62 protein-coding genes (1 of these 62 cut by a window edge) are annotated in these 53,533 nt (G+C 67.4%); 23 read left to right on the forward strand and 39 right to left on the reverse strand.

Annotation, left to right across the window (positions count from 1 at the left end; all coding sequences use genetic code 11):
- Both K1Y73_RS03485 and K1Y73_RS03490 read left to right on the forward strand, forming a co-directional pair.
- Positions 1-518, forward strand: a 518-nt coding sequence (locus K1Y73_RS03485) for a hypothetical protein (protein ID WP_225026529.1), incomplete at its 5' end; no start/stop codon positions are given.
- Positions 519-584: 66 nt separating this feature from the next.
- On the forward strand, positions 585-1,139 hold the full coding sequence (locus tag K1Y73_RS03490; protein WP_225026530.1) for an adenine phosphoribosyltransferase: 555 nt from the start codon (positions 585-587) through the stop codon (positions 1,137-1,139).
- A 55-nt stretch (positions 1,140-1,194) separates the two neighbouring features.
- Here K1Y73_RS03490 and K1Y73_RS03495 read toward each other — a convergent pair whose 3' ends face one another.
- The gene (locus K1Y73_RS03495; protein ID WP_225026531.1) at positions 1,195-2,727 is read right to left on the reverse strand and encodes an amidohydrolase family protein; all 1,533 of its coding nucleotides are present in this window, start codon (positions 2,725-2,727) and stop codon (positions 1,195-1,197) included.
- A 93-nt stretch (positions 2,728-2,820) separates the two neighbouring features.
- On the opposite strand from K1Y73_RS03495, the gene K1Y73_RS03500 reads away from it, so the two are divergent.
- The 3 genes from K1Y73_RS03500 (at position 2,821) to K1Y73_RS03510 (ending at position 5,586) form a co-directional block, all read left to right on the forward strand.
- Positions 2,821-3,213 (forward strand): winged helix-turn-helix transcriptional regulator, encoded by a 393-nt coding sequence (locus tag K1Y73_RS03500; protein WP_225026532.1) that lies wholly within the window; start codon positions 2,821-2,823, stop codon positions 3,211-3,213.
- Positions 3,214-3,318: 105 nt separating this feature from the next.
- Positions 3,319-4,575, forward strand: a complete 1,257-nt coding sequence (locus K1Y73_RS03505; protein ID WP_225026533.1) for an aspartate kinase — start codon at positions 3,319-3,321, stop codon at positions 4,573-4,575.
- A 165-nt stretch (positions 4,576-4,740) separates the two neighbouring features.
- The gene (locus tag K1Y73_RS03510) at positions 4,741-5,586 is read left to right on the forward strand and encodes a glycosyltransferase (RefSeq protein ID WP_225026534.1); all 846 of its coding nucleotides are present in this window, start codon (positions 4,741-4,743) and stop codon (positions 5,584-5,586) included.
- Between the two features lie 133 nt (positions 5,587-5,719).
- Here the strand turns inward: K1Y73_RS03510 and K1Y73_RS03515 are convergent, their stop codons facing one another.
- The gene (locus K1Y73_RS03515; RefSeq protein WP_225026535.1) at positions 5,720-6,532 is read right to left on the reverse strand and encodes a glutamate racemase; all 813 of its coding nucleotides are present in this window, start codon (positions 6,530-6,532) and stop codon (positions 5,720-5,722) included.
- Positions 6,533-6,743: 211 nt separating this feature from the next.
- Between K1Y73_RS03515 and K1Y73_RS03520 the strand changes: the two genes are divergently transcribed.
- On the forward strand, positions 6,744-7,637 hold the full coding sequence (locus K1Y73_RS03520) for a LysR family transcriptional regulator (RefSeq protein WP_225026536.1): 894 nt from the start codon (positions 6,744-6,746) through the stop codon (positions 7,635-7,637).
- Between the two features lie 117 nt (positions 7,638-7,754).
- Here K1Y73_RS03520 and K1Y73_RS03525 read toward each other — a convergent pair whose 3' ends face one another.
- Genes K1Y73_RS03525 through K1Y73_RS03535 form a run of 3 tightly spaced genes read right to left on the reverse strand, consistent with a single transcriptional unit; the run spans position 7,755 to position 9,727 of the window.
- Positions 7,755-9,035: an RNA polymerase sigma factor gene (locus tag K1Y73_RS03525; RefSeq protein WP_225026537.1), complete on the reverse strand. Its 1,281-nt coding sequence runs from the start codon at positions 9,033-9,035 to the stop codon at positions 7,755-7,757.
- Between the two features lie 2 nt (positions 9,036-9,037).
- The gene (locus K1Y73_RS03530; protein ID WP_225026538.1) at positions 9,038-9,376 is read right to left on the reverse strand and encodes a YciI family protein; all 339 of its coding nucleotides are present in this window, start codon (positions 9,374-9,376) and stop codon (positions 9,038-9,040) included.
- A gap of 3 nt (positions 9,377-9,379) precedes the next feature.
- A complete protein-coding gene (locus K1Y73_RS03535) occupies positions 9,380-9,727 on the reverse strand; it encodes a YciI family protein (protein WP_225026539.1) in 348 nt (115 codons plus the stop codon).
- Between the two features lie 261 nt (positions 9,728-9,988).
- Here K1Y73_RS03535 and purL point away from each other — a divergent pair, with 261 nt between their 5' ends.
- The 4 genes from purL to grxD all read left to right on the forward strand — a co-directional run bounded on the left by purL (position 9,989) and on the right by grxD (position 13,336).
- Complete coding sequence (purL, locus tag K1Y73_RS03540; protein WP_225026540.1) at positions 9,989-12,151, forward strand: phosphoribosylformylglycinamidine synthase subunit PurL; 2,163 nt, start codon at positions 9,989-9,991, stop codon at positions 12,149-12,151.
- On the forward strand, positions 12,151-12,654 hold the full coding sequence (locus K1Y73_RS03545) for a GNAT family N-acetyltransferase (RefSeq protein ID WP_225026541.1): 504 nt from the start codon (positions 12,151-12,153) through the stop codon (positions 12,652-12,654). Before purL ends, K1Y73_RS03545 begins: the two co-directional genes overlap by 1 nt.
- 69 nt (positions 12,655-12,723) lie before the next feature.
- Entirely contained in the window at positions 12,724-12,966 is a 243-nt protein-coding gene (locus tag K1Y73_RS03550; protein ID WP_225026542.1) for a BolA/IbaG family iron-sulfur metabolism protein, read from the forward strand.
- Between the two features lie 10 nt (positions 12,967-12,976).
- Complete coding sequence (grxD, locus tag K1Y73_RS03555) at positions 12,977-13,336, forward strand: Grx4 family monothiol glutaredoxin (protein ID WP_225026543.1); 360 nt, start codon at positions 12,977-12,979, stop codon at positions 13,334-13,336.
- 93 nt (positions 13,337-13,429) lie between these two features.
- On the opposite strand, the gene K1Y73_RS03560 is transcribed toward grxD, so the two are convergent.
- From K1Y73_RS03560 to K1Y73_RS03570, 3 genes are read right to left on the reverse strand one after another with little or no spacing between them, the layout of a single operon-like run.
- Entirely contained in the window at positions 13,430-13,789 is a 360-nt protein-coding gene (locus tag K1Y73_RS03560) for an MliC family protein (protein WP_225026544.1), read from the reverse strand.
- Positions 13,786-14,160, reverse strand: a complete 375-nt coding sequence (locus K1Y73_RS03565) for a cell division protein ZapA (RefSeq protein ID WP_225026545.1) — start codon at positions 14,158-14,160, stop codon at positions 13,786-13,788. The genes K1Y73_RS03560 and K1Y73_RS03565 overlap by 4 nt, the downstream gene beginning before the upstream one ends.
- On the reverse strand, positions 14,153-14,704 hold the full coding sequence (locus K1Y73_RS03570) for a hypothetical protein (RefSeq protein ID WP_225026546.1): 552 nt from the start codon (positions 14,702-14,704) through the stop codon (positions 14,153-14,155). Before K1Y73_RS03570 ends, K1Y73_RS03565 begins: the two co-directional genes overlap by 8 nt.
- 271 nt (positions 14,705-14,975) lie before the next feature.
- On the opposite strand from K1Y73_RS03570, the gene tkt reads away from it, so the two are divergent.
- On the forward strand, positions 14,976-16,949 hold the full coding sequence (gene tkt, locus K1Y73_RS03575; protein ID WP_404819057.1) for a transketolase: 1,974 nt from the start codon (positions 14,976-14,978) through the stop codon (positions 16,947-16,949).
- Between the two features lie 75 nt (positions 16,950-17,024).
- Here tkt and K1Y73_RS03580 read toward each other — a convergent pair whose 3' ends face one another.
- Positions 17,025-17,510, reverse strand: a complete 486-nt coding sequence (locus K1Y73_RS03580) for a DUF421 domain-containing protein (RefSeq protein ID WP_225026548.1) — start codon at positions 17,508-17,510, stop codon at positions 17,025-17,027.
- Positions 17,511-17,520: 10 nt separating this feature from the next.
- A complete protein-coding gene (locus tag K1Y73_RS03585) occupies positions 17,521-18,627 on the reverse strand; it encodes an anhydro-N-acetylmuramic acid kinase (protein ID WP_225026640.1) in 1,107 nt (368 codons plus the stop codon).
- A 70-nt stretch (positions 18,628-18,697) separates the two neighbouring features.
- Between K1Y73_RS03585 and tyrS the strand changes: the two genes are divergently transcribed.
- Both tyrS and K1Y73_RS03595 read left to right on the forward strand, forming a co-directional pair.
- Positions 18,698-19,948 carry a tyrosine--tRNA ligase gene (gene tyrS, locus K1Y73_RS03590; protein ID WP_225026549.1) on the forward strand — a complete coding sequence of 417 codons (1,251 nt, stop codon included), beginning with the start codon at positions 18,698-18,700 and terminating at the stop codon, positions 19,946-19,948.
- Between the two features lie 140 nt (positions 19,949-20,088).
- The gene (locus K1Y73_RS03595) at positions 20,089-20,391 is read left to right on the forward strand and encodes an HdeA/HdeB family chaperone (protein ID WP_225026550.1); all 303 of its coding nucleotides are present in this window, start codon (positions 20,089-20,091) and stop codon (positions 20,389-20,391) included.
- A gap of 48 nt (positions 20,392-20,439) precedes the next feature.
- On the opposite strand, the gene K1Y73_RS03600 is transcribed toward K1Y73_RS03595, so the two are convergent.
- Together K1Y73_RS03600 and K1Y73_RS03605 are read right to left on the reverse strand one after the other, a co-directional pair.
- Positions 20,440-21,003, reverse strand: a complete 564-nt coding sequence (locus K1Y73_RS03600) for a peptidylprolyl isomerase (RefSeq protein WP_225026551.1) — start codon at positions 21,001-21,003, stop codon at positions 20,440-20,442.
- The gene (locus tag K1Y73_RS03605) at positions 20,993-21,502 is read right to left on the reverse strand and encodes a peptidylprolyl isomerase (RefSeq protein WP_225026552.1); all 510 of its coding nucleotides are present in this window, start codon (positions 21,500-21,502) and stop codon (positions 20,993-20,995) included. Before K1Y73_RS03605 ends, K1Y73_RS03600 begins: the two co-directional genes overlap by 11 nt.
- 162 nt (positions 21,503-21,664) lie before the next feature.
- Here K1Y73_RS03605 and K1Y73_RS03610 point away from each other — a divergent pair, with 162 nt between their 5' ends.
- From K1Y73_RS03610 to K1Y73_RS03640, 7 genes are all read left to right on the forward strand, one after another.
- Positions 21,665-22,855 carry a phosphoglycerate kinase gene (locus K1Y73_RS03610; RefSeq protein WP_225026553.1) on the forward strand — a complete coding sequence of 397 codons (1,191 nt, stop codon included), beginning with the start codon at positions 21,665-21,667 and terminating at the stop codon, positions 22,853-22,855.
- Between the two features lie 192 nt (positions 22,856-23,047).
- Entirely contained in the window at positions 23,048-23,941 is an 894-nt protein-coding gene (locus K1Y73_RS03615; RefSeq protein WP_225026554.1) for a fructose bisphosphate aldolase, read from the forward strand.
- 31 nt (positions 23,942-23,972) lie between these two features.
- On the forward strand, positions 23,973-24,572 hold the full coding sequence (locus K1Y73_RS03620) for a hypothetical protein (protein ID WP_225026555.1): 600 nt from the start codon (positions 23,973-23,975) through the stop codon (positions 24,570-24,572).
- A gap of 142 nt (positions 24,573-24,714) precedes the next feature.
- Positions 24,715-25,017: an FtsB family cell division protein gene (locus K1Y73_RS03625; protein ID WP_225026556.1), complete on the forward strand. Its 303-nt coding sequence runs from the start codon at positions 24,715-24,717 to the stop codon at positions 25,015-25,017.
- A gap of 174 nt (positions 25,018-25,191) precedes the next feature.
- On the forward strand, positions 25,192-26,178 hold the full coding sequence (gene pdhA / locus K1Y73_RS03630; protein WP_225026557.1) for a pyruvate dehydrogenase (acetyl-transferring) E1 component subunit alpha: 987 nt from the start codon (positions 25,192-25,194) through the stop codon (positions 26,176-26,178).
- A gap of 12 nt (positions 26,179-26,190) precedes the next feature.
- Complete coding sequence (locus K1Y73_RS03635; RefSeq protein ID WP_225026558.1) at positions 26,191-27,582, forward strand: pyruvate dehydrogenase complex E1 component subunit beta; 1,392 nt, start codon at positions 26,191-26,193, stop codon at positions 27,580-27,582.
- Between the two features lie 10 nt (positions 27,583-27,592).
- A complete protein-coding gene (locus K1Y73_RS03640) occupies positions 27,593-28,915 on the forward strand; it encodes a pyruvate dehydrogenase complex dihydrolipoamide acetyltransferase (RefSeq protein WP_225026559.1) in 1,323 nt (440 codons plus the stop codon).
- 71 nt (positions 28,916-28,986) lie between these two features.
- On the opposite strand, the gene K1Y73_RS03645 is transcribed toward K1Y73_RS03640, so the two are convergent.
- The 25 genes from K1Y73_RS03645 to K1Y73_RS03765 all read right to left on the reverse strand — a co-directional run bounded on the left by K1Y73_RS03645 (position 28,987) and on the right by K1Y73_RS03765 (position 49,836).
- Entirely contained in the window at positions 28,987-29,634 is a 648-nt protein-coding gene (locus K1Y73_RS03645) for a CDP-alcohol phosphatidyltransferase family protein (RefSeq protein ID WP_225026560.1), read from the reverse strand.
- Positions 29,631-30,578: a phosphatidate cytidylyltransferase gene (locus K1Y73_RS03650; protein ID WP_225026561.1), complete on the reverse strand. Its 948-nt coding sequence runs from the start codon at positions 30,576-30,578 to the stop codon at positions 29,631-29,633. Before K1Y73_RS03650 ends, K1Y73_RS03645 begins: the two co-directional genes overlap by 4 nt.
- Entirely contained in the window at positions 30,575-31,231 is a 657-nt protein-coding gene (locus K1Y73_RS03655) for a lysophospholipid acyltransferase family protein (RefSeq protein WP_225026562.1), read from the reverse strand. The genes K1Y73_RS03650 and K1Y73_RS03655 overlap by 4 nt, the downstream gene beginning before the upstream one ends.
- A 25-nt stretch (positions 31,232-31,256) precedes the next feature.
- Positions 31,257-32,063, reverse strand: coding sequence for a serine O-acetyltransferase (gene cysE, locus K1Y73_RS03660; RefSeq protein ID WP_225026563.1), 807 nt, complete (start codon positions 32,061-32,063; stop codon positions 31,257-31,259).
- Positions 32,029-32,418, reverse strand: coding sequence for a DUF7742 family protein (locus tag K1Y73_RS03665; RefSeq protein WP_225026564.1), 390 nt, complete (start codon positions 32,416-32,418; stop codon positions 32,029-32,031). The genes cysE and K1Y73_RS03665 overlap by 35 nt, the downstream gene beginning before the upstream one ends.
- A 9-nt stretch (positions 32,419-32,427) precedes the next feature.
- The gene (locus K1Y73_RS03670; protein WP_225026565.1) at positions 32,428-36,324 is read right to left on the reverse strand and encodes a baseplate multidomain protein megatron; all 3,897 of its coding nucleotides are present in this window, start codon (positions 36,322-36,324) and stop codon (positions 32,428-32,430) included.
- A gap of 2 nt (positions 36,325-36,326) precedes the next feature.
- Entirely contained in the window at positions 36,327-36,764 is a 438-nt protein-coding gene (locus K1Y73_RS03675; RefSeq protein WP_404819058.1) for a C40 family peptidase, read from the reverse strand.
- Between the two features lie 2 nt (positions 36,765-36,766).
- Positions 36,767-37,666 carry a DUF2163 domain-containing protein gene (locus K1Y73_RS03680; protein ID WP_225026567.1) on the reverse strand — a complete coding sequence of 300 codons (900 nt, stop codon included), beginning with the start codon at positions 37,664-37,666 and terminating at the stop codon, positions 36,767-36,769.
- Positions 37,663-38,295, reverse strand: a complete 633-nt coding sequence (locus tag K1Y73_RS03685; RefSeq protein ID WP_225026568.1) for a DUF2460 domain-containing protein — start codon at positions 38,293-38,295, stop codon at positions 37,663-37,665. Before K1Y73_RS03685 ends, K1Y73_RS03680 begins: the two co-directional genes overlap by 4 nt.
- Positions 38,296-38,304: 9 nt before the next feature.
- A complete protein-coding gene (locus tag K1Y73_RS03690) occupies positions 38,305-38,958 on the reverse strand; it encodes a phage tail tape measure protein (RefSeq protein ID WP_225026569.1) in 654 nt (217 codons plus the stop codon).
- Positions 38,873-39,157 (reverse strand): rcc01693 family protein, encoded by a 285-nt coding sequence (locus tag K1Y73_RS22160; protein WP_404819055.1) that lies wholly within the window; start codon positions 39,155-39,157, stop codon positions 38,873-38,875. The genes K1Y73_RS03690 and K1Y73_RS22160 overlap by 86 nt, the downstream gene beginning before the upstream one ends.
- A complete protein-coding gene (locus K1Y73_RS03700; RefSeq protein ID WP_225026570.1) occupies positions 39,154-39,489 on the reverse strand; it encodes a gene transfer agent family protein in 336 nt (111 codons plus the stop codon). Before K1Y73_RS03700 ends, K1Y73_RS22160 begins: the two co-directional genes overlap by 4 nt.
- Positions 39,489-39,902, reverse strand: coding sequence for a phage major tail protein, TP901-1 family (locus K1Y73_RS03705; protein ID WP_225026571.1), 414 nt, complete (start codon positions 39,900-39,902; stop codon positions 39,489-39,491). Before K1Y73_RS03705 ends, K1Y73_RS03700 begins: the two co-directional genes overlap by 1 nt.
- A gap of 45 nt (positions 39,903-39,947) precedes the next feature.
- Positions 39,948-40,343 (reverse strand): DUF3168 domain-containing protein, encoded by a 396-nt coding sequence (locus K1Y73_RS03710; protein ID WP_225026572.1) that lies wholly within the window; start codon positions 40,341-40,343, stop codon positions 39,948-39,950.
- Positions 40,340-40,678: a head-tail adaptor protein gene (locus K1Y73_RS03715; protein WP_225026573.1), complete on the reverse strand. Its 339-nt coding sequence runs from the start codon at positions 40,676-40,678 to the stop codon at positions 40,340-40,342. The genes K1Y73_RS03710 and K1Y73_RS03715 overlap by 4 nt, the downstream gene beginning before the upstream one ends.
- The gene (locus K1Y73_RS03720; protein ID WP_225026574.1) at positions 40,675-41,277 is read right to left on the reverse strand and encodes a head-tail connector protein; all 603 of its coding nucleotides are present in this window, start codon (positions 41,275-41,277) and stop codon (positions 40,675-40,677) included. The genes K1Y73_RS03715 and K1Y73_RS03720 overlap by 4 nt, the downstream gene beginning before the upstream one ends.
- A gap of 77 nt (positions 41,278-41,354) precedes the next feature.
- Complete coding sequence (locus tag K1Y73_RS03725; RefSeq protein WP_225026575.1) at positions 41,355-42,563, reverse strand: phage major capsid protein; 1,209 nt, start codon at positions 42,561-42,563, stop codon at positions 41,355-41,357.
- Between the two features lie 37 nt (positions 42,564-42,600).
- Complete coding sequence (locus K1Y73_RS03730) at positions 42,601-43,158, reverse strand: HK97 family phage prohead protease (protein ID WP_225026576.1); 558 nt, start codon at positions 43,156-43,158, stop codon at positions 42,601-42,603.
- A 13-nt stretch (positions 43,159-43,171) separates the two neighbouring features.
- A complete protein-coding gene (locus tag K1Y73_RS03735) occupies positions 43,172-43,417 on the reverse strand; it encodes a GTA head formation protein, RCAP_rcc01685 family (RefSeq protein WP_225026577.1) in 246 nt (81 codons plus the stop codon).
- Positions 43,414-44,595, reverse strand: a complete 1,182-nt coding sequence (locus tag K1Y73_RS03740; RefSeq protein ID WP_225026578.1) for a phage portal protein — start codon at positions 44,593-44,595, stop codon at positions 43,414-43,416. The genes K1Y73_RS03735 and K1Y73_RS03740 overlap by 4 nt, the downstream gene beginning before the upstream one ends.
- Positions 44,596-44,719: 124 nt before the next feature.
- Complete coding sequence (locus K1Y73_RS03745; protein WP_225026579.1) at positions 44,720-46,069, reverse strand: DNA-packaging protein; 1,350 nt, start codon at positions 46,067-46,069, stop codon at positions 44,720-44,722.
- Positions 46,020-46,460 carry a permease gene (locus K1Y73_RS03750; RefSeq protein ID WP_225026580.1) on the reverse strand — a complete coding sequence of 147 codons (441 nt, stop codon included), beginning with the start codon at positions 46,458-46,460 and terminating at the stop codon, positions 46,020-46,022. The genes K1Y73_RS03745 and K1Y73_RS03750 overlap by 50 nt, the downstream gene beginning before the upstream one ends.
- A 184-nt stretch (positions 46,461-46,644) precedes the next feature.
- A complete protein-coding gene (gene mltG / locus K1Y73_RS03755; protein ID WP_225026581.1) occupies positions 46,645-47,835 on the reverse strand; it encodes an endolytic transglycosylase MltG in 1,191 nt (396 codons plus the stop codon).
- 3 nt (positions 47,836-47,838) lie between these two features.
- Complete coding sequence (fabF, locus tag K1Y73_RS03760) at positions 47,839-49,098, reverse strand: beta-ketoacyl-ACP synthase II (protein ID WP_225026582.1); 1,260 nt, start codon at positions 49,096-49,098, stop codon at positions 47,839-47,841.
- A 123-nt stretch (positions 49,099-49,221) separates the two neighbouring features.
- Positions 49,222-49,836, reverse strand: coding sequence for a lytic transglycosylase domain-containing protein (locus tag K1Y73_RS03765; RefSeq protein ID WP_451923578.1), 615 nt, complete (start codon positions 49,834-49,836; stop codon positions 49,222-49,224).
- Between the two features lie 290 nt (positions 49,837-50,126).
- On the opposite strand from K1Y73_RS03765, the gene ssb reads away from it, so the two are divergent.
- From ssb to K1Y73_RS03780, 3 genes are all read left to right on the forward strand, one after another.
- Positions 50,127-50,678: a single-stranded DNA-binding protein gene (gene ssb, locus K1Y73_RS03770; RefSeq protein ID WP_225026583.1), complete on the forward strand. Its 552-nt coding sequence runs from the start codon at positions 50,127-50,129 to the stop codon at positions 50,676-50,678.
- A 32-nt stretch (positions 50,679-50,710) separates the two neighbouring features.
- Positions 50,711-51,655, forward strand: coding sequence for an acyltransferase (locus K1Y73_RS03775; RefSeq protein ID WP_225026584.1), 945 nt, complete (start codon positions 50,711-50,713; stop codon positions 51,653-51,655).
- 124 nt (positions 51,656-51,779) lie between these two features.
- Positions 51,780-52,133: an SUF system Fe-S cluster assembly protein gene (locus tag K1Y73_RS03780; RefSeq protein WP_225026585.1), complete on the forward strand. Its 354-nt coding sequence runs from the start codon at positions 51,780-51,782 to the stop codon at positions 52,131-52,133.
- Between the two features lie 74 nt (positions 52,134-52,207).
- Here the strand turns inward: K1Y73_RS03780 and K1Y73_RS03785 are convergent, their stop codons facing one another.
- Together K1Y73_RS03785 and K1Y73_RS03790 are read right to left on the reverse strand one after the other, a co-directional pair.
- The gene (locus K1Y73_RS03785) at positions 52,208-53,395 is read right to left on the reverse strand and encodes a cytochrome P450 (protein WP_404819056.1); all 1,188 of its coding nucleotides are present in this window, start codon (positions 53,393-53,395) and stop codon (positions 52,208-52,210) included.
- Positions 53,395-53,533: the 3' end of a DMT family transporter gene (locus K1Y73_RS03790; protein ID WP_225026586.1), read on the reverse strand. It continues 800 nt past the right edge of the window; 139 of the gene's 939 nt are visible here — the last part of the coding sequence; its start codon lies beyond the right edge, outside the window — the gene reads right to left on this strand; its stop codon occupies positions 53,395-53,397. The genes K1Y73_RS03785 and K1Y73_RS03790 overlap by 1 nt, the downstream gene beginning before the upstream one ends.

Here is a 53,533-nt window from a genome sequence, read left to right on the forward strand (position 1 = left end):
AGTCCTGCCGCGGCCCTGCCGTGCGCTGGGCGAAGTCCGAGCTGACGCTGGCGCTTCTGCCCGCGAAGGCGCGGCTGACCCCGGCGCTGGCGCAGCTTCTGGACCAGGCGCTGGACCAGGCCATCGCGCAGATCAACGGCGCGGGCGCCGGCATCCGCCTGACCCGCACCGACAGGGCCGGCGCCGATATCCGCGTCTATGTCAGCGCGGCCCAGCCCGGCGACAGCATGGCCGCCCAGCCCGGACTTTCAGCGCCGGGGGTGATGGGGGTCGGCTATTCGACGATCTGGTGGAATGACAGCAACCGCATCACCGCCGCGACGATCCTGATCTCGACCGGGATGGAGGCGCATGACATGCAGTCGGTGGTGCTGGAAGAGGTGTTCCAGGCGCTTGGCCCCCGCTTCGACGTGGCCGGCCGCGCCTATGAGGGCGTGTCGATCCTGAGCCAAAGCTCGAACGCGACGCTGACCATCGAAGGCCAGGACGCCCGGCTTCTGCGCTGGATCTATCCCTGAGCGCCGCCCTTGTGGCGCGCTTCCGGCTGATGGTAACCAGACCCGTTCTTCCGTTCCGAGGCGCCCATGGCACAGACCGAAAAGACCAAGGCCAAGACCGTAAAAGACTATATCCGCACCATCGTGGACTTCCCGCATGAGGGGATCCTGTTTCGCGACGTGACCACGCTTTTCGCCGATCCGCGCGGCTTGCGCATGTGCGTGGACCAGCTGCTGGCGCCCTATGCGGGCCTGCGCATCGACAAGGTCGCGGGGCTTGAGGCGCGGGGCTTCATCCTGGGCGGCGCGGTGGCGCATCAGCTATCGACGGGTTTCGTGCCGATCCGCAAGAAGGGCAAGCTGCCCGGCCAGACCATCAGCCAGGCCTATCAGCTGGAATATGGCGAGGCCGTGGTCGAGATCCATGACGATGCGCTGCAACCGGGCGAGCGGGTGCTGCTGGTCGATGATCTTCTGGCCACCGGCGGCACGGCCGAGGCGGGCATCAAGCTGATCGAACGGCTGGGGGCGCAGATCGTCGGCTGCGCCTTCGTCGTCGACCTGCCCGATCTGGGCGGGCGGGCGCGGCTTGAGGCCTTGGGAATGGATGTCCACGCGCTTTGCGCCTTCGAGGGGCTGTAGCGCCCGACCCTGCCCCGGGGCGCGGCACGGCGCGCGCCCCGGTCTGTCTGCGGGATCAGTCGAACAGCGGCACCGCGACGCCCGCCGCGTCGAACAGGTAATCGCGCGAGGCGATGATCCGGTCGCGCAGCGCCGGGATATCCTGCCCGACCAGCGCGCCCTGCCATTTCCGGATCTGCCCGGCCACCAGAACCGTCTCGACATTCGAGCGTTCCATCAGCGTGACAACGGCGCCGGCGGCGTTGTTCAACGGCGCCACGTTCAGCGCCGTCGCATCGAGAAGCAGGATATCGGCCTCTTTCCCCGGTGTCAGCGAGCCGGTCTTGTGATCCAGCCGCAAGGCCTTGGCGCCGTTGATCGTGGCAAACTCCAGCACCTCGCGCGAGGACAGCAGCGCCGGCGCCGCCTCGGGGCCCTGGTCCAGCGCGATCTGGTTCGCCAGCGCCCGCTGCAGGGTAAGGGTGCTGCGCATCTGGGTGAAGAAATCCGCCGTCATCGTGCATTCCACATCGACCGACAGCGCCGGCGCCATCCCCATGTCGATCGCCTTCTGGATCGGCGGCATGCCATGGCGCATCTGCATTTCGATCGGCACCGAAAGCGAGATATGGGCGCCCACCTCTTTCGCCCGGTCCCAGGCCGCATCGGACATGCCGGTCATGTGGATGAACAGATGCCGGTCGGTGTAATGCGGGATCAGCCTGTCCATGGTCTCTTGCATGCCCAGCGAGCCCACGACATGCAGCCCGACCATCAGGTCCAGCTCTTTGCCAAGGTTCCACAGCACCATCGGATCGACGCCGGGCAGATAGACCTCGCCCCCCATCAGCATGGACAGAAGCTGGTCGTCCGAGGCGAAATACTGGTCGCGCAGCCGGCGGGCATCCTGCGGATATTGCAGGCCCGGGCCGTAGCCTTCGAAATAGCCGAACACGCCGCGGCGGCCGACCGCCTGCAGGCCCTCGACCACCGCGTCGGAATGCGCGGGCGAATGGTGGATCTGCGACACGTCCAGAACCGTGGTCACGCCCGCATCCAGCTGCGACAGGCCGCCGAACAGCTGGGCGATATAGACATCCTCGGGGCGGTAGAGTTTCGAGAAGATGCCAAGGATGTTGTCCAGATAGGTCGCCGCGCCCGGCCGGGTCGGATCGCCGAACATGATCCCGTCGGGCAGGTAGGAGCGCAGGCTGGTTTCGAACTGGTGGTGATGGGTGTCGATGAAGCCCGGCAGCACGATGCGGCCCGCGGCATCGATCACCAGCGCGTCGGGCGCGTCGATGGCGGGGGCAAGGTCAAGGATCTTCGCGCCTTCCAGCAGCAGGTCTCCGGTGAAATCGCCGATCGCGGCATCCTGGCTGAGGATATGGCCGCCCTTGATCAGCGTGCGCCGGCCGGGATCGCCCACGCCCGCGGGCAGGCCCTGCGCGGCGGCGGGGCGGGCCAGGAAGGCGGGCAGGAAGGCCATGGCCGCGGCACTGGCCAGCGCCCCGCGCAGAAAGCCGCGGCGCGAGGTCATCTTGCCCGGTCGGCCGGCATGGGAATGGGGCTGGGGCTGGGCAAGGCCCGCTTTGCAAAGCTCACACATTGCGCTATCTCCTTATCGCATACTTTTCGTGCCCTACTTCCTTAACGGATGCGAAAATCGGCTCAAGGAGGCACGTTTTTGAAGCTTGGGAACATGTCTGTGCCCGGGGATTGCGAACAGATTTCCCCGATACTTTCTGCGGTTGGCAACAAATGGACGGTTCTGGTGATCCTGATCCTGTCGGAAGGGCCGAAACGCTACAATCAGATGCGGCGCGAGATCGAATCCATCTCGCAGCGCATGCTGACGGTGACGCTGCGCGGGCTGGAACGCGACGGGCTGGTCTGGCGCCGGGTGCGGGCCGAGCGCAATCCGCCCCAGGTGGAATACGGGCTGACCGACCTGGGCCGCACGCTGATCGCGCCCCTGTTCGCGCTGTGCCACTGGTCGGCGCTGAATGTCGATCTGATCGGCGCCAACCAGCGCCGCTATGACGCCGCGACCGGCGCGGCCGAGGCCGAAGAGGCGGCCCTGCCCCCGCGCTAGCCGCCCGCGGCCGCGCGCGCCGGAACGGCCGCAGCGACTGGCCCTTGCACCCCCGCCCCCGCCCCGCTAGGAAGCGCGCGGTTTCCTTGGGCCTGGGAGAGATCCATGCCGCTGCTCGTCATGAAATTCGGGGGCACTTCGGTGGCCGACCTTGCGCGGATCGAAAACGCCGCGAAGAAGGTGCAGAAAGAGGTGGAACGGGGCTATGACGTGATCGTCATCGTCTCGGCCATGTCGGGCAAGACCAATGAATTGGTCGGCTGGGTCGAAACCACCTCGAAACTGTATGACGCGCGCGAATACGATGCCGTCGTCGCCTCGGGCGAGAATGTGACCGCCGGGCTGATGGCGCTGCGCCTGCAGGAAATGGGCGTGCCGGCGCGCAGCTGGCAGGGCTGGCAGGTGCCGATCAACACCACCTCGGCGCATGGCTCGGCCCGGTTCCTCAGCATCCCGCGCGAAAACCTGGACGCGAAATTCGCCGAAGGCTTCAAGGTCGCGGTGGTGGCGGGCTTCCAGGGCGTCTCGGCCGAGGGCCGGATCACCACGCTGGGCCGCGGCGGCAGCGACACGACCGCGGTGGCCTTCGCCGCCGCCTTCGGCGCCGAGCGCTGCGACATCTACACCGATGTGGACGGGGTCTATACGACCGATCCGCGCATCGTGTCGAAGGCGCGCAAGCTGGACAAGATCGCCTTCGAGGAAATGCTGGAACTGGCCTCGCTGGGGGCAAAGGTGCTGCAGACGCGCAGCGTCGAGCTGGCGATGCGCTACAAGGTGCGGCTGCGCGTGCTGTCCTCGTTCGAGGATACCGACGAGAACTCTGGAACCCTGGTCTGCGACGAGGAGGAAATCATGGAATCGAAAGTCGTCAGCGGCATCGCCTTCTCGCGCGACGAGGCGAAGATCACGCTGTTCACCATTGAAGACCGCCCGGGCGTGGCCCAGGCGATCTTCGGGCCCCTGGCCGATGCCGGCGTGAATGTCGACATGATCGTGCAGAACATATCCGAGAAGAACTATGGCAGCCACCCGGGTGCGGTGACCGACATGACCTTCTCGGTGCCGGTCAACCAGGTGCCGCGGGCGCAGAAGGCGATGGAGGACGCGCGCGCCGCGGGCCTGATCGCCTATGACGATCTGGTCGTGGATACCGAGGTTGCCAAGGTCTCGGTGGTGGGCATCGGCATGCGCAGCCAGGTGGGCGTCGCCGCGCGGATGTTCAAGGCGCTGGCCAATGAAGGCATCAACATCAAGGTCATCGCCACCTCCGAGATCAAGATCTCGGTGCTGATCGACCGCAAATACATGGAACTGGCCGTGCAGGCGCTGCACGACGCCTTCGAGCTGGACAAGGTCTGAGGCAAGGCCCGTCACAGGGCGCATCACAGGGCCCACCACAGGGCACGGCCTGACCGGCCGTGCCCTGTGTGTTTGCAATCTGCCGTCTCGTCGTTGACCGCGACAGGATCTGCTCGGTACAGTCTGCCGAGTGTCCACGCGTTCCGAGTTCCACCGATGTCGACGATGTTGCAGGTCATAGGCCTATGCCGGTTTTCCTATCCAACGGCGGGCGGATCGGGATTCAAGTTGGGGCGGGCAACCTCGGACAGCAGCCACGCGCTTTATGAGACCCGGCGGCTGCAAACCCGGCTCTGGCTTTTCCGCACGCTTTGCCTGCCGACGCTGCTGGGCCAGACCGATCCCGATTTCCGGCTGATTGTTCTTGTTGGCGAAGGCCTGCCCGAATTTGCGCGAAAGGCGCTGGATCGGATGGCCGCGGGCCATCCCCAGATCATCATCCGCGCCGAGCCGGAATTTCAGCCGCATATCGACGTGTGCAGCCGGCTGCTGCTGGAACAGCGCGATCCAAGCATCCCTTTCGTGGCCGAATTCCGGATGGATGACGACGACGGTGTCGGATTGTCTTTCGTGGCCGAACTGCGCCGGATCTTTGCCCTGTCGCGCGGGCTGATCCGGCGTGAACCCCGGCTGGAAGTTGATTTCTGTCGCGGCTATGCGCTGAAGCTATTGGCCGATGATCTGGCCTTCAAGCCGGTCGTGGCGGCGCATTGGGGTGTGGCCCAGGCCTTCATTCAGCGCTCCGACACGCGGCGGACCACGATGAACTTTCCGCATTACCAATCCTGGAGGGCGCATACGGCGATCTCCTGCGCGCGCGCCCCGATGTTCATCCGCTGCTTCCACGGTTTCAACGACACCGGCGATCGCTGGGACAAGCTGCGAGCCGACAGCGATCCAGAGGCCCCGGCCCAGTCCGAAGCCAGGCTGCCCGAATTGCTGGCCCGGCATTTCGGGCTTGATCTGGAGACTGCCCGCGAGAATCTGCGGGAAAGCGCATTGGCCGGATAGGCGAAGGCCGCCGCTTTTGCATTGCCACATCGCGGGCGATGCGCCGGCTTTCCGGGGTCTCAGCAAGGTGCCGCGGCGCGGCTTCGCGCGCGATCCTCTGCCATCGCGCGCTCAGGGGGCCAAGGCGCCGACCTTACGCCTTCTCAAACCCGATCTTCCGTTTCAGGAACTGCGTCGCATGGACCGACACACTGTCGGGATCGCCCGTGGTCAGGAATTTCGACACCGTGCCCTGCCCCAGCATCTCGGGCCGGCGGATCAGGTAATCGGCCAGCGATTCGGCCACCAGATTGGCCTGGGAATAGACCTTGACCTGCGGGCCCAGCGCCGCCTGGAAGGTCTTTTCCATCAAGGGATAATGCGTGCAGCCCAGGATCGCCGCCTCGGGATGCGGCATGCGCCGCTTCAACGCCTCGACATGGCTTTTCACCAGCGCCTCGGCCAGGATCTCGTCGCCCTGCTCGATCGCATCGACCACGCCGCCGCAGGGCTGCGCCTCGACATCCACCCCGATCGCGCGGAAGGCCAATTCGCGCTGGAACGCACGGCTGGCCACCGTCGCGGGCGTGGCAAACAGCGCCACATGCTTGACCGCCACCTCGCGCGGCGGCGAGTTGTCGCCCCATTGCCGTTCGGTCAGCGCCTCGATCAGCGGCACGAAGACGCCCAGCACGCGCTTGTCCTTGGGCAGCCAGGTTTCCTGCATCCGGCGCAGCGCCGCGGCCGAAGCGGTGTTGCAGGCCAGGATCACCAGATCGCAGCCCTCGGCCCAAAGCCGCTCGGTCGCGGCACAGGTCAGGGCGAAAATGTCATCGGCATCGCGCACCCCATAGGGCGCATGCGCATTGTCGCCGAAATAGACGAAAGGCACCTGCGGAAGCCGGCGCGCCACCGCATCCAGCACGGTCAGCCCCCCCAGACCCGAATCGAAGATTCCGACCGCCATGGCTGATCCTTTCCGAAAATGCCCGATTGCTGCCCGATCCCGGGGTCTTTGGCCCCGTTTCGGGCGCGATCATAGGCCGATGCCCCGCTCCACGAAAGGGGCGCAGGGCCGATTGCCGCTTTTTCGCCGTTGGTTACGGCTTTTTTGCCGTGTCAGGTTTTCGTTCTCTGCATGGCATGTGATAGGGTGCCGGCAATTTCAGAGGTGAGCCATGGACTGGGACAAGCTGCGCATCTTTCACGCCGTCGCCGAGCGCGGCAGCCTGACCCATGCGGGCGACGTGCTGCATCTGTCGCAATCCGCCGTCAGCCGGCAGATCCGCGCGCTGGAGGAAAGCCTGAATGTTACGCTGTTCCACCGCCATGCGCGCGGGCTGATCCTGACCGAACAGGGCGAGTTGCTGTTCGACGCCACGACCGCCATGGTCAAGCGGCTGGATGCCACCGCCGCGCGGATCCGCGACAGCGAGGATGAGGTCTTCGGCGAATTGCGCGTCACGACGACGATGGGCTTCGGCACGCTGTGGCTGGCCCCGCGGCTGGCGCGGCTTTACGAAACCTATCCGGCGCTGAAGATCGACCTGATGCTGGAAGAGCGGGTTCTGGATCTGCCGATGCGCGAAGCCGATGTGGCGATCCGCATGAAAGAGCCCAGCCAGGCCGACCTGATCCGCAAGCGGCTGATGCAGATCAAGATGCGGCTCTATGCAACGCCGGAATACCTGGCCAAGGCCGGCATGCCGACGACGATGGAAGACATGAGCCAGCACCGGCTGATCTGCCAGCATCCCGGCACGGCCCAGGTCGCGGCGGGCGCGCTGCTGGTGGCCGAGTTGATGAGCCATGATGTCCCCTCGACCCTGCATGTGAACAATTACTTCGGCGTGTTGCAAGCGGTGCTGAATCATCTGGGGATCGGGGTCATGCCCGATTACATCACCGAGGATTTCCCGCATCTGGTGCGGGTGCTGCCCGATGTGGAATCGGGCGAGGTGCCGGTCTTCCTCGCCTATCCCGAAGAGTTGCGCCATTCCAAGCGCGTCTCGGCCTTCCGCGATTTCGTCATGGACGAGATCATCGAGTTCCGGCGCAAGCACGAACAGTAAGCTATGCGCCAGACGCATGGCAGGCATACCCAACCTGCGGCAATCCATCCCTTGCGCGATTCATCTTCTGTCCATAAATCAGGCGGCGAGGCGCTGAACGAGGCAACTCTTCGCGCTTCAAACCTCCCTGTTGGACTTGGGCCGAGCTTCTGCTCGGCCTTCTTTTTTCCGGGGTTGCGAATCATCCGGCAGATCTGAGGCGCGGGCGCGCAGAAACGCCGCATCCGCAGGGCTTGCGGCAAGCGCGATGGCCTGGGCATAGGCGGCACGGGCGGCGGTGATCTCGCCCGCGCGGGCCAGGAATTCGGCCGCCGCGGCGTGGAAGGGCTGATAGGCGCGCAGATCGGCCGCCAGCGGCGCCAGCGCGGCCAGCGCGGCCTCGGCCCCCTCGGCCTCGCCCAGGGCCACCGCATGGCTGAGACGGGTCACCGGCGTATCCTCGAAAGCCAGCAGCCGCGCCTGCAGCGCCGCCATCCGCGCCCAGTCGGGCGGCTGGGCCAGATGGCAGGCGGCAATCCCGGCCTTCAGCCGGAAGGGCGCCTCGGGCGCGGGCGGGGCCAGCAGGGCCCGGGCCTCGGCGATCATCGCCGCATCCCACAGGGTGCGATCCTGAAGCTGCGGTGGCACGGTCGCGCCATCGGGCCCGGTGCGGGCGGCGCGGCGGGCCTGGGTCAGCAGCAGAAGCGCCAGGCAGGCGTCGATTTCGGCATCGCCGGGGCGCAGCGCGCGCAGCATGCGGGCCAGAAACACCGCCTCGTCGCACAGGTCGCGGCCGGCGGCGGGGCCCGCCGCGTAACCTGCCGTGAAGACAAGATAGATCACCGTCAGAACCGAATTCAGCCGCGCGGGCCAGTCTTCGGGGCCAGGCACGGCAAAGGGAATGCCGGCCGCGGCGATCTTGGCCCGAGCCCGGCTAAGCCTTTGGCCCATCGTGGTTTCCGCATCCAGAAACACCGCTGCGACCTGCGCCGTCGTCAGCCCGCACAGGCTGCGCAGGGTCAGCGCGACCCGGGTCTTCTGTTCCAGCGCCGGATGGCAGCAGGTGAAGATCAGCCGCAGCCGGTCATCGGGGATCTGCCCCGCCTGATCCGGCTCTGCGTCCAGCGCCGCCTCTTGCAGCGCCAGCCGTCCGATCGCCGCGCGGTGCCGCGCCAGCGCCGTCTCGCGGCGATAGGCATCAATCGCCTTGCGCAGGCCGGCGCGGATCAGCCAGGCCTGCGGATGGGCGGGCGGCCCCAGCCGCGCCCAATGCACCAGCGCCGAGGCCGCAGCCTCTTGCAGCGCCTCTTCGGCGCGGGGGAAATCGCCGATCCGAGCGACGAGGGCGGCCAGACACCGCCCCCGGTCCTGGCGCAGCACCGCGTCCAGACAGGCCGCCGCGGGGCCGCGATCTGCCATGCTCAGCCGAAGACCACGATCGGCCGCACCTCGACCGTGCCATGCGCGGCGCCGGGGATCTGCGCGGCCCAGGCCAGCGCCTCATCCTGATCGGCACAGTCGATCAGGTAATAGCCGCCCAGATGTTCGCGCGTCTCGGCAAAGGGGCCGTCCATCACCTCGGCTTTGCCGTCGCGCAGCCGCACCGAGCGCGCCGTGCCGACCGGCTGCAGCGCAAGGCCGGACACCATCACCCCGGCTGCCTGCATCCTCTGGTTCAGCGCGAAATAGGCGGCGTTCATGCTGTCGGACATCGGCGGGGCCAGGGCGGGATCGGTGTAGATCAGGGCAAGAAAACGCATCGCTCAATACTCCATCACCGGGCGCAGCTCGATGCTGCCCCAGTCGACCGAGGGGATCTGCGCCGCCCAAGCCAGCGCCTCGTCCAGATCGGCGGCCTCGAACAGGTAGAAGCCGCCCAGATGTTCGCGCGTCTCGGCAAAGGGGCCGTCCATGGTTTCCAACTGCCCGCCGCGGCGGCGCAGGGTGGTGGCGGTTTCGGGCCCGGCCAGGCCCTCGCCCGCGATCCATTTGCCCTCGGCCTGCAGCGCCTGGGCCAGCGCCATGTAGCGCTGCATCAGCGGGCCCCAGTCGGGGCTGCCCGCGGGCGGGGCACCGGCGGGATCTTCGTAGATCAGGGCCATGTATTTCATCGGTCTCTCCTGTCATGGTCCGGCGCGGGATTGCGCATCGGTCCAGACCAAGGACGCGCGACGCCTGCCGATTTCGACACAGTAGGCACGGGGCGCGAAAATTTTCGCCGAAAATTTTGCGCCACGCCCCGGCCGGGCGCGACAGCGGCGGTCGGGCGCGGAAAAATCCGCCCTGACGCCCGGCCGGCGCGGGCCTCTGCCCTTCCCCTCGCCCGGCCTTTCCGCTAGGAGGCGCCAAGATCACGCGCGCGGAGGCCGGCCATGAGCGAACCCGAAATCACCCCCGATCTGGTGGCCTCGCATGGGATCAAGCCCGATGAATGGGACCGGCTGCTGGGCATCCTGGGCCGTCAGCCCACATTCACCGAATTGGGCATTTTCTCGGCGATGTGGAACGAGCATTGTTCCTACAAATCCTCGAAGATCCATCTGCGCAAGCTGCCCACCTCGGGCCCGCAGGTGATCTGTGGCCCGGGCGAGAATGCCGGCGTCGTCGATATCGGCGATGGCGATGCGGTGATCTTCAAGATGGAGAGCCACAACCACCCGTCTTACATCGAGCCGCATCAGGGCGCGGCCACCGGCGTGGGCGGCATTCTGCGCGACGTCTTCACCATGGGCGCGCGGCCGATTGCGGCGATGAACAGCCTGTCCTTCGGCCTGCCCTCGCATCCGAAGACCGCGCATCTGGTCAAGGGCGTGGTCGAGGGCGTGGGCAGCTATGGCAATGCCTTCGGCGTGCCGACCGTGGGCGGCGAAGTGCGCTTCCACCGCAGCTATAACGGCAATTGCCTGGTCAACGCCTTTGCGGCGGGCCTGGCGAAGGCCGACCAGATCTTCTACTCGGCCGCCTCGGGCGTCGGCATGCCGGTCGTCTATCTGGGCGCCAAGACCGGCCGCGACGGCGTGGGCGGCGCCACCATGGCCAGCGCCGAATTCGACGAGACGATCGAGGAAAAGCGCCCCACCGTCCAGGTCGGCGACCCTTTCACCGAAAAGCGCCTGCTTGAGGCCTGTCTGGAGCTGATGCAGACCGGCGCGGTCATTTCCATTCAGGACATGGGGGCTGCCGGGCTGACCTGCTCGGCGGTCGAGATGGGCGACAAGGGGGGCCTCGGGATCAAGCTGCAGCTGGATGACGTGCCGCAGCGCGAAACCAACATGACCGCCTATGAGATGATGCTGAGCGAATCTCAGGAACGCATGCTGATGGTCCTGCGCCCCGAGAAGGAAGCCGAGGCCCGGGCGATCTTTGTCAAATGGGATCTGGATTTCGCCATCGTGGGCGAGACCATTCCCGAGGACCGTTTCCTGATCCTGCATGGCAATGAGGTGAAGGCCGACCTGCCCCTGTCGAAACTGTCGTCTTCGGCGCCGGAATATGACCGGCCCTGGGTGGAAACCCCGGCCGCGGCGCCTTTGGGCGAGGTGCCGGCGATTGGTGCGATTGCCGGGCTGAAGGCGCTGATCGGCGCGCCGTCCTACGCGCATAAGGCTTGGGTCTATGAACAATATGACAGCCAGGTCGGCGCCGATACGCTGGTGACGCCCGGCCTGCCGGCGGGTGTGGTGCGGGTGCATGGCACGCAAAAGGCGCTGGCCTTCACCAGCGACGTGACGCCGCGCTACGTGAAGGCGAACCCGCTGCAGGGCGGGCGCCAGGCGGTGGCGGAAGCCTATCGCAACCTGACCGCGATGGGCGCCCTGCCCTTGGCCACGACCGACAACCTGAATTTCGGCAATCCCGAAAAGCCCGAGATCATGGGCCAGTTCGTCGGCGCCCTGAAGGGGATCGGCGAGGCCTGTCTGGCGCTGGATATGCCCATCGTCTCGGGCAATGTGTCGCTTTACAATGAAACCGATGGCACGGGCATTCTGCCCACGCCCACGATCGGCGCCGTCGGCCTGTTCAAATCGCTGGACGAGGTGATCGCGGGCAAGCCGCAGGCCGGCGATCTGGCGGTGCTGTTGGGCGAGACCAAGGGCCATCTGGGCCAGTCGGCCCTGCTGGCCGAGGCGTTCGGCATGGAAGCGGGCGATGCGCCGCCGGTCGATCTGAAGGCCGAGAAGAAGCACGGCGACTTCATCCGCGCCAATCGCAAGGCGATCCGGGCCTGCTCGGATCTCAGCGATGGCGGGCTGGCACTGGCGGCCTTCGAGATGGCCGAAGCGGCGGGCCAGGGCATCTGGATCGAGCGCGGCGATATCCCCTTCCTCTTCGCCGAGGATCAGGGCCGCTATCTGCTGGCCGTGGCGCCCGAGGCGATGCCGGCGCTGGAAGCCGCGGCCGAAGCGGCCCGGGTGCCCTTGGCGCTGGTCGGCCAGTTCGGCGGCGATACCGTGTGCCTGGGCACTGATGCGGCGCCGCTGGCGGGCCTGTCGAAGATCTATCGCAGCGCCTTCGCGGCGGCTTTGGGCGTTTGATGCTGCGGCGGATCGGCCCGTCGGACAGCGCCGATCTGGCGCGGATCGCCGGGCTGATCGCCGCGCATCCGCTGGCGCTGCTGGGCCAGACCGAAAGCTGGCTGGCCGAACAGGCCGCCGTGGCAGAGAACCGGATCCTGATCTGGGACCGCGCCGGCACGGGCGGCTTCGATGGGTTTGCCGTGCTGGAACTGGCCTATCCGCGCGTCGTCGATCTGATGAACCTGGCGCTGGTGGCGCCGGGGCGTGGCGAGGGCCAGCAGCTGATCCGCGCCGTGCTGGATCTGGCCTTCGGCGAAATGGGCGCGCATCGGCTGTTCTGCGATGTGGCGCATGACAATGCGCCCGCCCTGGCCGCCTTTCGCCGCGCCGGGCTGGTGCAGGAAGGCGTGATGCGATCTTGCTGGAATCGCGGTGGCACCTGGGTCGATTGCCTGGCCTTCGCGCTGCTTGAGACGGAATGGCGGGCGCTGCCGCCCCAAGGTGTCGCAGCCGCGCCCTGACCCGCCTTCCGCCCTTGCCTGCGCGCCCTGCCCGGCCTACATCTGGGGGCTAGGACCAAGGAGAGACCCATGCCAATGGAAGGCAAGGACATCGAGGCGCTGATCCGCGCCGCGTTTCCGCAAGCGAAGATCACGGTGATCGACACCGTGGGGGACGGCAACCATTGGGCGGCCGAAGTGATCGACGAAAGCTTCCGGGGCATGAACCGGGTCCAGCAGCAGCGCGCCGTCTATGCCAGCCTGAAGGGCAAGATGGACGGGGCGCATGGGGAATTGCACGCGCTGGCGCTGACCACCAAGGCGCCGGAGTAAGGGGATCGAGATGAGCGCTTTGGACGATATCCGCGACACGGTCGCGAAGAATGACGTCGTGCTGTACATGAAGGGCACGAAACTGATGCCGCAATGCGGGTTCTCGTCCCGCGTGGCCGGCGTCTTGAACTATATGGGCGTCGAGTTCACCGATGTGAACGTGCTGGCCGACCCGGAAATCCGCCAAGGGATCAAGGAATTCTCGGACTGGCCGACGATTCCGCAGCTTTACGTCAAGGGCGAATTCGTCGGCGGCTGCGACATCATCACCGAGATGACGCTGTCGGGCGAATTGGACCAGCTGTTCGACGCCAAGGGCGTGGCTTACAACAAGGAAGCCGCCGACAAGATCCGTGAGGCGAATGCCTGAGGCCTGACCGGCCGGGGCTTTGCCCCCGGTCGCCCTGCTGGGCTGCGGATTTTCGACGAAAATCCGCCCCCTGCCCCGGCCGGTCCTCCAGGCTTAGCCCTTTTCCTGGCAGCCGGTCAGGATCGCCACCTCTTCCCCGGCTTCCTTCCAGTACAGCGTGGCCTCGGGTCCCTTGGTCCACCAGACATAGCTGGCCCCGTCCGAGGGCCAGCCATAGCGCGCGCCCGACGCCGCCGGTTCAGAGAAAAGCGTGATCTGTGTGCCCTCGACATGGATCACCGCCAAGGACAGATCGGCGGCATTCACATAGGTCGCCGGCACCTCGACCCCGCGGTCGCATTGATAGCGCAGGGTCAGAACCTGGGTTTCTGCGGGGGTCTCGGGCGTCGTCTGGGCCAAAGCCGGCAGCCCAGGCAGCATCAGCAGCGCGGCGGTCAGGACGGGGCGGATCATGCGCTGGCCTTTTCTTCAACCTGATCGGCCAGAGACTCGGCCCGGGCGGCCAGTTCGGCCAGGGTCTCGGTAACCTGAACCGGAATGACCGGCACTTCCACCCGCTCGGCCGCGGGGGCGGGGCGGGCCTGCAATTCGGCCAGTTGCGCCTTGACCTGGCGCAGCTCGTCCTCGGTCGCGGCGGTCTTGTCGGCCAGCATCAGCCCGGCCATCAGCAGCATCTTCACATCCGGCAGCCGGCCCATGGCAGACAGAAGCGGCGTGGCCTCGGCATCCAGCAATTCCGCCGCGGCGCGCAGGAAATGCTCCTCGCCCGGCTGGCACGAGACCATGAAGCCCTTGCCGCCAATGGTGATTTCCAGATCAGGCATGTTCGGCCTCCGTCAGATGATCGTCCAGCGCGGCGCTGATCTCGTTCAACTCGGCCAGTTCCGACAGACGGCTGGCGCGCAGCGCGTCCAGTTCGGCCAGCATGGCGCGGTTGATCTGCCCGGGCTCGATCAGCCCGGCCGCCCCGGCTTCGCGCAGCCGCCGCACCTCTTCGCGCAGCGCCACCGCGGTCTTGCGCATCCGCTGCATCTCCAGCCCCTGCACGTCCAGCTGGCGGGTCATCTGCGCGATGCGGTCTTCATATTGCGCGCGCAGCATCGCCTCACGCTCGGCCGCGGCGGCCAGGGCCGCGCGCAATTCGGCAGTGGCCGCCGCCACCGCCTCGTCGGCGCTGTCGGCGCGGTCTTCGGGCAGCGGATCGGCGGCCAGATCGGCGGGGTCGACATCGACGGCCATCGGCGCGCCGGCCCCCGACTCGGCCCCAGCCAGCCCAGCGGCTTGCGGCGCGGCAAGCCCGTCCAGCCCGCGCGCGATGCGATCCAGCGCCGCGGTGATCCGCCGTTCCAGTTCCACGATCTCTGCCATGCGCCGCCCTTTCCGGTGCCATCCGCCTGGGGGCCGGCCGGCCCCGTGACCCCCGTCACGCGCCAGACCGGGCCGAATCGGCCCCGCCTTGCGCCGAAACCATCTTAGATCGAATCTGTCCACAGGAGACCAGCCTTTCTTCCCAAGGCCTTGGCCAGCGTGCTTGATCTTGCCGGGAGGGGGCTTTATGCGCCGAAGCGACCCTCGGGGGCCATAAGAGGAGAGCGCCTTGGACATCGAGACCCTGAAAAGCCGCCACCCCGAGCATTGGATGCGCGCCGCGGCGATCCGCGCGCTGACGCTGGATGCGGTTGCGGCGGCGAATTCGGGCCATTCCGGCATGCCGATGGGCATGGCCGATGTGGCGACGGTGCTGTTCGAAAAGCACCTGAAATTCGACCCCAAAGCGCCGCGCTGGCCGGATCGCGACCGCTTCATCCTGTCGGCCGGCCATGGCTCGATGCTGATCTACAGCCTGCTGCACCTGACCGGCTATGCCGATGTCACGCTGGAGCAGATCAAGAACTTCCGCCAATGGGGCGCCATCACCGCGGGCCACCCGGAATATGGCCATGTCGCGGGGGTGGAAACCACCACCGGCCCGCTGGGCCAGGGCATTTCCAACGCCGTCGGCTTCGCCATGGCCGAAGAACTGCTGCGCGCCCGCTATGGCGCCAAGGTGCAGGACCACTTCACCTATGTGATCGCGGGCGATGGCTGCCTGATGGAAGGCGTCAGCCACGAGGCGATCGGCATCGCCGGCAAGCAGAAACTGTCGAAGCTGATCGTGCTGTGGGACAACAACGGCATCACCATCGACGGCAAGGTCTCGCTGTCGGATGTGACCGACCAGAAGGCCCGCTTTGCCGCGGCCGGCTGGGACGTGTTCGACTGTGACGGCCACGATCCCGAGGATATCGACCGCGCGCTGACGGCGGCCAAGGCCTCGTCCGGGCCGGCCATGGTGGCCTGCACCACCCATATCGCGCTTGGCCATGCCGCGCAGGACACCTCGAAAGGCCATGGCGCGCTGACCGACAAGGCGCAGTTGCAGGCCACGAAGGATCTGTATGGCTGGGCCGGCGGCGCCTTCGAGATTCCGGCCGAGGTCAAGGCCTGGTGGGAAAGCCTGGGCGCCAAGGGCGCCAAGGCGCGGGCCGATTGGGAGGCGCGTCTGGCCGCCCTGCCCGGCGCCAAGCGCGCGGAATTCCTGCGCATCTTCTCGGGCGAGGTGCCGTCGAAACTGTATTCCGCGATCCGCGGCGTGAAGAAGGCCGCGGCCGAGGCCGGGGCCAAGATGGCCACCCGTTCGGCTTCGGAAAAGGTGCTGGCGGCGGTCAATCCGGTGATGGTCGAAACCTTCGGCGGCTCGGCCGACCTGACCGGGTCGAACAACACCAAGACCGGCGATCTGGGCGTGTTCACGCCGGAAGACCGCAAGGGCCGCTACATGTATTGGGGCATCCGCGAGCATGGCATGGCGGCCGCGATGAACGGCCTGGCGCTGCATGGCGGCGTGCGGCCCTATGGCGGCACCTTCATGGCCTTCACCGATTACGCCCGGCCCTCGATGCGGCTGTCGGCGCTGATGGGCCTGCCCGTCACCTATGTGATGACGCATGACTCGATCGGTCTGGGCGAGGACGGGCCGACCCACCAGCCGGTGGAACATCTGGCGATCTCGCGCGCGACGCCCAACACGCTGGTCTTCCGCCCGGCCGATATGGTCGAAGTCGCGGAATGCTGGGAAATCGCCCTCAGCCAGAAGGCCACGCCGTCGGTCTTGGCCCTGTCGCGGCAGAACCTGGCCGCGGTGCGCAAGACCCACACCAACCAGAACCTGTCGGCCAAGGGCGCCTATGTTCTGGCCGAGGCGACGGGCAAGCGGCAGGTGATCCTGATCGCCACCGGATCCGAGGTCGAGATCGCCATGGCCGCGCGCGAGGCGCTGGAGGCCGAAGGCATCGGCACCCGCGTCGTCTCGATGCCGTCGATGGAGCTGTTCGCGGCACAGGACGAAGCCTGGCGCAAGAAGGTGCTGCCGGCCGGGCCGGTGCGCGTGGCGATCGAAGCCGGCGTGCGCCAGGGTTGGGATCGCTGGCTTCTGGGCGAGCGCGGGCGCGAGCAGAAGGCCGCCTTCATCGGCATGTCGTCCTTCGGCGCCTCGGCGCCCTATGAGCGGCTGTATCAGGAATTCGGCATCACCGCCGAAGCGACGGTCGCCGCCGCCAAAGCGCTGCTGTAAGCAAAGCGCCCGGAGTTTTCGAAAACTCCGGGCGCTTTTCTTCGAAGAAAATTGAACATTCCTTCGAAGGAATGTTCAGCCGCGCCTGTCCTCGTGCGGCTCGATCAGGATATGGCCATTGGTCTCCAGCGTGGCGCGCTTGATATGCGCCACCTCGCTGCAGCCGGCGATCCGCATCGCGTTCAGGAAATCCTCGTTGCTGACCAATTCGCGCCGCAGCGCCTGTTGGTCGACCTTGCCATTCTCGGCCAGCAGCGTCGGATTGCCCTCGGCCAGGCCCCGGATCCAGCGCGACCGGGCCGAGCCCAGCGCCACCAGATAATTCAGCCCGATCAGCGTGACGGCCATGATCGCCGCCCCGGTCAGGGAATTGTCGCCGCCATTGATGCCGTTCTGCACCGCATTGCCGATCAGGATCAGCAGGATCATGTCGAACGGGGTGAACTGGCCGATGGCGCGCTTGCCCGAGACGCGCAGCAAAAGCGTCACCAGCGCATAGATCACCACCCCGCGCAGCACGAAATGCCACCAGGGCGCCGACATCTGCCACAGATCCTGCATGAAGGCCCCCTTAGCCCGCGGTCTCGGGCCGGCTGATCTCGCCCCCGCCCACCGCGGCGGCGACGCCCGTCGTGCCCGTGCACGAGGTGGGCAAGCCGCGCGCCACCCGCACCGCCAGGAAGGCGAAGGCCTGGGCTTCCAGCATGTCGCCATCCAGGCCCGCGGCCTCGACCGGCTCGACGGGGCAAGGGAATTGCCGGGCCAGATGGCGCATCAAGACCGGGTTGTGCCGCCCGCCGCCGGTGACCAGTAGGCGCGAGATCGGCTGCGGAAAATGCTCGGCCCCCTTCACCACGGCGGCTGCCGCCGCGGCGGTCAGGGTGGCCGCGGCGGCGGGGGTGGAAAGCCCTTTCACCGCGGCGGCAAGGCCCGGAAAATCGTTGCGGTCCAGACTTTTGGGCGGGATGCGGTAGAAGAAGGGATCGGCCAGGAAGGCCTCGATCACCGACTTTTTCACCCGTCCCTTCGCCGCCACCCTGCCGCCCTCGTCATGGCTTTGGCCCAAGGCCCGGCGCATCAGATCGTTGATCGGCGCATTGGCCGGGCCGGTATCGAAGGCCAGAAGCGCGCCCGGAACCTCGGGCCCCGGCGCCGAAGGGTCGATCCAGGTCAGATTGCCGACGCCGCCCAGGTTCAGGAAAGCCAAGGGCGCCGTCGCGCCGATCTTCTTGGCCAGCGCGAAATGGTAGAAGGGCGCCAGAGGCGCGCCCTGGCCGCCAAAGCGGATATCGGCAGAACGGAAATCCCAGACCACCGGCAGGCCCAGCACCTCGGCCAGAAGTGCGCCATTGCCGGCCTGATGCGTGCCCCGCCCGCGCGGATCATGCGCCAGGGTCTGGCCGTGGAACCCGACCAGCGCCGCGCCGGAAAAGCGCGACAGCACTTCGGCATGGGCGGTTTCCACCACTTCGGCCGCCGCAGCCACGCCCGGCCCGCCCGGCCATTGACCCAGCGCCGCGCGCAGGGTGGCCTGTTCGGCCTCGGAATAGGGGCGATAGGCATGGGGGCCGAACTCCAGCACCCGGTGCCCGTCGGTCAGCACCATGGCCGCATCGACCCCGTCCAGCGAGGTACCCGACATGGCGCCAAGGGCCCAGATCGGCCCGGCTTTCGGCACGCTGCCCTTCGCCATCTTCCCCTTGCCCCCCTGCCCCGCTATACGGCGCCTGTTAAAGCATGAGGGCAGCATGGCCTACCATCCGAAATCCGAATTTCTGCGCGTGATGTTCGAGCGCGGCTTCGTGGCCGATTGCACCGATTACCAGGCGCTGGACGAGGCGCTGATCCAGGGCGTGGTGCCGGCCTATATCGGCTATGACGCGACGGCGGCCAGCCTGCATGTCGGCCATCTGATGAACATCATGGTGCTGCGCTGGCTGCAGAAGACCGGCCACAAGCCGATCACCCTGATGGGCGGCGGCACGACCAAGGTGGGCGATCCCAGTTTCCGCAGCGAGGAACGCCCGCTGCTGACGCCCGAGAAGATCGACGAGAACATTGCCGGGCTGAAGAAGGTCTTCGCCCGCTATCTGGACTATTCCGATGCGCCCCAGGGCGCGATCATGCTGAACAATGCCGAATGGCTGGACCAGCTGAACTATCTGGATTTCCTGCGCGACATCGGGCGGCATTTCTCGGTCAACCGGATGCTGTCCTTTGAATCGGTGAAGTCGCGGCTGGACCGCGAACAAAGCCTGTCCTTCCTTGAATTCAACTACATGATCCTGCAGGCCTATGATTTCCTTGAAATCCATCGCCGCTATGGCTGCCTGTTGCAGATGGGCGGCTCGGATCAATGGGGCAATATCGTCAACGGGATCGACCTGACCCGGCGGGTGATCGACCATGAGATCTTCGGCCTGACCACGCCGCTGCTGACCACCAGCGATGGGCGGAAGATGGGCAAATCGGCCTCGGGCGCGGTCTGGCTGAATGGCGACATGCTGAGCCCTTACGAATTCTGGCAGTTCTGGCGCAACACGACCGACGCCGATGTGGGCCGCTTCCTGAAGATCTTCACCGAACTGCCGGTTGAAGAATGCGACCGTCTGGGCGCGCTGCAAGGCGCCGAGATCAATGCGGCGAAGGTGTTGCTGGCCAATCTGGCCACCGGCCTTCTGCATGGCGAAGCGGCGGCGCAGGCGGCCGAGGCGACGGCGCGCGACGTGTTCGAAAAGGGCGGGATCGGCGAGGATCTTCCCACGGTGCGGCTGGCGCCTTCGGAACTGGCCGAGGGGATCGGCATCGTGCAGCTGTTCGTGCGCGCGGGTCTGGTGGGCAGCGGCAAGGATGCCAAGCGCCTGATCGCCGAGGGCGGCGCGCGGATGAATGACGAGCCGGTGCTGGATGCGGGCTTGCGGCTTGGCGCGGGCGAATTCGCCGAGCCGGTGAAGCTGACCGCGGGCCGCAAGCGCCATGCGCTGGTGGTGATCGACTAAGGCCGCGGCCGCGCCATCGCGATCCGGCTGATCTTTCGCATCCTTCCGGGGCCGCGGCCCCGGATTGGCCCTCGTCCGGCTTGATTTCCCTGCTATCGTGACAGGGCGCATGATGCGCGTTCAACCGGAGTTTTCTGAAGATGACCCTAAAGGCCCTGCTTGCCCTTGCGCTTGCCACCCCGCTTTTCGCCGGGATGGCTGCGGCAGAAGCCGTTGACGTGAACACGATCACCTGTGCCGATCTGGCGACGATCGATGCTGAAGGTGTGACCGCCCTGATGTTCTGGGTGGACGGCTATCTGGGCGGCGTTGCGGGTGACACGAATTTTGATCTGGAACGGCTGAAGGCGAATATCGACGGCGCGGCCGCGCTTTGCACCAGCAGCCCCGATGCCTCGCTGATCGACCTGATCTCGGCCGCCGAAGAGGCCAACACCAACTGACGGCACGGCCCCATGAAACGTCGAAAGGGGCCTTGCGGCCCCTTTCTGTCATTGTTGTACCGTGACCTTTTCCATCACGTCCGGCTTGGCCGGCGGCTCGCCCCGGGCGATGGCATCGACCACATCCATGCCTTTGATCACCCGGCCGACGACCGTATATTGCCCGTCCAGGAACGCGCCGTCGTCGAACATGATGAAGAACTGGCTGTTGGCCGAATTCGGATCCTGCGACCGCGCCATGCCGACGATGCCGCGCTGGAAGGACAGGTTCGAGAACTCGGCCGGAATGTCGGGCAGCGAGGAGCCGCCCATGCCGGCATAAGAGGTATCCCCCCCCGCCTTGCCATATTCCACATCGCCGGTCTGGGCCATGAAGCCGTCGATCACGCGGTGGAAGATCACCCCGTCATAGGCACCGTCCCGGGCCAGCGCGGCGATCTGCGCCACATGTTTGGGGGCCACGTCGGGCAGAAGGTCGATCACCACCACCCCCTTGGCCTGGCCGGTGACCTCGATCACCAGATTGGGCCCCGGCAGGTCAGGCACGTCCTGGGCCAGCGCCGGGCCAGCCAGCAGCGCCGCCACCGCGGCAAGGATCAGCTTACGCGACATCGGCAGCCACCCGGACGGTGATCATCCGGTCCGGCGCGGCCGGCGGCTCGCCCCGGGCGATCTTGTCGACGAATTGCATCCCCGAGATCACCTGGCCATAGACGGTATACTGGCCGTTCAGGAAGGAATTGTCGGTGAAGTTGATGAAGAACTGCGAATTCGCCGAATTCGGGTTCATCGAGCGCGCCGCGCCAAGGCTGCCGCGGGCATGCGGCACTTTGGAAAACTCGGCCGGCAGATCCGGCAGGTCCGAACCGCCCGTACCGGCGCGGCGCAGGTTGAAATTCTTCTCCATATTGCCGTTTTCCACATCGCCGGTCTGGGCCATGAAGCCCTCGATCACGCGGTGGAAGGCCACATTGTCATAGGCTTTCGCCCGGGCCAGTTCCTTCATGCGCTCGACATGTTTCGGGGCCACGCTGGGCAGAAGCTCGATCACCACTTCGCCGTCCTTCAGCGTCATGATGATGGTGTTTTCGGGGTCCTTGATCTCGGCCATTGTCCTGCCTTTCGGGGGTTTGGTGGGGCGGGAAGGTAGCGACGTGACGCCGCAAGGGGAAGGGCAAAAGCCCGTGATCCGTTGACGGGTGGGGGCAATGTCGTGGAAACATGGGCGCGCAATGCCGGGCGGGATCGCCGGGCCAGAGGATGGGGATAACGTATGGGTTGGAACACGCTGGACGATATCGCGCTTGCGGGGAAGGTTGTGCTGTGCCGGGTTGACGTCAACGTACCGATGGACGGGGACACAGTCACCGACACGACGCGGATCGACAAGATCGTGCCAACCGTTTCGGATATTCTGACCAAGGGCGGCAAGCCGGTTCTGCTGGCCCATTTCGACCGGCCGAAGGGCAAGGTCGTGCCGGAGATGAGCCTGAAGCGCATCCTTCCCGCGCTTGAGGCGGCCCTGGGCCGCAAGGTGGTGTTCGGGGCCGATTGCGTGGGCGAAGCCGCGGCGGCGGCCATCGCGGCGGCGGGCCCGGGCGAGGTGGTGCTGCTGGAAAACACCCGCTTCCATCCGGGCGAGGAAAAGAACGACCCCGCGCTTGCGGCCGAGATAGCGAAGCTGGGCGATGTCTATGTGAACGACGCCTTTTCCGCGGCGCATCGCGCGCATGCCTCGACCGAGGGCGTGGCGCGGCTGCTGCCCAAGGCCGCGGGCCGGCTGATGGAGGCCGAACTGCGCGCGCTGGACGCCGCCTTGGGCAGCCCGAAGCGGCCGGTCATGGCGGTTGTAGGCGGGGCCAAGGTGTCCACCAAGCTGGAACTGCTGTCGAATCTGGTGGCCAAGGTCGACAATCTGGTGATCGGCGGCGGCATGGCCAACACCTTCCTGGTGGCCCAGGGCATCGAGGTCGGCAAGTCCTTGGCCGAGCGCGACATGGCCGGCACGGCGGCCGAGATCCTGGAAAAGGCCAAGGCGGTGGGCTGCCGCATCCTGCTGCCGGTCGATGTCGTCGTGGCGCGCGAATTCAAGGCGGGGGCTGCCAGCGAGATCGTGGTGGCCAGCGCCTGCCCGGCCGATGCGATGATCCTGGATGCCGGGCCCGAAACGGTGGCGCGGATCCGTGCGGTCATGGGCCAATGCGCGACGCTGATCTGGAACGGCCCCTTGGGCGCCTTCGAGATTCCGCCCTTCGACCAGGCGACGAACCTTGCCGCGGAAGAGGCGGCGCGGCTGACGCGGGCGGGGCAGCTGATCTCGGTCGCGGGCGGGGGCGATACGGTCGCGGCGCTGAACCAGGCGGGTGCCGCGGACAGCTTTACCTTCATCTCGACCGCGGGCGGCGCCTTCCTGGAATGGATGGAAGGCAAGGATCTGCCCGGCGTCGCGGCGCTGATGGCCTAGGACGGCGGGGGGCGCGCGCCTGTCGCGCCCCTGCCCCAGCCCGGCCCAGCCCGGCGCGGCGCGGCGCGGCGCGGCGGGCCGCTTGCGAAACAGGCAGGCTGCTTTTTCTGTATTGTCGTTAGCGTTACCCTGATTGAATGGGGCCGGTCTCGCCGCTATTCCGGGCGAGGCTCTAGCGAAGGATTGAAGACCATGACCAAGGCTGAAATGACCGAACAGATCCGCAGCGGGAAGGGCTTCATCGCCGCGCTGGACCAATCGGGCGGCTCGACCCCCAAGGCGCTGAAGCAATATGGCGTCGCGGAAAGCGCCTATTCCAACGAGACCGAGATGTTCGATCTGATCCACGCCATGCGGTCGCGGATCATCAAATCGCCCGCCTTCGCCGGCGACAAGGTGGTGGGCGCGATCCTGTTCGAACAGACGATGGACCGCCAGATCGACGGCATCCCGACCGCCACCTATCTGTGGGACAAGCGCCATGTCGTGCCGTTCCTGAAGATCGACAAGGGGCTTGAGGCCGAGGTTGACGGCTGCCAGCTGATGAAGCCGATGCCGGGGCTGGACGCGCTTCTGGACCGCGCCGCCAAGGCGGGAATCTTCGGCACCAAGGAGCGCTCGGTCGTCTCGGCCGCCAATGCCAAGGGCATTCAGGCGGTGGTCGACCAGCAATTCGAAGTGGGCGCGCAGGTCATCGCCCATGGGCTGATGCCGATCCTTGAGCCGGAAGTGACGATTTCCATCGCCGACAAGGCCGAGGCCGAGGATCTGCTGCAAAAGGCGCTGCTCAAGGGGCTGGACGCGCTGCCCGAGGGCCAGCAGGTGATGCTGAAACTGTCGCTGCCGACGGTCGACAATTTCTATGCGCCGCTGGTCGATCACCCGAAAGTGCTGAAGGTCGTGGCGCTGTCGGGCGGCCATAGCCGGGCCGAGGCCAACAAGATCCTGGCGAAGAACCGCGGCATCATCGCCTCGTTCAGCCGGGCCCTGTCCGAAGGCCTGTCGGCCCAGCAGTCGGATGCGGAATTCGACACGATGCTGCAGGGTGCGGTGACCTCGATCTACGAGGCCTCGATCGCGGGCTAAGACCCCTTCCCCAGGGCTGCAGGAGAACCGCATGCGCATGACATCTGCAGCCCTGGCGGCGGTGCTGGCCCTGGCCGGTTGCGTCGCCTCGCCCGGCCCCGAAACCGGCGGCACCGAAGACCTGCCGCCGGGCTATCCGCCGAAGATGGGCGCCCTGACCGGCACGTTGGCGGGCGCGCCGGCCGCGTGGCAGACCTATGATTTCTCGATCGGCGCCTTCGATGCCTCGGCCCAGGCCAGCGCCGATTGGCAAAGCGGCGAGGTGTCGGTCTTGCTGATCGGCTATCCCCCGGGCGCGCCACAGGCCGATGCGGGGCGGCTGTGGGTCAGCGGCGACTTCGGGCAAAGCCTGCGGCGCGGCGCGGCACAGGCGCCCGAGGTCATGCTGGTGCAGGGCAAGGATCGCGACGGGCCGCGGCTGACATCGCAGGGCCAGACGGCCGAGCTGGTGATCGACACGATCGGCCCGGCCCGGCCCGACAGCTATTCGCGGCGGGTCACCGGGCGGATCCGCGCGCGTCTGTGCCCGCAGGGCTATGCCGCAGGCGCCGCCCTGCCCGATTGCGCCGATCTGGCGCTGCGTTTCGACACGGATCTGCAGGTCAGCAGCACTTTGCCCATCACCCCTTGAGGTCGGAAAGCGCCGAACCGCAAGCTGTTGAATCCTGAGCGGAAAACGCCGCCACTCGTATTTTGGCGATTCCCTTCCCGAATCAGCTGTGGCATGATTCGGCCTGGAAGCCCCCGTCAGAGGGGCCAAGGGGTATCGGCAGATGGCGCAGGCGGCGGCACGCAACAATATCGGCAGTCTGATCTATTTCGCCCTGGCCTTCACCCTGGGCGCCTATTTCACCTTTGCCGCGGTGCAGGGCGATTACGGCGTGTTCCGCCGGGTCGAGATCAATGCCGAAGCGGTGACCCTGACCGCCGAGCGCGACCGTCTGGCCGCCGATCTGGACCGGATGCAGAACCTGACCAAGCGCCTGTCCGACGCCTATCTGGACCTGGACCTTCTGGACCAGCAGGCGCGCGACGTTCTGGGCTATATGCGCGGCGACGAGATCGCGATCCGCTAGGCGCCGCCGCGCCCGGCCCGGGTGCCCTTGCTTCGATTTTTGCTGCCACTGCAAACGCCGCGGGCCCATTCCGCGCATGCATGACGCATGGGCAAATTTGCGCTCGCCCTTATTTCTCCGTTACTGTATGAATGGTTTAACGTTGAACCATTCTTGGCAAAGGGGGAGGAGCCGATGGCGAAAAAGCCCGAGGCGCGGCCGAATGTCTCGAAGGACGAGTTGCTGAAATATTACCGTGACATGCTGCTGATCCGCCGCTTCGAAGAGAAGGCGGGGCAGTTGTACGGCATGGGTCTGATCGGCGGCTTCTGTCACTTGTACATCGGTCAGGAAGCGGTCGTGGTCGGGCTGGAAGCGGCCTCGAAAGACGGCGACAAGCGGATCACCTCGTATCGCGACCATGGCCATATGCTGGCCTGCGGCATGGATGCCAAGGGCGTGATGGCGGAACTGACCGGACGCATCGGCGGCTATTCCAAGGGCAAGGGCGGCTCGATGCACATGTTCTCGAAAGAGAAGCATTTCTACGGCGGTCACGGCATCGTCGGCGCGCAGGTGCCCTTGGGCGCAGGCCTGGCCTTCGCCGACAAATACCTTGGCAATGACAATGTGACCTTCATCTATTTCGGCGATGGCGCGGCCAATCAGGGCCAGGTCTACGAGACCTACAACATGGCCGAACTGTGGGAACTGCCGGCGATCTTCGTGATCGAGAACAACCAGTATGCGATGGGCACCAGCGTCAAGCGCTCGACCAAGTCGAAGACGCTGTTCGAACGCGGCGTGGCCTATGGCATCCCGGGCGAGCAGGTCGACGGCATGGATGTGCTGGCGGTGAAGGCCGCGGGCGAGAAGGCGGTGGCGCACTGCCGCGCCGGCAAGGGCCCCTATATCCTGGAAATGATGACCTACCGCTATCGCGGCCATTCCATGTCGGACCCGGCGAAATACCGGACCCGCGAGGAAGTGGAGAAGATCAAATCCGAGAAGGACTGCATCGAGCAGGTCCGCGACGTGCTACTGCAGGGCGGCCATGCCTCGGAAGAGGATCTGAAAGGCATCGACAAAGAGATCAAGGCGCTGGTGAACGAGGCGGCCGAGTTCTCGAAGGAAAGCCCCGAGCCGCCGGTGGACGAGCTCTGGACCGATATCTACGCCTGAGGGAGGGGAATCATGGCGGTACAAGTATTGATGCCCGCGCTGTCTCCGACCATGGAGGAAGGCACGCTGGCGAAATGGCTGGTCAAGGAAGGCGATGCGGTCAAATCCGGCCAGATCATCGCCGAGATCGAGACCGACAAGGCCACGATGGAATTCGAGGCGGTCGATGAAGGCACGGTCGGCAAGCTGCTGGTCGCGGAAGGCACGGCGGGCGTGAAGGTGAACACGCCGATTGCGGTGCTGGTGGAAGAGGGTGAAAGCGTCTCGGACGCCGCCCCCGCCGAGGCGCCTGCGGCCAAGGCCGAAGCGGCCGCGCCGGCGGCCGAGGCCAAGGCGGCACCTTCGGCCCCGGCAGCCCCTGCCCCGGCCCCGGTCAAGGCGGCCCAGGGCTGGCCGCATAGCGATGTGCCCGAAGGGGCGGCCACCAAGACCATGACCGTGCGCGAAGCCCTGCGCGAAGCCATGGCCGAGGAAATGCGCGCCGATCCCAGCGTGTTCCTGATGGGCGAAGAGGTTGGCGAATATCAGGGCGCCTACAAGATCTCGCAAGGTCTGCTGGATGAATTCGGCCCCCGCCGGGTGGTGGATACGCCGATCACCGAGATGGGCTTTGCCGGGATCGCCACCGGCGCCTCCTGGGGCGGGCTGAAGCCGATCGTCGAATTCATGACCTTCAACTTCGCCATGCAGGCGATCGACCATATCCTGAATTCGGCTGCGAAGACGCTTTATATGTCGGGCGGCCAGATGGGCAGCCCGATGGTGTTCCGCGGCCCGAACGGGGCGGCGGCGCGGGTGGGCGCACAGCACAGCCAGGATTATGCCGCCTGGTATGCGGCGATCCCGGGGCTGAAGGTCTGCATGCCCTATTCGGCAGCCGATGCGAAGGGCCTGCTGAAGACCGCGATCCGTGATCCGAATCCGGTGGTCTTCCTGGAAAACGAAATCCTGTATGGGCGCAGCTTCGACGTGCCCACGGCCGAGGATTTCGCCATTCCCTTCGGCAAGGCCTCGATCCTGCGGGCGGGCAAGGATGTGACGCTGGTCTCGTTCGGGATCGGCGTGGCCCATGCGCTGGCCGCGGCGGAAGAGCTGGCGAAAGAGGGGATCGACGCCGAGGTGATCAACCTGCGGACCCTGCGCCCGATCGACTATGACACGGTGATTGCCTCGGTGCAGAAGACCAATCGCTGCGTGACGGTCGAGGAAGGCTTCCCGGTCGGCTCGATCGGCGACCATCTGGCCTCGACGATCATGCAGCGCGCCTTCGACGATCTGGATGCGCCCGTCATCACCTGCACCGGCAAGGACGTGCCGATGCCCTATGCGGCGAATCTGGAAAAGCTCGCCCTGATCACCGTGCCCGAGATCGTGGGCGCCGTGAAATCCGTCACCTATCGCTGAGGGGGAGAAAATGGCGGTGGAAATCCTGATGCCGGCCCTGTCTCCGACCATGGAGGAGGGCACGCTGGCCAAATGGCTGGTGAAAGAGGGCGACGAGGTGAAGTCCGGCATGGTGATTGCCGAGATCGAGACCGACAAGGCCACGATGGAATTCGAGGCCGTGGATGAAGGCGTGATGGGCAAGATCCTGATCGCCGAGGGCACGGCGGGGGTAAAGGTCAACACCCCCATCGCGGTTCTGCTGGAAGAGGGCGAAGATGCCTCGGCGGCGGCGGCCCCGGCGGCAGCGCCCAAGGCCGAAGCCGCGAAGCCCGAAGCGGCGAAGGCGGAAGCCCCTGCTGCTGCGGCCCCCGCGGCGGCCCCTGCCCCGGCCGCTGCGGCTGCGGACGGCGCGCGGGTCTTTGCCTCGCCCCTGGCGCGGCGGATCGCCAAGGAAAAGGGCCTGGATCTGAGCGCGGTGAAGGGCTCGGGCCCGCATGGCCGGATCGTGCGTGCCGATGTGGAAGGCGCCGCGCCGGCCAAACCGGCGGCGGCTGCGGCCCCTGCCCCGGCCGCCACGGCTGCGGCGGCTTCGGCGCCGGCGAAAGCCGCTGTCGCTTCGGGCATGTCGGCCGAGACGGTGGTGAAGATGTATACCGGGCGCGATTATGTGGAAGTGCCGCTGGACGGCATGCGCCGCACCATCGCCGCGCGGCTGACGGAGGCCAAGCAGACCATCCCGCATTTCTACCTGCGCCGCGAGGTGCGGCTGGATGCGCTGATGAAGTTCCGCGAAGAGCTGAACAAGGGGCTGGAAAGCCGCGGCGTGAAGCTTTCGGTCAATGACTTCATCATCAAGGCCTGTGCCCAGGCGCTGCAGGCGGTGCCCGATGCCAATGCGGTCTGGGCGGGCGACCGGATCCTGAAGCTGAAGCCCTCGGATGTGGCGGTGGCCGTGGCTGTCGAGGGCGGGCTGTTCACCCCGGTTCTGAAGGATGCCGATAGGAAGTCGCTCTCGGCGCTGTCGGCCGAGATGAAGGACCTGGCCAACCGTGCGAAGACCAAGAAGCTGGCCCCGCATGAATATCAGGGCGGCAGTTTCGCGATTTCCAATCTCGGCATGTTCGGGATCGAGAATTTCGACGCGGTGATCAACCCGCCGCATGGCGGGATCCTGGCGGTGGGCGCGGGGCTGAAAAAGCCGGTCGTGCAGGCCGATGGGTCGGTCGGCGTGGCGACGGTGATGTCGATGACGCTGTCGGTCGATCACCGGGTGATCGACGGTGCCCTGGGGGCACAGCTGCTGAAGGCCATCGTCGAGGCTTTGGAAAACCCGATCTCGATGCTGGCCTGATCTCTTGCGGAACGGCCGGGGGTTTTACACCCCCGGACCCCCGTAGGATATTTTCGCAGAGAGGAAGGCCCTTAGCGACGGCTCGCCAGCTGGCCAAGCAGGCGTCCTGCGCGGCGGGCGATCGTCGCGGCCGTGCCGGCAAGAGTGATCCAAAGCGCCGCGGTCAGCACCACCGCGGCGCTTTGCAGTGCAAAGGACAGAAGTGCTGCCAGAAGGCTGGCCAGGGTCAGCGCGGCCATGCGGTGCTGTTTCGCCATCGGGCCCGAGAAATCGGCGGCAAGGCCCTCCGCCCGGCCCAGTTCGCGCAGATAGGCGGTGCCGATCGCCAGCGCGCCACAGCCCAGGCCCAGCGCCGGATGGCCCGCCGCCAGCCCCGCCCCCCAGAAGAACAGCAGATCCGCGACGCGGTCGGGCGCCTCGTTCCAGAACGGACCGGTCTTCGACGACTTGCCGCCCTCGATCGCGACCATCCCGTCCAAGAGGTTGCACAAGAGCCGCAGTTGCACCATCAGCCCGGCAAGGATCAGGCAGACGCCCCCCGTCAGCGGCCCGCTGACCGAGGCGGCCCAGAAGGTCAGGAAGCCCAGGCCCGCGAAGGCCATCGAGGCGATGGAGATCTCGTTCGGGGTGACATCGCTGGCGGCCAGCCGGCTGGCCAGCGCCCGGGCCCAGCGGCTGTCGCGGGAAGACAGCGGGCGGCGCGAGGCGGGTTCGATCATGTGGCGGACCAGAAATAGCGGGTCAGGTGGAAGAAGATCGGCGCGGCGAAGATCACGCTGTCCAGCCGGTCGAGGAAGCCGCCATGACCGGCGATCAGATGGCCCCAGTCCTTCACGCCCTTGTCGCGCTTGATCGCGGACATGACCAGCCCGCCGAAGAAGCCCATGATCGTGACGACCAGCGCCATGCCGGCCGCCTGCCAGGGCGTGAAGGGCGTGATCCAATACAGAGCCGTGCCCGCGGCAATGGCCGTGGCGGTCCCGCCCAGGAAGCCCTCCCAGGTTTTCGAGGGCGAAACCTGCGGGGCGATCTTGTGGCGGCCGATCAGCTTGCCCCAGACATATTGCATCACGTCCGAGAATTGCACGGTGAAGATCAGCCAGGCGATCAGGATCACCGAGCGGCCCTCATAGCCCGGGATCTGCAGATACAGCAGCGCCGGCACATGGCTGGTGCAATAGAGGCAGATCATCAGCGCCCATTGGGTTTCCGCCACGCGGGACAGGAAATCCTGCGTGCCGCCCCGCAAGGCCGAGACGACGGGCATCAGAAGGAAGGCGTAGACCGGGATGAAGATCGCATAAAGCCCGTACCAGTCGGTGCCGACCAGCCAATATTGCAGCGGCAGGATCAGGAAGAAGCTGGCGGCCAGCGCCCAATGGTCGGAGGGTGCCTTGTCGGTCAGCGTCAGAAACTCGCGCAGGCCAGCGAAGGACAGGATGGCGAACAGGATCACCACGCCCGGCCGCCCGGCCAGGAAGGCCAGCGACAGCAGGATCACCATGGTCCACCAGGCGGCGATCCGGGCGTTCAGGTTCTCGATCACCGGATTGTCGCCCTCGGGCGACAGCCGCGCCCGCAGCGCCGCGCCAACCAGCGTTGCGATCACCAGGATCGTGGCGACTGCGGTCAGCAACCAGATCAGGCCGGGGGGCTGGGTCATGTCGTGGGGTCCTGTCGCAGCGCCAGAAGGGCGGCCTCGGCGCGGGCAAGGAACGCCTCTTTCGCCTCGTCCGGCGCCAGATGCAGCGGCGCGCCGAAGGTCAGCGTGCAGATCAGCGGCACCGGAATGATCTCGCCCTTCGGCATCACGCTGTTGAGATTGCTGATCCAGACCGGCACCAGATCGACCCCGGGGCGTTGCCGCGCCAGATGGTAAAGGCCGGATTTGAACGGCAGAAGCACCGCGTCCGTGGCGTTGCGCTGGCCTTCGGGAAACAGGATCAGCGAGGCGCCCTCGTCCAGCGCCCGGGCCATCTGCGCGACAGGATCGTCGGTGCGCGACTCGGGCCGGCGGTCGATCAGCACGGCGTTAAAGACATCGCGCCCGATAAAGGCCCTCAGCGGCGAGGTCAGCCAGTAATCCAGCGCGGCCACCGGGCGGGTGCGCACCCGCAAGGCGCGCGGCAGCACCGTCCAAAGCAGGACGAAATCGCCATTCGAGGTGTGATTGGCAAAATAGACGCGCTGACGCGGCACCGGCTCGATCCCGGCCCAGATCGCGCGCGGCGCCGTGACGATCCGGGCAAAGACCGAGATCGCCCGGCCGGTCAGCGCAGCTGCGGCGGCCCGCAGCGCCGGAGAAAGCGAAGCCATCAGGCGGCCCGACATCGGCGGCCGATCACTTCAGCTGCAGCAGCTGGTCCATCGAAAGCGCCGGCTGGGCGCAGCCGGCCCGGCCGACGACCCGCGCCGGAACGCCGGCCACCGTGGTATTGGGCGGCACCTCTTCCAGCACCACCGACCCCGCCGCAATGCGCGAGCAATGGCCGACGCGGATGTTGCCCAGAACCTTGGCCCCGGCGCCGATCAGCACCCCGTCCTCGATCTTCGGATGGCGGTCGCCATCCTCCTTGCCGGTGCCGCCCAGCGTCACCGAATGCAGCATTGAGACATTGTCGCCCACGACAGCGGTCTCGCCGATCACGATCGAATGGGCATGGTCGATCATCAGCCCCATGCCGATCTTCGCATTGGGATGGATGTCGACGCCGAAAGCCTCGGACACGCGCATCTGCACGAAATAGGCCATGTCGATCCGTCCGCGCTGCCACAGCCAATGGCCAACCCGATAGGCCTGCACCGCCTGATAGCCCTTGAAGAACAGCACCGGCTGGATGAAGCGGTGGCAGGCCGGATCGCGCTCATAGACCGCCATCAGATCGGCGCGCGCCGCAGTCCCGATCGAGGGATCGCTGCCATAGGCCTCGTCGGCGATCTCGCGCAGGATCTGCTCGCTCATCTCGCCCGAGGCCAGCTTCATCGAAAAGCGATAGGCCAGCGCGCGTTCGAAACTGGCGTGGTGCAGCAGGCCCGAATGGATCAGCGCCCCCAGCAGCGGTTCGGATCGAACGGCCTCGCGCGCTTCGTCACAGATGCGCGTCCAGACCGGATCAACCGTTGTCACCCGCTGTACTGTCTCGGCCATGATCTTCTCCCGCAGTCCGGTCGGGAAGAAGGCGCCCGTCGCGCCCGCCCCGTTCCATGGAAATCTGACTGCGCGCAGTATGTTTCAAGAGCGCTTCGGCGGCAATGTGCAAAGCGGTCAGGAAGTCCGGACAATCGGCAAAGCGCTCGGGCGGCAGCGGATCGACGCAAAGCCGCGCGATCAGGCTGCCATCGCCATGGCGCGGATGCGGCCGGCCGGTCCGGGCGAACCGGCGGCCGGCGGCCTCGGCTTCAAGGATCAGGCGCAGGGCCGCGAACCGCCGCGCGGGCGGCGGCACGGCGGTCAGCCGCCGCGCCAGCGCCGTCAGCTCATGTGGCAGCGGGTGAATGCGCATCGCCGCCGGTCATGCCGCAATGTCGATCCGCCGGAACGGCCCGGCTCCGAAGCGCATCGAGACCTGCGCCACTGCAAGGCTGAAGGCGCCGGCCACCCCGTCGGCCGCCTGCGCCGCGGCGGGATAGGTGAAATCCGGCGCATCGGTGCTGTATTCGGCCAGGATCGTCGCGCCCGCCATCACCCGCACCAGATAGGCTTCGGCCTCCTCGCCCAAGGGCACTTCGGCCTGCTGCCAGCTGTCGCCCTCGATCCGTGTCCGCCGCACCCAGCGGGCCTGCACCTCTGTCCCCGCCGTGCCCGCGGCGGTCAGATGCGCCACCGGATAGGGCCGCAGCCCGATCCCGTCGAACGCAGCCGAGATCGCAACCACATTCGGATCGTCATAGCCCCGCGCGGTAACGCCGATCCGGTAGTCGCGTGCCAGTCCCCGCGCGCTGGCCGCCAGGTCGATCTGCGCCAAAGCCCTGTCCAGCAACACAACAGTGCTGCCCGCGGGCCAAAGCGGCGGCATGATCCCGTCGGTTCCCAGCTGCCCGCGCAGCCGCAGCGACAGCTCATAGGTCTTTGGTGCCACCAGCTCGGCCTGGGCGAACTGGAACACTTCCCAATTCGCGGGACTGCCATCGCCAATCGCCATGGCATTCGCGCCGTTCAGCACCGCAAGCGTGCTGGCCGAAGCCAGACTTCCCCCGGTCACCCTGACCCGCAGCGCCGGCCCCCTGTCCCACAGCGCCGGCGGCGCCGCGGCCAGATCGGTCTCGGTCACCCCGATCACCGCCGGCGCTGCCACCAGCCGGTTCAGCTGGAACTCGGCCCCTTCCGAGGCCGACCAGACCGCCACCGTCCCCGGCCAGGGCTGTGCCGTCACCGCGACATGCGGCGCATGCGGCACCTCGGTTCCGGTCAGCAGCGGCAGATCCAGAAACACCGGATGGGTCGGAACCGGAGACACGAAGGGCCGCATGATCCCCGGCTCTTCCAGCAGATCGGCACTGTCATAGACCCCGCCCTCGATCCGCACCGCCTCGATCAGCCGCGCTTCGGCCTGTTCGATCCGGTCGACCCGATAGGTGCTGCCATCCTCCAGCTGCACCCGCGCCCCCGCCGCAACCCCACGCTGCGACATCGGCAGCGCCAGCCGCAGGCTGTCACGGGCGATCCGGCTTTCCGCCAGCCAGCGATGCGCCACGATCCGCCCCTCGGCCGCGGTCAGCGCCAATGGATATTCGCTGGCGGCAACAGAACGCAATTCCGCGTCCGGATGCCGTGCCTCGGCGGTGCGGATCTCGTAATCGCCCTCGGCATCGACATGACCCAGCCGGATCATCCCGCTGATCTCGGGCTCGGCCGCGCGGGTCAGTTCGGCAAACCCCTCGGTCTCGTCGATCTCGACAAACCGCGCGGCCTCCAGCACATGATCCACCCCGTTGCGGCGCGAGACATAGGCGATCCGCCCGTCCCGCTCGACCGCGTCGAAGCCATAGACCAGCATCAGGGGCTGCAGACCGGCCCGCGCGCTTTGGGTCTGGTCCTGCGCATAGCCCCGCACCAGCCCGTAAAGCCCCGAGGTCTCGACCGAGACCAGCCCCGCCGCCGCCCCGATCTCGCGCACCACCGCCGCCAGCGGCTGGTTCGTCGCCCGCCCGTTCAGCCAATGGCCCCGCGCATAGGCCGCACCATCGCTCCACAGATCGCTGCGGCCCGGAAAGGCCGGGAAGGGCCGCGCGTCCCAGGCCCAGACATGGGCACGGGCGAAATCCACCATCGGCGCGTCATAGACCAGCGAGACGGGATTGTTCGCCCCGTCCCGCCAATATTGCGCCATGGCGCGCAGATATTGCATCTGCATCAGATCGTCCCGCCGCCCGTTCGACGCCCGCGGCAGCATGGATTCGGACGACCGCAGATCCAGGAACTTGTTGGGCTGGTTCGCCCCCTTGTCCAAGGCCGCGCAGCCATATTCGGTAAAGCGGATGGGTTTCGACTGCGGGTCCCACCCCGTCGGCAAGACGTCGCGCGTGCCTCCGGTGCGGGGGTGATGCTGATGGCCCCACCAACCCCGCAAATCCTTGACCCGAAACACCCAAGGCTCGTCGAAGGCGCCGTCCTCGATCGGCAGCCGAACCTGGGCCGCCGCGCCCTCAGGGCTGTCGTAATACCAGTCGAAGCCCTCGCCCCCGGCAATATTCGCCTTCAGATAATCCAGATTGTAGATCGCGCCCCAGTCCGCATCCACATGCGTCTCGCCCTCGCGCCAATCGGCCAGCGGCATGTAATTGTCGATGCCGATGAAATCGGTGTCCGGGTCCGCCCAAAGCGGGTCCAGCGGGAAGTACAGGTTCCCATCGGCGGAATAGCTGCCATATTCCGTCCAGTCGGCGGCATAGCTCAGCTTGCACTCCTCGCCCAGGATCGCCCGCACCTCGGCCAGCAGATCGCGCAGCGCCGCGACCGCCGGGAAACTGTCGGATGCGCCGCGGATGCGGGTCACCCCCACCAGTTCCGAGCCGATGCAGAACGCATCCACCCCGCCCGCGACCTGGCACAGATGCGCATAATGCAGGATGAAGCGCCGCAGGCCCCACTCCGCCGGGCCGGCATAGCTGATCACCTCATCCGCCACGCTGAAATCCGACGCCTGCGCCGTACCGAAAAACGCCGCCACCTCAGCCTCGGCCCCAGCCGTCCGGTCGGTCGATCCCGGCAGCCCCGGCGCCAGCGCGGTGGTGATCCGCCCGCGCCAGGGCAGCACCGGCTGGCCGGGCGTGCCGGTCCAGGGGTTCGGCAGCGCGTTGCCCTCCAGCTGATCCATCAGGATGAACGGGTAGAACATCACCTCCTGCCCCGCGTCGCGCAGCGCCCGGATCGCCTCGATCACCGCCGCATCCGCCGGTGTCCCTCCATAGACCGGGCTGCCCTCGATCTGCGGCACCAAAGCCGCCTCGGCCCGCGTCACCCCGCCCGCCCGCCAGGCCATGCCCTGCCCGTCGAATTCCGCCTGTTCGACCTTCGGTCGGATCGTACACGACCCGCAGCGCAGATCGTCGCCGAACCACGACACCACCAAAGATACCGAACGACAGTTCGGCAATTCTTCGCTCAAATGGTCCAGCGACGTGGCGAAATCCGTCATTCCCGAAGGCGTGTTCATATTGGCCGAGACATTTTCGCCCGGCCCATGCCTGAAATGCACCGGCGTGGTTGCCAGAGAATACTCGCCCGTGCCGGGGATCATCGCCACCGCCGGCACCGCATCGTCCAGCGTCAGCTCGCCGCCAAGGCCCGGCCCCTGCGCCGCGCGCACCACCTCAAAGCTGAACTGCGGCACCCGGCTGCCATAGGGCGACAGGTCCAGATCCTCGATCACCACATAGGCAAGCCCCCGATAGGCCGGCGCAAGTCCCGCCCCCTCGACCGCTTCGATCTTCGGATCCGGCAGCTGATCCTCGGCCCCGCGATAGACCCGCAGCATGATGCTGCCCGGCGCGATCTCGGCACCATCAGCCCAGATCCGGCCGACTTTCAGGATCTCGCCCGCGCAAAGCCCGATCGCCAGGCTGACCGAATAGCTGTATTCGGTCACCTTCGGCTGCCCGCCCTTGCCGCCGCCGCGCCGCCGGCTGTTTTCCTGGAATTGCGAGGCCCAGATCACCTGGCCCGCCAGCCGCATCCGGCCCCAGACCTGCGCGATCGCCGCCCCATCGCTGGCGCCGGTCAGCCGCAGCCGGTCCAGCCGCCCCACCTCGACCGGGTCCGAGCCGCCGCCCAGCAGACGCTGGTCGATGACCCGCCCCAGCGTCGCGCCGACGGCCCGGCCGATGACCAGCCCCGACAGGCCCAGCACGGTGCCGCCAAAACCCGATCCGATCGCCGCTCCGACGGCCGAGAAGACAAGCGTTGCCATGGTCAGTTGGCTCCCTCGGGAAAGGCATAGCGCGCCGCGATCCGGCGGGCCCAGGGGGCGCTCAGCGGGCTTTCAGTGACCGCATGGCCCGAATAGGCATGGATGAAGCGCGGCACCGCGCCGACCGCGCTTTGCAGGCCCAGATGCTTGGCCATCCCGCCCGTCCGCATGCGAAACAGCAGCACATCACCCGGCGCCGCCGGCCAAAGCGGGCGCGGCTGCAGATACAGATCGGCCGCGCCCAGAAGCCGCTCGTCGCGCGCCGCCTCGGCCCAGTCGGCGGTATAGGCCGGCACCAGACAGGGCTCGCCGCCATACAGTGCCCGCCACAGCCCGCGGATCAGCCCCAGGCAATCCGCCCCGCCGCCCCGGCAACTGGCCTGATGCACATAGGGCGTGCCGATCCACAGCCGCGCCTCGGCCACTGCCCGCTCGGCCATGCTCATGGCAAGATCCCCGGGATGCGGCTTCCGCCCGAGGCAGGCTGCCCGGGCCGCGGATAGGCGGCCAGCCAGTCTTCGCCCGGAATATGCGGAAAGCCGCGGAAATTCAGGAAGTTGCCAAACTTGACCCGGCAAGTCTCGGCCCGCTTGTCACAGCCCGCCTCGATCCGCAGCAAATCGCCCGCCGCCAAAGGCGCCCGCAGGCTTTGCCACAGTTCCACCCGCCGCGCCACGCCCGCCAGCCGGTCCGATTTGACCATCACCGACAGGCCCGCCGCCGCCCCGCTCAGCACCTCAAGCCGCCCGCCCTCGAACCAGCGGTCGTCATAGCCGGTGAAATCGGCAAAGCGCAGCACCAGCCCGCGCTCTTCCACCGCCTCCACCGCGCGCTCGGCGAAATAGCCGGGCTGCGTCAGGTCGAACCGGCAGCGCCCGTCGCCCAGCACGGCCGAGCAGCCGCGGGTATAGGCGAATCCGATCGGCTGGTTCAAAGGCTCGGTCAGCCCGCGCAGCTCGGCCCGAAAGCCCAGCCCCTTGCGCGTCACCTCGCCCAGCGTGCCGCGAAAGATCTCGGCCCGCGCCACCGGATCGGCCCAGTTCACCAGCCAGACCCGCAATTCGGCCGCATCATAGCGCCCCGCCGCCAGATCCGCCTCGGTGATCGCCGCATCCGACAGCGCCCCCATCGCCTCGGAATTGTCGACGGCCAGCCCCGTCACCTGCTGCAGCGCCCGCGCCGTCAGCCCCGCCCCCGCCTTGCAGGGCACCCCCTCGACCACCAGATCGCGGTCGTGATCGGTGAAGCCCAGCACCTGCCCGTCGCGCCGCGTCACCACCCAGGCCCGGCAGACCGTGGTGAAGCCCGTCGCCAGATGCGCATCCAGATCCGCGGCACTCACAGCCGGATCTCCAGCACCGGCACCGCCGGCACGTCGCCCGCCTGGAAGGACGCGACCGAGACATGGATCGCATCCGTATCGAAGCGCACCGGCACGTCGAATTCGAAGCCCGCGCTGATCTGCGCGCCCATAGGCGGCGGCACGTCGAAGGTGACCAGCCCCGTCGCCGGATCGACGGTGAATTCCAGCCCCTCGACCTTCGGATCTTCGGCAATTGCAATGCTGACCGTGCCCAGAACCGGCTTGGCGATCGGCCGCAGATAGCTTTCCCCGCCCGAACTGTAGGTCTTCACCAGCGGCCAGACCGCCGTGACCCCATCTCCCAACCCGATCACCTGATCCAGCGGCCCCGTGCTGCGCGACGGCGGGCACGACCGGAAATCCGACCAGTCCTTCCAGCGAAACCCGTGCAGCTGCCCGCGCCGCGCCTCGAAAAACGCGATCAGCGCCTCCAGATCGTCCAGCGACCGCAGGCCGACCCCCGCATCATAGCGCCGGCGCGAATGCGCCCAGGGCGTGTTGCGTTCCTCATGCCCGTTCTGCAGCGTCACGATCTCGGTCCGCCGCTCGGGCCCGCCGACCGAGCCGAAGCTCAGATTGGCCGGAAACCGTATCTCATGAAATGCCATCACCCGCCCTCATCTGTTGCGCTGCCCGCGAGCCAGCGCCCGGCTGACCTGGGCGGCCAGCTGGCTCTGGCTGCGCTGAAATCCCTGCACATCGGGGGTGGCGATGTTCATCACCACATTCACCGCCCGCCCCCCGCCCTGGGCCTGCACCCCCAGCCGCCCATCGGCGCCACGGGTCAGGGGCATGATCGCCTCCGGCCCCGCCTCGCCCATCAGTCCGCGCCCGCCGCGCATCGGGAACATGGTCGGCTGCGAGACGATCCCGCCTTCAGCAAAGGGCATCACCCGCCCCTGCGCAAAGCCGCCGCCCTTGGCAAAGGGCAGAATGCCCGAGGCCAGCGCGTTGATCCCCTGCGCCAGCATGCCGCCAAAGGCGTTGGTCACCGGCCGCATCGCCACACTATAGACCGTGTCGACAATCGACTGCGCCACGCCCTTCAGCGCCTCGGACAGCTTCATCCCGTCGAAGATCAACCCGTCGAACGATCGCCGCAGCCCGCCCGACATGCCGCTCGACAGCGTGCTGACCTCGCGCGTGGTGAAGGTCGCGGAGTTGCTCAGGCGCGCCAATTCGCCCTCAAAGGCCGCCACCATCGCGGTCGAGCTGCCAAGCCTTTCCTCCAGCGCCGCCAACTGGTCCGTCAGATCCGAGATCTCGGCCATCCCTGTCTCCCCTTGTCCTGTCCGGAAAGGCTGCGGCCAATTCCGCCAGCCGCGCCCGGGTCAGGGGCAGCGCCGCCTGCTCTGCCCCCAGCATGATCCGCAATTCCACCGGCGTAAGCCGCCAGAACGCCGCCGGCTCCAGCCCCAGCCCATGCAGCCCCGCCCGCATCAGCCCCGGCCAGTCGATCCGCCCGCTCATCCCCCGGCCTGCGCTTGGGCGCCCGGCAAGGCAAAGGCCCGGGCCAGCAATTCCGCCGCCGCCCGCGCCGCGCCAACCGGCCCGCCGCCGATCTCGACCGCCAGCAGATCGCGCGCCTGCCCCTGCCAGCCGCCGCCCCGCAAGCCGGCCACCAGCAGCGCCAGCACGTCGCGGGTGGAAAACCGCCCGGTCTCGAACCGCTCCACCAGATCGAACAGCGATCCCGCCTCCAGCGCGCCTTCCAGCTCGGCCAGCGCCCCCAGCGTCAGCTTCGCCACATGCGGCACGCCATCCAGCGTGATCGCCACCTCGCCCGCGAAAGGGTTCGCCATCACAGCGCCGTAAAGGTCAGCACCCCGGCCGAGGCCAGCGTGACCTCATAGGTCGCCTCGCCATTGTGGCTGCCCGCATATTCCAGCGCGGTGATCTGGAACGGGCCCTCGATCACGCCGAAATCCGGGATCACCACCTGGAAATCCGGGATCTCGCCATCGAAGAAGATCTGCCGGGCGCGCTCGTCGGTATTCGCGTCGCGAAACACGCCCGAGCCGGAAATCGCCGCCGATTTCACCCCGGCGCCGGCCAGCAATTCCCGCCAGCCCCCCGCCGATTCCAGCGAGGTGACATCCACCGTCTCGGCATTGAACGCCGCCCGCGTGGCGCGCAGCCCCGCGATGGTCTCGAACATCCCGTCGCCGGTCTGGTCGATCTTGATGAGAAGGTCCTTGCCGGCCTGAACTGCCATGGCATCTCTCCTGAACAGGGGTGGAATTCCGGCCGAAACGGCCGCTTAAAGCTCGATCCGGGCGCGAAAAACCTGGTCGATCCGCCGCACCTCGCCCTCGTCGATCCGCCGGGCCGAGGCGCGCAGGAACAGAAGCGACACCAGGCTGCCCCGGCTCAGCGCCAGGCTTGCGCCCACCAGCAGATCGGAAATCGCCGCGGCAATGGTCTTTGCCGCCAGAAACCCGGTGCCGTCGCTGATCACGCTGACCGCGATCTGATGCTCGGCCCCGGCGCCCGTCTTGTCCGAGGCGTCGCGCACCTCTTCAGGCCCGACCAGCACGAAGGTGCCGGCGGGCGAAGGCGGCACCGCGTCATAGACCGCCACCCCCGCCAGAGCCGGTGCCGTGGTCAGCGCCTGATAGATCGCCGCCTGCAGGGCGGCCGATGCGGCATAGCTCATTGCGGTGCCTCCTCGCGGCAGAAACAGACCAGCCAGCGCCCGCCCGGGTCGCGCTCGGTCACGGCCAGAATGGCAAAGACCCGCGCCCCTTCGCGCAGGCGCTGCCCGGGCTTCGGCCGGCTGTCCGCACCCGGCGGCGCCGCCCGCACGGTGATCCGATAGGAGACCGAGGTCAGAACCACCTCTTCCCCCGCCGGATCGCGCCCCGTGCCGGGCAGCACTTCGGCCCAAAGCGTGCCCAGCGCGGCCCAGCTGGTCGAAAACCCGCCCGCGCCATCGGGTACGCGCTCGGCCTGTTCCAGAACCAGCGCGCGGTTCAGATGCGGCACCGTCATCGCCGCCCCCCGCCGCCCAGGATCCGCACCTGGCGCCAGCGCTCGATCAGCGCCACCACCCCGAAGGGCAGACCCGGCGCTGCCGCACCATCGTCATGGCGATGCTCGTAGAATTCGGCCGCCAGCAGCAGCACCGCCTGGCGCAGATCGGCCGGAACATCGGCCCAGCCGGGCCCGAACCCCGCATCGAAGACCAGCGCCACCGCGCCCTCCACCGGCACCGAGGGCAAGGCCACGCCGCGCCCGGCAATCCGCGGCCGGTGCAGATCGGCGATCAGCCGATAGGCCTCGGGCGCGACCGTCACCTCGTCCCCCGCCGCATCGCGCAGCGTGACCGAGATCAGCGCCCCCACCGGCGCCACCGGCAGCGCCTGCTCGCCCGCATCGCGCCAGTCGTCCAGCTCCCAGCGAAAGCGCCGCTCGATCAGCACCTTGGCCGTCCGCCCCTCGATCGCGGCCATGGCGGCGCGAAGATGGCTTTCCAGCAGCCCATCCTGGTCCGGCGCCAGGGCAAAGCCCGCCCCCAGCCGCAGATGCGCCTTCAGCTCGTCCATCGGCAGCGCCGCCAAAGGCACCGCCGTTTCCTCGGTCAACATCATCTCATCCCCTCGCTGCCGGCCCGCCCGATCTGCCGGCCCGGGGCGCGTGCCTGCCCCGGACCGGCCCGCCCGCCGCGTTACGACACCGCGACTTTCAGCAGCTTGATCGCCGCGAAATCGGTGATGTCGCCGCCCACACGCTTGGTGGCGTAGAACAGCACATGCGGCTTGGCCGAGAAGGGATCGCGCAGGATGCGCAGATCCGGGCGTTCGGCCACGGTATAGCCGGCTGCGAAATCGCCGAAGGCGATCGGATAGGTATTGGCGCCCACATCGGGCATGTCCTCGCAGATCAGCACCGCATAACCCATCAGCCGCGCCGGTTCCCCGGCCGCCAGCCCGTCCGACCACAGGAAGCGCCCATCGGCATCCTTCATCTTCCGCACCGCGCCCGCGGTTTTCGAGTTCATCACGAAGGTGCCATTCGCGCGGTAATCGGCGCCCAGCGCATAGACCAGGTTGATGATGCAGTCGGCCGGATTGGTCGGCGCGAAATCCGATGCCGCCCCGGTGGCGATATAGCCAAGGCTGCCCCAGGCCCAGGACGCATTGGCAACCTTCGACGGCAGCAGAATGCCCTTGGGCTTGTCCACCCCGTCGCCATTCACGAAAGCCGACGCCTCGGCCCGGATGAAGCGCGTCGCGATCTTGCTGGCCAGCCAACCTTCCACATCGAAGGCGCTGTCATCCAGCAGCCGCTGGCTCGCCTTCGGCATGGCCGACAATTCATGCAGCCGGATCGAGATCCGCTCCAGCGCGGGCGTCGCCGTCTCGGTGGTCGCGGTGCTTTCCGTGGCCCAGCCCGAGCCCACGTCGCTGCGGTCGATCAGCACGTCGAACGAGGTGGCCTCGACCTGCACCACATTGGCAATCGCCCGCAGGGACGAGGTCGACACCAGCATCGAGCGGATTGTGTCGGCGGTCTGCGGGTCCACCAGATAGCCGCCATCGGCCGCCACCGTGGTGGACAAGGCCTTGCCCTCCAAGACCAGCCCGCGCAGACCGTCATCATCGCCGCTGCGCAGATAGGCATCAAAGGCCTTCTTGTGCGGCGCATCGCCTTCCACCGCAGCCGAAAGGGCCGGGCGGCCGTAGCTCATGGTTTTCCGATCCAGCATGGTCAGTCGCTCTTCCTGATGTTGCAGCGCTTGTTTCACTTCGGCCTGCAGCCCCTTGAATTCCTGCAGGAAACCGGACATCGCGGCTTTCACTTCCGCGGCCGGCGCAAGGGCAGTCATCTGGGCCTGGGACAGATCTTCCCCGGCCCGAGCCTTTCTCTCGGTCATCGTCGACCCCTTTCGGTTGAAGAAGAATTCCCGGGCGCTAGCCGCGCTCGGCCAGGCTCCGGCGCGCCTCGTCGAAGACGCCGGCCAGTTCACGCATCAGCGCCGCGACGTCGTCAGACTTCGCCGCCACCCGCGCTTCGGGAAGCATGGGAAAGGTCACCAGCGACACTTCCCACAGTTCCAGCTCCTGCAAGAGACGCCGCCCCTTGCCGTCGCGTTCCGCCTTGACGGTGCGATAGCCGATCGACAGCCCGTCGATCGCCCCCGCCGTCAGCAGGGCCGCCGCCTCGCGGCCCTTCTCCACCTCGGTCAGGATCCGGCCCTTCACCCAAAGACCCTGGGCATCTTCCCGCACCTCGTCCCAAACCCCGATCGGCTGGCCCGGATCGTGCTGCCACAGCATCTTGACCCGCCCGCCCCGCGCCGACAGCCGCGTCAGCGAGGCCGCATAGGCCCCCCGCGCCACCACGTCGCCGCCCTGGTCCTTCACCCCGAACAGCGAGGCATAACCCGCCACCACCCGCCCCTCGGTCAGTTCCAGCCCCGCCTCGGGCCGGTGGAATTTCCGCTCGGGCGCGCCCGACATTCCTTCCATCGCCTCACCTCGCCTATTGTGTCGCCGCCCGGATCAAGGCCTCGGCCCCCTGCGCCAGCAGAAAGGCCGCGACCCCGTAAACCCCCAGCCAGATCCGCTTTTCCAGCCGGTCCAGCGCCGCCTCGATCTGCACCAGCCGGTATTCCAGCCCGGCCCAGCGTTCTTCCAGCACGCGCTCATTCGCCTCGATCCGCGCATGGGCGGAATCGAAGCCTTCCAGGACGAAGCGCGACCCCGCCCCCTCCTTGTGCAGCGTCATTCCTCCTCCGCCAGCCGCGGCAGGCCCAGCAGCGCCCGCTTCTCGGCCAGGGTCAGGAACTCGGCCGCGCCCACCCGCGCCCATTGCTGGTCGCGCTCGATCGCCAAAGCCGGGATCTGGTCCAGATCGGGCCGCAGCTCGACCATCTCACCCGACAGGGCCGCCAGCCAATGCGCCAGCGTCGCCAGAACCCGCTGCGCCAAGGGCAGCACCGTCAGCCGGTAGAACGCCCGGTTGGCCTCCTGATAATTCGCATAGGTCGCGTCGCCCGGAATCCCCAGCAGCATCGGCGGCACCCCGAAAGCCACCGCAATCTCGCGCGCCGCGGCCAGCTTCGTCTCGTGAAACTCCATGTCCGAGGGCGAGAACCCCATCGGCTTCCAGTCAAGCCCGCCCTCCAGCAGCATCGGCCGCCCGGCATTGCGCGCGCCCTGGTGATGGGCCTCCATCTCGCCCACCAGCCGGTCATATTGCTCGGGCGTCATCACCGCCTGCCCGTCCGCGCCCTTGTACACAATCGCGCCCGAGGGCCGCGCGGCATTGTCCAGAAGCGCCTTCGACCAGGCCGAGGCCGCGTTGTGGACATCCACCGCCACCGCCGCCGCCTGCATCGGCGACAGGCCGTAATGGTCATCCTGCGGATGGAAGCTCTTGATATGGCAGACAGGGCTCAGCCCGTCCGACACGGCAAAGCGATGCACCCGCCCCCCCACCGAATAGTCATAGGCGACGGGCCAGCCATCGGCGCCGGGCACCAAAGCCATCCGGTCGCTGCGCAAGACGTGCAGTTCGCCCGGCAGTTTCCCGGCCCCCGGCACCGCCTCGACATAGGCATTGCCGCTCAGCAAGAGATGCCCATAGGCCGCCTCCAGCAATTCCGCCCGCCCCTGCCCGCCATTCGGCCGCGCCAGCAGGGCCAGAACCGGATGCGTCTCATAGCGCCGATCCGCGTCCTGGCAGATCACCGGCAAGGCCGCCGCCGCCTCGGCGATCAGCCGCACCGCCCGGAAGCCGATTGGGTTGCCCTGGAACCCGGCCTTCGCCAAAGACACCGCATCGCGCGGGCTCCAGGCCACCCGGCCCGCATTGCCCCAGGCGATCACCCGCCCGGTCGCACTGTCCTTCTTCTCCACCGCCCCCGGCGCCGCCGGCCCGCTCTTCCTCAGGAAATCGAACACATTCCGCCCCTTTCATCCGGCAAGCCGCCGCCGGGCCGTTCCGAAAACAGCCGCCAGCTTTCATCTGTCGAAAAATATCCCGGGGGTCCGGGGGCAGCGCCCCCGGCGTCCGCCGCCCCGCGGCTCAGGCCCCGAGCGTCCGCACCGAAGGATCCCCGATCCGCCCCGAGGGCGCGATCATCAGATCGGTCAGCGCCCAGACCAGCGCATCCAGCCGGTCGGGACTGCCCTGCCCCTGCCAGCCCACCCGCGCCATCTGCATCATCTGTGCCTCCAGCGCGCCCAGGCCCCGGCCATGCGCCACGCGGCCTTGCTCGTACAGCGCCGCCACCGGCTCGGCCCGCAGCATCTTGCCCTTCATCGCCCGCACTTCGCGTAGCGGTGCCAGCGGATCGACCTGGCGGATCACATCCGCAACCAGATCGCCGCCCTGGTTCACCTCGACGACCAGCCGCTCGGCGCCGAATTCCTCCATCGCCGCCAGCGCCGCCCGCGCCCAGCCATCGGGCGAGGCGCCCCGGACCGAACGGTCGGCCAGCACCGCCGCCCGCCAGTCCTTCCGCTCGCCCCGCGTATCGGCCCCCGCCACCACGATCCCGCATTCGTCCGAGCGCTTGGTGGCCGTCACCGGCGGATCCACCGCCACGACGATCCGCATCTGCCCCGGCACCGGCTTGCCCTGCGCCGCAGCGATCATGCCCCGCGTCCACAGCGCACCGTCGATCTCCTCGACCAGCTCGCCCTCCAGCTCTTGCCGGCCCAGCGAAGACCCGCCATAGCGCGCCTCCACCTCGGCCAGAAAGCTTTTCGCCAGATAGGCCCGGTTCGCCTCGGTCGGCGCCCGGCTGATCACGGTCGAGGGGTTCTGCAGGATCGCCTTCAGCAATTCGATATTGCGTGGCGTCGTCGTCACCACCTGCTGGGGATGCGCCCCCAGCCGCAGCGCGAATTGCAGCTGGTCCCAGCTGGCCTGCGCCTTCGGCCATTTCGCCAGTTCATCCGCCCAGGCCGCATCGAATTGCGGACCCCGCAGGCTTTCGGGATCATGCGCCGAGATCGCCTGCGCCACCGCGCCGTTTTCCCATTCCAGCACCCGCCGCGTCGCATGCCATTTCGGCCGCCGGTCGGGGGGCGAGCAGGCCAGGATGCCGCTGTCGCCCAGGATCATCACCTCGCGCACCTGATCGAAGGTCTCGCCCACCAGCGCCACCCGCCGCGCGCGGCCCGGCGCCTCGGGCGTCGCCCCTTCCACCTGCGCGCGCACCCATTCCGCCCCGGCCCGGGTCTTGCCCGCCCCGCGCCCGCCCAGGATCACCCAGGTCTTCCAGGCCCCCTCGGGCGGCATCTGATGCGGAAGCGCCCAGAAATCGAATATCCAGGGCAGTGCCAGCAGCGCATTCTCGCTCAAGCCCCCCAGAAACCCGTCAATCTCCTCTTGCGTCGCGGAGGCAAGCCAGGCGGCGCCCGATTTCATCGCGCGCCTGGTCGAGGTCCAGCTCGCCCCGGGCTCCGACAGCCCCGGCAATCTGTTTGCGGAGTTTGTCGACATTCTTGCGTTCCTCCAGAACCTGCCGGCCCATCTCGGCCAGATCGCGCACCGCGACCCGGCCCGCCTTGCCCGCCTCGAACCGCCCCTGCCGGATCGCGGCCAGCGCGGCATTCAGATCGCTTACGGCCAGACGGAACAGATCTTCCGTAAAGCCAAGGACATCGTCGGGAAGAGGAACCGGCCGGTCCGGGTCGCCCCCGGCCTCCTCTCCCCCTTCCGAGAACCAGATGCTCATCTTTCCTCGGTCTCCCAGGCCGTCCCGCAGGCCCCCGCCGCAGGGATCGCGGCTGGGATCGCCGCGACCGGCGCGCAACAAAAAAGCGGCCCGGAGTTGCCCCCGGCCGCTTTCGACACGTCATCCATCATGCCCCAAGGTCTACATTGGACCGGGCGCCAAGTCAAGCCAAAAACGCAATGATACCAATGTGTTATGCGAACGCTGCGTTAAGGATTCGTTAGGATCCTACTCGCGCTGCCGCCAAGGGTCTGGCGGCAAAGGCCTATTCGCCCTGCACGCCGCTGACGCCCTCTTCCTGGCCCTGTGCCGCGCGTGCCGCCTCGATCTTGCGCCAGGCCGCGACATTGCGGTTATGCTCTTCCAGCGTCGCCGCAAAGACATGCCCGCCCGTGCCGTCGGCCACGAAGAACAGATCCTCGGTCTTCAGCGGGTTCAGCGCCGCCTCGATCGACAGCCGGCCCGGATTGGCAATCGGCGTCGGCGGCAGCCCGTCGATGACATAGGTGTTATAGGGCGTCTCGCGGCGCAATTCGCTTTGCCGCAAGCCGCGGCCCAGCACGCCCTCGCCCTTGGTGATGCCATAGATCACCGTCGGGTCGGTCTGCAGCCGCATCCCGCGCTCCAGCCGGTTGACGAAGACGCTGGCCACATGCGGCCGCTCCTGCGGCATGCCGGTTTCCTTCTCGACGATCGAGGCCATGATCATCGCCTGTTCCGGCGTGTCATAGGGCAGATCGCTGGCGCGCAGCGGCCACAGTTCGGCGATCACCGCCGCCTGCTGCGCCGCCATCCGCGCGATCAGATCGCCCCGGGCCGAGCCCTTCTCGACATCGTAGCTTTGCGGCGCAAGCGAACCCTCGGCCGGAACCGAAGCCAGCTTGCCGTCCAGGAAATCGGCGCGTTTCAGCGCCTCGACCACCTGCCAGCTGGTCACGCCCTCGGCCAGGGTCACCCGATAGCGCAGATCCGGCTTCTCGGCCGCCGCCAGATATTCGGCCGGCAGCGCCTCGGCCGCGGGATCGAACTTCACCACATCGACGAAACGATTGGTCGCGGGGTCCAGCTCGCGCAGCACCACATCCGCGCTGGCCACGCCGATGCGGAAATTCACCTCCTGCCCGCAGGTCGATTGCCCGCCGGTGGTGACCACGCCCAGAACCTGCTCCATCGAGGCGCCGGACTCGATCAGATACGAGCCGAACTTCAGGTCATCGGCCCGGCCCGAATAAGACGCGCCGATGCGGAAGATCCGCGGATCGCTGATCGCCCCCTGCTCGGCCAGCTGCCGGCTGACCGCCGACATCGAGGCGCCGCGCTCGACCTTCAGGCAGATCGCCTGCGCCAGCGGCCCCGGCTTGGTGAACTCGTTGCGTCCCCAGGCCACCAGCGCCGCCGCCGCCATCAGAAGAACGATGAACAGCGTCAGCGCGTTCGAGGCGATCGATTTCCACATGGATCAGTCGACCCGGCCCAGAATCAGGCTGGCATTGGTGCCGCCGAAGCCGAAGCTGTTCGACAGCGCCACGTCGATCTTGCGCTTCACCGCCTTGTTCGGCGCCAGATCCAGCTTCGGCGCCACCGCGGGATTGTCGAGGTTGATCGTCGGCGGCGCCACCTGGTCGCGCAGCGCCAGCACGCAGAAGATCGCCTCGACCGCGCCGGCCGCGCCCAAAAGATGCCCGATCGACGACTTGGTCGACGACATCGTCGCCCCGGCCGCCGCATCGCCCATCAGCCGCTCGACCGCGCCCAGCTCGATCGTGTCGGCCATGGTCGAGGTGCCATGCGCGTTGATATAGTCGATATCGGTGGGCTGCAGCCCCGCCCGCTTCAGCGCCGCCTGCATGCTGCGGAACCCGCCATCGCCATCTTCCGAGGGCGCGGTGATGTGATAGGCATCGCCCGACAGGCCATAGCCCAGCACTTCGGCATAGATCTTGGCACCGCGCGCGCGGGCGTGTTCGTATTCCTCCAGCACCACGACGCCCGCACCCTCGCCCATCACGAACCCGTCGCGATCGGCATCATAGGGGCGGCTCGCTTTGGTCGGATCGTCGGCGCGCTTGGTCGACAGCGCCTTGCAGGCGTTGAACCCGGCGATGCCGATTTCCGAGATCGGCGCCTCGGCCCCGCCGGCCACCATCACATCGGCATCGCCCAGCATGATCAGCCGCGCCGCATCGCCAATCGCATGCGCCCCGGTCGAGCAGGCCGTGACCACCGCATGGTTCGGCCCCTTGAAGCCGAACCGGATCGAGACCTGGCCGGAAATCAGATTGATCAGCGAGCCGGGGATGAAGAAGGGCGAAACGCGCTTCGGCCCCTTCTCCTTGATCATCACCGCCGTCTCGGCGATCGTCGTCAGCCCGCCGATCCCGGAACCGATCATCACCCCGGTGCGGCAGCGGTCTTCCTCGGTCTCGGGCGCCCAGCCCGAATCCTTCACCGCCTGAGTCGCCGCCGCCATTCCGTACAGGATGAAGTCATCCACCTTGCGGCGATCCTTCGGCTCCATCCAGTCATCGGGATTGAACGTGCCCTCGGTTCCGTCGCCGAAGGGGATCTCGCAGGCATAGGTGGTGACCACATTCGACGTGTCAAAGCGGGTGATCGGCCCGGCGCCCGACTGGCCGGCCAGCAGCCGCGCCCAGGTCTCTTCCACTCCGCAGGCAAGCGGCGTGACCATCCCCAGACCTGTAACGACAACTCTGCGCATCCTGCCCCCCGTTCTGGCCTGTCTTGCGTTGCGGCGGTGATACACGCGCCCGGCGCCCCGCGCAACTCGGGCCCCCGCTGCGGCAGGGCCGCCCGGCAGGCTTTCGCAGCACGCGCCCCGGCCCTAGCCGAGGATCGCCTTCACATATTGCTGGGTTTCGTCATAAGGCGGCACGCCGCCATGCTTTTCCACCGCGCCCGGTCCGGCATTATAGGCCGCCAGCGCCAGTTTCCAGCTGCCGAATTTGTCGTACATCATCCGCAGATAACGCGCGCCGCCTTCCAGATTCTCTTCCGGGCTGTCGATATCGACGCCCAGCTTCACCGCCGTGCCCGGCATCAGCTGCGCCAGGCCCGAGGCGCCCTTGTGGCTGACCGCCCCCGGATTCCAGCCGCTTTCGCGCTGCACCAGACGCAGGAACAGATCCTCGGGCACGCCATGCTTGGCCGCCACGGCCTTGGCCACCTCAAGATACTTGCCCTTGTAATTGCCCCGGTACTTCGGCACCGCCTCGGCGGTTTCGCCCGCATCCTTGCCGGCCTTGTAATCCGGGGTCAGCTTGGACGCGCCGGAATATTGCTTGGCCAGCTTGCCATCCAAAAGCGCGGTCTGCGACTTGAAGATCGTGTTGCGCGATTTGGTGCCGCCGAACAGCAGCGCCTCTTCGGCCATGACGGGGGGCGCAACCGCTGTGGCAAGAACCAAAGCAAGGGGCCGGAAAAGCTTGGGGCGCGACATGCGGAAACGACTGTCCTCGTGGCCGTGGTCAACAAAGGGCGCCGGGCCGCAAGGCCCCGCCCCCGCGGCACTATACGGAAAATCGCCGCCTGTGCCAGCGTGGAATGGCCCAGTCAGCTTCCCCTTACCCGGCCCCGATCGGCGGCTCTCTGCCGATCCCGCCGCAAAGCCCGCATGTCGCGCCTCGCCCGCCCGCTTGGTTGCAGGGCCGCGCCGGCCCGTGTACAGCTTTCCTCAACCACGCCGCGCGATGCTGCCGGCGGCAATCCGTCAGTCACAGGGGGAAAGGCATGGCCGGTTCGGTCAACAAAGTGATCATCGTCGGCAATCTGGGTCGCGACCCCGAGGTGCGCAGTTTCCAGAATGGCGGCAAGGTGGTGAACCTGCGCATCGCCACGTCGGAAACCTGGCGCGACCGCAACTCGGGCGAGCGCAAGGAACGCACCGAATGGCATTCGGTCGCGATCTTCTCGGAGCCGCTGGCCAAGATCGCCGAGCAATATCTGCGCAAGGGCTCGACCGTCTATATCGAGGGCGCGCTGGAAACCCGCAAATGGCAGGACCAGTCCGGCCAGGACCGCTACACGACCGAAATCGTGCTGCGCCCCTATCGCGGGGAATTGACGCTGCTGGGCGGCCGCGGTGATGGCGGCGGCGGTGGCGCTTCGGGCGGCGGTGGCGGCGCGGGCTATGACGACCGCGGCGGCTATGACGATTACGGCAGCGGCGGCGCGGGCGGGGCTTCGGCCGGCGGCGGCAGAAGCGGCGGCTATGGCGGCGGCGCGTCCTCGGGCGGCGGCAGCGGCCGCGCCTCGGACATGGATGACGAGATCCCGTTCTGATCCCGCCCCGGTCCTGACCGAGAGAGGCCGCCATGGCCGCAGAGCGCAGCCGCGCGGTTGATCTGCTGAAACTGGTCCTCGCCCTGATGGTGGTGGGGATCCACGCCAATCCCTTTGCCGATCTGGGCCGCAGCGTCAATCTTCTGACCGGCGAAGGGATCTACCGGCTGGGCGTGCCGGTGTTTTTGGTCTTCAACGGCTATTACCTGCAGGGCGCGCTGGCCTCGGGCCGCGGCCGGGCGCTGCTGGCGCGGGTGGCGCGGCTGTATCTGATCTGGATGCTGCTTTACCTGCCGATCTACTGGCGGCTTGCGATGCATCTGTCCTGGCCCGAGCTGCTGCGCTTCGCGCTGTTTGGCTATTGGCATCTGTGGTATCTGGCCGGACTGACCTTTGCGGTGGCGGTGCTGCTGGCGCTGCGGCAGGCCTCGGACCGCGCGCTTCTGGCGCTGGCGCTGCTGACCTGGGCGGGCGGCGTCGCGGTGACCTGGGGCATGGCGGCCGACCTGCTGCATCCGGGCCAGCCCTTCCGCGACCCACTGCTGCCGGCGCGCAATCCGCTGTTCCTGTGCCTGCCCTATGTGACCTTCGGCCTGCTGATCGCCCGCCGCGGCCTGGTGTCGCGCGTGCCCGCCCGCCTGGCCAGTGCCGCGGCCCTGCTGGGCGTTCTGGCGGTGATCGGCGAATCCTTCGCGATCTCGCGCATGGGCGTGCCCACCAGCCATGACGCGCTGGCAAGCCTGGGCCTGGCCGCCCCGGCGCTGGCGCTTTGGGCGCTGGCCCTGCCCGGCCGGACACAGGGGCGGCTGACCGGCGATCTGGCCAATGGGCTGTATTTCCTGCATGTGGGCTTCGTCGCGCTGCTGATCCGCCATACCGACCTGCACCATGCCCTGGTCTGGGCGCTGGCAGTCGCAGGCTCGGTCGCGCTGACGCTGATCCTGCGCCGCACCGGCCTGGCCCGGCATCTGTTCTAGCTGCCCAGTATTCTGGCCTCCCAGTGTTCCAGCGGCCCTGCCGCCGGATCCCTCCCGCCCGCACTGGACCTTGGCCGCACGATTTCCTATATAATCACTCAACAACCCTTCCAGGATCACACCCATGGACAGCAAAGTCGAAGGCGCGCCCTTGATCCGGCCTTCCACGACCGACCATCCGCTTTACGAACAGGTGGTCGAGGCCTGCCGCACCGTCTTCGATCCGGAAATCCCGGTGAACATCTACGATCTCGGTCTGGTCTACACGATCGAGATCAGCCCCGAAAACGACGTGATGGTGGTGATGACCCTGACCGCCCCCGGCTGCCCCGTCGCGGGCGAGATGCCGGGCTGGGTCACCGATGCGGTCGGCGCCATTCCCGGGGTGAAATCCGCCGATGTCGAGATGAGCTTCGATCCGCCCTGGGGCATGGACATGATGTCCGACGAGGCGCGGCTGGAACTGGGCTTCATGTAAGCCGCGCCAGGTCGGCTTTCCGATGTCAGCCTGCCTGCGGGCCTGGGCGCGCCAGACGCACCCGGGCCCTTGGTTTATTCCGCGCGCAGCATCAGCCGCTGCAGCCCGTGGAAATGGTAGACATCGGCATAGACCGGCTTTTCTGCCAGGCGCAGCCCCGGATGGCGGGCAAACAGGATCGGCAGCGCTACCTGCAGCTCCAGCCGCGCCAAGGGCGCACCGACGCAGAAATGCAGCCCCGCCCCGAAACTCGCCGAAGGTTTCGCCGGCCGCGAGGGGCGGAAGGCGGCCGGGCTGTCCCATTGCGCCGGGTCGCGGTTGGCCGCCGCCAGCAACAGCCCCACCCGGTCGCCACGGCGGAAGCGGTGGCCCATCGCCTCGACATCCTCATAGGCCCAGCGGGTGAACAGATGCAGCGCCGGATCATGGCGCAGGATCTCTTCCACCGTCGCCTCGACCCGGTCCGGCGCGACCAGCGCCGGCGCATCGCCCAGCGTCAGCAGCGCCTTCACCCCATTGCCGATGGTATGCACCGTCGCCTCATGCCCGGCATTCAGCAACAGGATGCAGGTGGTGATCAGCTCATCCGTCGACAGCCGCTCGCCCTCGGCCTCGGCCGCGATCAGATGGGTGATCAGATCGTCCGCCGGCTGCGCCCGCCGGCTTTCGACATAGCCGCGCAGAAAGGCCACGAAAGCCTCGGTCGCGGCCACCGCCGCCTGCTCCATCGCCGGCGTCCGCCCGGCCTGATACATGCCCACCATCGCATTCGACCAGGCCAGCAGATCCGGCGCGCGCTCTTCCGGCACGCCCAAGAGCCGGGCGATGATCCGCACCGGCAAGGGCTGGGCGAAGGCGGTCAGCAGATCGAAATCGCCCGAGGGGAAAGCCGCGACCAGGTCTTCCGACAGGGCGGCGATCTCGGGCGCCAGCGCCGCGATCCGGCGCGAGGTGAAGGCGCGCAGAACCAGACTGCGCAGCCTGGTATGGCGCGGCGGCTCCAATTCCAGCATCGAATGCGCTTCGACGGCGTAGAAGGGCGCCAGATGCGGCGGGATCTGCGGCGCAAGCTCGGGCGGCGCCTCGCGGCCAAAGCGGCGGTCACGCAGGATCGCATTCACCGCCGCCCAATTGCCGGTGCAGGTCAGGTCGTAGTCTTCCCAATGGAAGAACGGTCCCAGCTTTCGGGCGCGTTCATAAAAGGGATAGGGGTTCTGCACGAAGGCCGGCGCCTTCGGATTCTGGGACAGTCGCGGCAGCATCAGCTCTCTCTGCGGGGTCGGCTTTGCGCGATGATCACGCCCAGCACCACCACGGCCGCCCCGCCGGCCTGCGGCCAGTTCCAGGCGCCGCCCAGCAGAAAGACGATCAGCATCACATAGAAGGGCACGGCGTTCATA

Source organism: Xinfangfangia pollutisoli (genome assembly GCF_020179405.1).
Classification (GTDB): Bacteria; Pseudomonadota; Alphaproteobacteria; order Rhodobacterales; family Rhodobacteraceae; genus Pseudogemmobacter; species Pseudogemmobacter pollutisoli.

Coding starts and splice junctions, on each gene's coding strand:
- K1Y73_RS03490 (WP_225026530.1), top strand. CDS start 585: ATGGCACAGACCGAAAAGACCAAGGCCAAGACCGTAAAAGACTATATC.
- K1Y73_RS03495 (WP_225026531.1), bottom strand. CDS start 2,727: ATGTGTGAGCTTTGCAAAGCGGGCCTTGCCCAGCCCCAGCCCCATTCC.
- K1Y73_RS03500 (WP_225026532.1), top strand. CDS start 2,821: ATGTCTGTGCCCGGGGATTGCGAACAGATTTCCCCGATACTTTCTGCG.
- K1Y73_RS03505 (WP_225026533.1), top strand. CDS start 3,319: ATGCCGCTGCTCGTCATGAAATTCGGGGGCACTTCGGTGGCCGACCTT.
- K1Y73_RS03510 (WP_225026534.1), top strand. CDS start 4,741: ATGTTGCAGGTCATAGGCCTATGCCGGTTTTCCTATCCAACGGCGGGC.
- K1Y73_RS03515 (WP_225026535.1), bottom strand. CDS start 6,532: ATGGCGGTCGGAATCTTCGATTCGGGTCTGGGGGGGCTGACCGTGCTG.
- K1Y73_RS03520 (WP_225026536.1), top strand. CDS start 6,744: ATGGACTGGGACAAGCTGCGCATCTTTCACGCCGTCGCCGAGCGCGGC.
- K1Y73_RS03525 (WP_225026537.1), bottom strand. CDS start 9,035: ATGGCAGATCGCGGCCCCGCGGCGGCCTGTCTGGACGCGGTGCTGCGC.
- K1Y73_RS03530 (WP_225026538.1), bottom strand. CDS start 9,376: ATGCGTTTTCTTGCCCTGATCTACACCGATCCCGCCCTGGCCCCGCCG.
- K1Y73_RS03535 (WP_225026539.1), bottom strand. CDS start 9,727: ATGAAATACATGGCCCTGATCTACGAAGATCCCGCCGGTGCCCCGCCC.
- purL (WP_225026540.1), top strand. CDS start 9,989: ATGAGCGAACCCGAAATCACCCCCGATCTGGTGGCCTCGCATGGGATC.
- K1Y73_RS03545 (WP_225026541.1), top strand. CDS start 12,151: ATGCTGCGGCGGATCGGCCCGTCGGACAGCGCCGATCTGGCGCGGATC.
- K1Y73_RS03550 (WP_225026542.1), top strand. CDS start 12,724: ATGCCAATGGAAGGCAAGGACATCGAGGCGCTGATCCGCGCCGCGTTT.
- grxD (WP_225026543.1), top strand. CDS start 12,977: ATGAGCGCTTTGGACGATATCCGCGACACGGTCGCGAAGAATGACGTC.
- K1Y73_RS03560 (WP_225026544.1), bottom strand. CDS start 13,789: ATGATCCGCCCCGTCCTGACCGCCGCGCTGCTGATGCTGCCTGGGCTG.
- K1Y73_RS03565 (WP_225026545.1), bottom strand. CDS start 14,160: ATGCCTGATCTGGAAATCACCATTGGCGGCAAGGGCTTCATGGTCTCG.
- K1Y73_RS03570 (WP_225026546.1), bottom strand. CDS start 14,704: ATGGCAGAGATCGTGGAACTGGAACGGCGGATCACCGCGGCGCTGGAT.
- tkt (WP_404819057.1), top strand. CDS start 14,976: ATGCGCGCCGCGGCGATCCGCGCGCTGACGCTGGATGCGGTTGCGGCG.
- K1Y73_RS03580 (WP_225026548.1), bottom strand. CDS start 17,510: ATGCAGGATCTGTGGCAGATGTCGGCGCCCTGGTGGCATTTCGTGCTG.
- tyrS (WP_225026549.1), top strand. CDS start 18,698: ATGGCCTACCATCCGAAATCCGAATTTCTGCGCGTGATGTTCGAGCGC.
- K1Y73_RS03595 (WP_225026550.1), top strand. CDS start 20,089: ATGACCCTAAAGGCCCTGCTTGCCCTTGCGCTTGCCACCCCGCTTTTC.
- K1Y73_RS03600 (WP_225026551.1), bottom strand. CDS start 21,003: ATGTCGCGTAAGCTGATCCTTGCCGCGGTGGCGGCGCTGCTGGCTGGC.
- K1Y73_RS03605 (WP_225026552.1), bottom strand. CDS start 21,502: ATGGCCGAGATCAAGGACCCCGAAAACACCATCATCATGACGCTGAAG.
- K1Y73_RS03610 (WP_225026553.1), top strand. CDS start 21,665: ATGGGTTGGAACACGCTGGACGATATCGCGCTTGCGGGGAAGGTTGTG.
- K1Y73_RS03615 (WP_225026554.1), top strand. CDS start 23,048: ATGACCAAGGCTGAAATGACCGAACAGATCCGCAGCGGGAAGGGCTTC.
- K1Y73_RS03620 (WP_225026555.1), top strand. CDS start 23,973: ATGCGCATGACATCTGCAGCCCTGGCGGCGGTGCTGGCCCTGGCCGGT.
- K1Y73_RS03625 (WP_225026556.1), top strand. CDS start 24,715: ATGGCGCAGGCGGCGGCACGCAACAATATCGGCAGTCTGATCTATTTC.
- pdhA (WP_225026557.1), top strand. CDS start 25,192: ATGGCGAAAAAGCCCGAGGCGCGGCCGAATGTCTCGAAGGACGAGTTG.
- K1Y73_RS03635 (WP_225026558.1), top strand. CDS start 26,191: ATGGCGGTACAAGTATTGATGCCCGCGCTGTCTCCGACCATGGAGGAA.
- K1Y73_RS03640 (WP_225026559.1), top strand. CDS start 27,593: ATGGCGGTGGAAATCCTGATGCCGGCCCTGTCTCCGACCATGGAGGAG.
- K1Y73_RS03645 (WP_225026560.1), bottom strand. CDS start 29,634: ATGATCGAACCCGCCTCGCGCCGCCCGCTGTCTTCCCGCGACAGCCGC.
- K1Y73_RS03650 (WP_225026561.1), bottom strand. CDS start 30,578: ATGACCCAGCCCCCCGGCCTGATCTGGTTGCTGACCGCAGTCGCCACG.
- K1Y73_RS03655 (WP_225026562.1), bottom strand. CDS start 31,231: ATGGCTTCGCTTTCTCCGGCGCTGCGGGCCGCCGCAGCTGCGCTGACC.
- cysE (WP_225026563.1), bottom strand. CDS start 32,063: ATGGCCGAGACAGTACAGCGGGTGACAACGGTTGATCCGGTCTGGACG.
- K1Y73_RS03665 (WP_225026564.1), bottom strand. CDS start 32,418: ATGCGCATTCACCCGCTGCCACATGAGCTGACGGCGCTGGCGCGGCGG.
- K1Y73_RS03670 (WP_225026565.1), bottom strand. CDS start 36,324: ATGGCAACGCTTGTCTTCTCGGCCGTCGGAGCGGCGATCGGATCGGGT.
- K1Y73_RS03675 (WP_404819058.1), bottom strand. CDS start 36,764: ATGGCCGAGCGGGCAGTGGCCGAGGCGCGGCTGTGGATCGGCACGCCC.
- K1Y73_RS03685 (WP_225026568.1), bottom strand. CDS start 38,295: ATGGCATTTCATGAGATACGGTTTCCGGCCAATCTGAGCTTCGGCTCG.
- K1Y73_RS03690 (WP_225026569.1), bottom strand. CDS start 38,958: ATGGCCGAGATCTCGGATCTGACGGACCAGTTGGCGGCGCTGGAGGAA.
- K1Y73_RS22160 (WP_404819055.1), bottom strand. CDS start 39,157: ATGAGCGGGCGGATCGACTGGCCGGGGCTGATGCGGGCGGGGCTGCAT.
- K1Y73_RS03700 (WP_225026570.1), bottom strand. CDS start 39,489: ATGGCGAACCCTTTCGCGGGCGAGGTGGCGATCACGCTGGATGGCGTG.
- K1Y73_RS03705 (WP_225026571.1), bottom strand. CDS start 39,902: ATGGCAGTTCAGGCCGGCAAGGACCTTCTCATCAAGATCGACCAGACC.
- K1Y73_RS03710 (WP_225026572.1), bottom strand. CDS start 40,343: ATGAGCTATGCCGCATCGGCCGCCCTGCAGGCGGCGATCTATCAGGCG.
- K1Y73_RS03715 (WP_225026573.1), bottom strand. CDS start 40,678: ATGACGGTGCCGCATCTGAACCGCGCGCTGGTTCTGGAACAGGCCGAG.
- K1Y73_RS03720 (WP_225026574.1), bottom strand. CDS start 41,277: ATGATGTTGACCGAGGAAACGGCGGTGCCTTTGGCGGCGCTGCCGATG.
- K1Y73_RS03725 (WP_225026575.1), bottom strand. CDS start 42,563: ATGACCGAGAGAAAGGCTCGGGCCGGGGAAGATCTGTCCCAGGCCCAG.
- K1Y73_RS03730 (WP_225026576.1), bottom strand. CDS start 43,158: ATGGAAGGAATGTCGGGCGCGCCCGAGCGGAAATTCCACCGGCCCGAG.
- K1Y73_RS03735 (WP_225026577.1), bottom strand. CDS start 43,417: ATGACGCTGCACAAGGAGGGGGCGGGGTCGCGCTTCGTCCTGGAAGGC.
- K1Y73_RS03745 (WP_225026579.1), bottom strand. CDS start 46,069: ATGAAATCGGGCGCCGCCTGGCTTGCCTCCGCGACGCAAGAGGAGATT.
- mltG (WP_225026581.1), bottom strand. CDS start 47,835: ATGTGGAAATCGATCGCCTCGAACGCGCTGACGCTGTTCATCGTTCTT.
- fabF (WP_225026582.1), bottom strand. CDS start 49,098: ATGCGCAGAGTTGTCGTTACAGGTCTGGGGATGGTCACGCCGCTTGCC.
- K1Y73_RS03765 (WP_451923578.1), bottom strand. CDS start 49,836: ATGTCGCGCCCCAAGCTTTTCCGGCCCCTTGCTTTGGTTCTTGCCACA.
- ssb (WP_225026583.1), top strand. CDS start 50,127: ATGGCCGGTTCGGTCAACAAAGTGATCATCGTCGGCAATCTGGGTCGC.
- K1Y73_RS03775 (WP_225026584.1), top strand. CDS start 50,711: ATGGCCGCAGAGCGCAGCCGCGCGGTTGATCTGCTGAAACTGGTCCTC.
- K1Y73_RS03780 (WP_225026585.1), top strand. CDS start 51,780: ATGGACAGCAAAGTCGAAGGCGCGCCCTTGATCCGGCCTTCCACGACC.
- K1Y73_RS03785 (WP_404819056.1), bottom strand. CDS start 53,395: ATGCTGCCGCGACTGTCCCAGAATCCGAAGGCGCCGGCCTTCGTGCAG.